At 75.4% G+C, this 45,772-nt stretch carries 44 protein-coding genes (1 of these 44 running past the window's edge); 15 read left to right on the forward strand and 29 right to left on the reverse strand.

Features of this window, described 5'->3' with window-relative positions:
* On the reverse strand, positions 1 to 2 hold a 2-nt sliver of the coding sequence (locus WJX68_RS21875) for a sulfite exporter TauE/SafE family protein (RefSeq protein ID WP_340294119.1). The gene continues 724 nt to the left of window position 1, outside the view; just 2 of its 726 coding nucleotides fall inside the window; only part of the start codon is in view: it crosses the left edge, with 2 bases visible at positions 1 to 2; its stop codon lies off the left edge, out of view.
* 130 nt (positions 3 to 132) lie between these two features.
* Between WJX68_RS21875 and WJX68_RS21880 the strand changes: the two genes are divergently transcribed.
* Positions 133 to 1,398 carry an MFS transporter gene (locus WJX68_RS21880; protein WP_422785756.1) on the forward strand — a complete coding sequence of 422 codons (1,266 nt, stop codon included), beginning with the start codon at positions 133 to 135 and terminating at the stop codon, positions 1,396 to 1,398.
* Here WJX68_RS21880 and WJX68_RS21885 read toward each other — a convergent pair.
* The 8 genes from WJX68_RS21885 to WJX68_RS21920 form a co-directional block, all read right to left on the reverse strand.
* Positions 1,307 to 1,996, reverse strand: a complete 690-nt coding sequence (locus WJX68_RS21885; protein ID WP_340294123.1) for an NUDIX hydrolase — start codon at positions 1,994 to 1,996, stop codon at positions 1,307 to 1,309. The two genes, WJX68_RS21880 and WJX68_RS21885, sit on opposite strands and share 92 nt — an antisense overlap.
* A complete protein-coding gene (locus WJX68_RS21890; RefSeq protein ID WP_340294125.1) occupies positions 1,993 to 2,379 on the reverse strand; it encodes a VOC family protein in 387 nt (128 codons plus the stop codon). The genes WJX68_RS21885 and WJX68_RS21890 overlap by 4 nt, the downstream gene beginning before the upstream one ends.
* 120 nt (positions 2,380 to 2,499) lie before the next feature.
* A complete protein-coding gene (locus WJX68_RS21895; protein ID WP_340294127.1) occupies positions 2,500 to 3,807 on the reverse strand; it encodes an ABC transporter substrate-binding protein in 1,308 nt (435 codons plus the stop codon).
* Positions 3,804 to 4,637, reverse strand: a complete 834-nt coding sequence (locus WJX68_RS21900) for a carbohydrate ABC transporter permease (RefSeq protein ID WP_340294129.1) — start codon at positions 4,635 to 4,637, stop codon at positions 3,804 to 3,806. Before WJX68_RS21900 ends, WJX68_RS21895 begins: the two co-directional genes overlap by 4 nt.
* Positions 4,634 to 5,515, reverse strand: a complete 882-nt coding sequence (locus WJX68_RS21905) for a carbohydrate ABC transporter permease (protein ID WP_340294132.1) — start codon at positions 5,513 to 5,515, stop codon at positions 4,634 to 4,636. Before WJX68_RS21905 ends, WJX68_RS21900 begins: the two co-directional genes overlap by 4 nt.
* Before the next feature lie 4 nt (positions 5,516 to 5,519).
* On the reverse strand, positions 5,520 to 6,914 hold the full coding sequence (gad, locus tag WJX68_RS21910; protein ID WP_340294134.1) for a glutamate decarboxylase: 1,395 nt from the start codon (positions 6,912 to 6,914) through the stop codon (positions 5,520 to 5,522).
* A gap of 69 nt (positions 6,915 to 6,983) precedes the next feature.
* A complete protein-coding gene (locus tag WJX68_RS21915) occupies positions 6,984 to 8,369 on the reverse strand; it encodes an acyl-CoA synthetase (RefSeq protein ID WP_340294136.1) in 1,386 nt (461 codons plus the stop codon).
* Positions 8,370 to 8,381: 12 nt separating this feature from the next.
* Positions 8,382 to 9,689, reverse strand: a complete 1,308-nt coding sequence (locus tag WJX68_RS21920; RefSeq protein ID WP_340294138.1) for an SLC13 family permease — start codon at positions 9,687 to 9,689, stop codon at positions 8,382 to 8,384.
* 104 nt (positions 9,690 to 9,793) lie between these two features.
* Here WJX68_RS21920 and WJX68_RS21925 point away from each other — a divergent pair, with 104 nt between their 5' ends.
* Positions 9,794 to 10,549 (forward strand): IclR family transcriptional regulator, encoded by a 756-nt coding sequence (locus WJX68_RS21925; protein ID WP_340294140.1) that lies wholly within the window; start codon positions 9,794 to 9,796, stop codon positions 10,547 to 10,549.
* Positions 10,550 to 10,610: 61 nt separating this feature from the next.
* Here the strand turns inward: WJX68_RS21925 and acnA are convergent, their stop codons facing one another.
* Positions 10,611 to 13,412, reverse strand: a complete 2,802-nt coding sequence (gene acnA, locus WJX68_RS21930) for an aconitate hydratase AcnA (RefSeq protein WP_340294142.1) — start codon at positions 13,410 to 13,412, stop codon at positions 10,611 to 10,613.
* Positions 13,413 to 13,763: 351 nt separating this feature from the next.
* On the opposite strand from acnA, the gene WJX68_RS21935 reads away from it, so the two are divergent.
* Entirely contained in the window at positions 13,764 to 15,119 is a 1,356-nt protein-coding gene (locus WJX68_RS21935) for a C40 family peptidase (RefSeq protein WP_340294144.1), read from the forward strand.
* On the opposite strand, the gene WJX68_RS21940 is transcribed toward WJX68_RS21935, so the two are convergent.
* Positions 15,083 to 16,036, reverse strand: a complete 954-nt coding sequence (locus tag WJX68_RS21940) for a LysR family transcriptional regulator (protein ID WP_340294146.1) — start codon at positions 16,034 to 16,036, stop codon at positions 15,083 to 15,085. The genes WJX68_RS21935 and WJX68_RS21940 overlap by 37 nt on opposite strands.
* Positions 16,037 to 16,108: 72 nt before the next feature.
* Here WJX68_RS21940 and WJX68_RS21945 point away from each other — a divergent pair, with 72 nt between their 5' ends.
* A complete protein-coding gene (locus WJX68_RS21945) occupies positions 16,109 to 17,005 on the forward strand; it encodes an EamA family transporter (protein ID WP_340294148.1) in 897 nt (298 codons plus the stop codon).
* 74 nt (positions 17,006 to 17,079) lie between these two features.
* Here WJX68_RS21945 and WJX68_RS21950 read toward each other — a convergent pair whose 3' ends face one another.
* A complete protein-coding gene (locus WJX68_RS21950) occupies positions 17,080 to 17,481 on the reverse strand; it encodes a VOC family protein (protein WP_340294150.1) in 402 nt (133 codons plus the stop codon).
* 310 nt (positions 17,482 to 17,791) lie between these two features.
* Between WJX68_RS21950 and WJX68_RS21955 the strand changes: the two genes are divergently transcribed.
* The gene (locus WJX68_RS21955) at positions 17,792 to 19,339 is read left to right on the forward strand and encodes an ABC-F family ATP-binding cassette domain-containing protein (RefSeq protein WP_340294216.1); all 1,548 of its coding nucleotides are present in this window, start codon (positions 17,792 to 17,794) and stop codon (positions 19,337 to 19,339) included.
* Here the strand turns inward: WJX68_RS21955 and WJX68_RS21960 are convergent, their stop codons facing one another.
* A complete protein-coding gene (locus WJX68_RS21960) occupies positions 19,340 to 20,002 on the reverse strand; it encodes a TetR/AcrR family transcriptional regulator (RefSeq protein WP_340294152.1) in 663 nt (220 codons plus the stop codon). It lies immediately after the preceding gene.
* A 106-nt stretch (positions 20,003 to 20,108) separates the two neighbouring features.
* Here WJX68_RS21960 and WJX68_RS21965 point away from each other — a divergent pair, with 106 nt between their 5' ends.
* The gene (locus WJX68_RS21965; protein ID WP_340294154.1) at positions 20,109 to 20,861 is read left to right on the forward strand and encodes a sulfite exporter TauE/SafE family protein; all 753 of its coding nucleotides are present in this window, start codon (positions 20,109 to 20,111) and stop codon (positions 20,859 to 20,861) included.
* Positions 20,862 to 20,913: 52 nt separating this feature from the next.
* Positions 20,914 to 21,135 (forward strand): hypothetical protein, encoded by a 222-nt coding sequence (locus WJX68_RS21970; protein WP_340294156.1) that lies wholly within the window; start codon positions 20,914 to 20,916, stop codon positions 21,133 to 21,135.
* A gap of 2 nt (positions 21,136 to 21,137) precedes the next feature.
* Here the strand turns inward: WJX68_RS21970 and WJX68_RS21975 are convergent, their stop codons facing one another.
* The 8 genes from WJX68_RS21975 to WJX68_RS22010 form a co-directional block, all read right to left on the reverse strand.
* Positions 21,138 to 22,370: a four-carbon acid sugar kinase family protein gene (locus tag WJX68_RS21975; protein ID WP_340294158.1), complete on the reverse strand. Its 1,233-nt coding sequence runs from the start codon at positions 22,368 to 22,370 to the stop codon at positions 21,138 to 21,140.
* Positions 22,367 to 23,737, reverse strand: coding sequence for an MFS transporter (locus WJX68_RS21980; RefSeq protein WP_340294160.1), 1,371 nt, complete (start codon positions 23,735 to 23,737; stop codon positions 22,367 to 22,369). The genes WJX68_RS21975 and WJX68_RS21980 overlap by 4 nt, the downstream gene beginning before the upstream one ends.
* A gap of 142 nt (positions 23,738 to 23,879) precedes the next feature.
* Positions 23,880 to 24,647, reverse strand: a complete 768-nt coding sequence (locus WJX68_RS21985; RefSeq protein WP_340294163.1) for an SDR family NAD(P)-dependent oxidoreductase — start codon at positions 24,645 to 24,647, stop codon at positions 23,880 to 23,882.
* A complete protein-coding gene (locus WJX68_RS21990; RefSeq protein WP_340294164.1) occupies positions 24,644 to 25,618 on the reverse strand; it encodes a 3-hydroxyacyl-CoA dehydrogenase family protein in 975 nt (324 codons plus the stop codon). The genes WJX68_RS21985 and WJX68_RS21990 overlap by 4 nt, the downstream gene beginning before the upstream one ends.
* A complete protein-coding gene (locus WJX68_RS21995; protein WP_340294166.1) occupies positions 25,615 to 26,568 on the reverse strand; it encodes a sugar phosphate isomerase/epimerase family protein in 954 nt (317 codons plus the stop codon). The genes WJX68_RS21990 and WJX68_RS21995 overlap by 4 nt, the downstream gene beginning before the upstream one ends.
* A gap of 95 nt (positions 26,569 to 26,663) precedes the next feature.
* Positions 26,664 to 27,377 carry a GntR family transcriptional regulator gene (locus tag WJX68_RS22000; protein WP_340294168.1) on the reverse strand — a complete coding sequence of 238 codons (714 nt, stop codon included), beginning with the start codon at positions 27,375 to 27,377 and terminating at the stop codon, positions 26,664 to 26,666.
* Positions 27,374 to 28,129: a triose-phosphate isomerase family protein gene (locus WJX68_RS22005; protein WP_340294170.1), complete on the reverse strand. Its 756-nt coding sequence runs from the start codon at positions 28,127 to 28,129 to the stop codon at positions 27,374 to 27,376. Before WJX68_RS22005 ends, WJX68_RS22000 begins: the two co-directional genes overlap by 4 nt.
* The gene (locus WJX68_RS22010) at positions 28,123 to 29,838 is read right to left on the reverse strand and encodes a dihydroxyacetone kinase family protein (RefSeq protein ID WP_340294172.1); all 1,716 of its coding nucleotides are present in this window, start codon (positions 29,836 to 29,838) and stop codon (positions 28,123 to 28,125) included. The genes WJX68_RS22005 and WJX68_RS22010 overlap by 7 nt, the downstream gene beginning before the upstream one ends.
* Before the next feature lie 127 nt (positions 29,839 to 29,965).
* Between WJX68_RS22010 and WJX68_RS22015 the strand changes: the two genes are divergently transcribed.
* From WJX68_RS22015 to WJX68_RS22045, 7 genes are all read left to right on the forward strand, one after another.
* Entirely contained in the window at positions 29,966 to 31,075 is a 1,110-nt protein-coding gene (locus tag WJX68_RS22015; protein WP_340294174.1) for an AAA family ATPase, read from the forward strand.
* A 53-nt stretch (positions 31,076 to 31,128) separates the two neighbouring features.
* Positions 31,129 to 32,031: a DUF58 domain-containing protein gene (locus WJX68_RS22020; RefSeq protein ID WP_340294218.1), complete on the forward strand. Its 903-nt coding sequence runs from the start codon at positions 31,129 to 31,131 to the stop codon at positions 32,029 to 32,031.
* Entirely contained in the window at positions 32,028 to 33,017 is a 990-nt protein-coding gene (locus WJX68_RS22025; protein WP_340294176.1) for a VWA domain-containing protein, read from the forward strand. The genes WJX68_RS22020 and WJX68_RS22025 overlap by 4 nt, the downstream gene beginning before the upstream one ends.
* A 67-nt stretch (positions 33,018 to 33,084) precedes the next feature.
* A complete protein-coding gene (gene fabG, locus WJX68_RS22030; protein ID WP_340294178.1) occupies positions 33,085 to 33,795 on the forward strand; it encodes a 3-oxoacyl-ACP reductase FabG in 711 nt (236 codons plus the stop codon).
* Positions 33,796 to 33,841: 46 nt separating this feature from the next.
* On the forward strand, positions 33,842 to 34,618 hold the full coding sequence (gene fabI, locus WJX68_RS22035; RefSeq protein WP_340294180.1) for an enoyl-ACP reductase FabI: 777 nt from the start codon (positions 33,842 to 33,844) through the stop codon (positions 34,616 to 34,618).
* Between the two features lie 43 nt (positions 34,619 to 34,661).
* Positions 34,662 to 35,708: a ferrochelatase gene (locus WJX68_RS22040; protein ID WP_340294182.1), complete on the forward strand. Its 1,047-nt coding sequence runs from the start codon at positions 34,662 to 34,664 to the stop codon at positions 35,706 to 35,708.
* Positions 35,709 to 35,821: 113 nt separating this feature from the next.
* Positions 35,822 to 37,387, forward strand: coding sequence for an alanine/glycine:cation symporter family protein (locus tag WJX68_RS22045; protein ID WP_340294184.1), 1,566 nt, complete (start codon positions 35,822 to 35,824; stop codon positions 37,385 to 37,387).
* Positions 37,388 to 37,406: 19 nt separating this feature from the next.
* Here WJX68_RS22045 and WJX68_RS22050 read toward each other — a convergent pair whose 3' ends face one another.
* The 8 genes from WJX68_RS22050 to WJX68_RS22085 form a co-directional block, all read right to left on the reverse strand.
* Positions 37,407 to 38,465: an MsnO8 family LLM class oxidoreductase gene (locus WJX68_RS22050; RefSeq protein WP_340294186.1), complete on the reverse strand. Its 1,059-nt coding sequence runs from the start codon at positions 38,463 to 38,465 to the stop codon at positions 37,407 to 37,409.
* Positions 38,466 to 38,889: 424 nt separating this feature from the next.
* Positions 38,890 to 39,858 carry a prolyl aminopeptidase gene (gene pip, locus WJX68_RS22055; RefSeq protein WP_340294188.1) on the reverse strand — a complete coding sequence of 323 codons (969 nt, stop codon included), beginning with the start codon at positions 39,856 to 39,858 and terminating at the stop codon, positions 38,890 to 38,892.
* Positions 39,855 to 40,487, reverse strand: coding sequence for a DedA family protein (locus tag WJX68_RS22060; RefSeq protein ID WP_340294190.1), 633 nt, complete (start codon positions 40,485 to 40,487; stop codon positions 39,855 to 39,857). The genes pip and WJX68_RS22060 overlap by 4 nt, the downstream gene beginning before the upstream one ends.
* Positions 40,488 to 40,543: 56 nt before the next feature.
* A complete protein-coding gene (locus tag WJX68_RS22065; RefSeq protein WP_340294192.1) occupies positions 40,544 to 41,335 on the reverse strand; it encodes a GNAT family N-acetyltransferase in 792 nt (263 codons plus the stop codon).
* Between the two features lie 86 nt (positions 41,336 to 41,421).
* Positions 41,422 to 42,447 (reverse strand): site-specific integrase, encoded by a 1,026-nt coding sequence (locus WJX68_RS22070; RefSeq protein ID WP_340294194.1) that lies wholly within the window; start codon positions 42,445 to 42,447, stop codon positions 41,422 to 41,424.
* Positions 42,448 to 42,452: 5 nt separating this feature from the next.
* Entirely contained in the window at positions 42,453 to 43,130 is a 678-nt protein-coding gene (locus WJX68_RS22075; protein ID WP_340294196.1) for a class I SAM-dependent DNA methyltransferase, read from the reverse strand.
* Between the two features lie 46 nt (positions 43,131 to 43,176).
* Entirely contained in the window at positions 43,177 to 43,752 is a 576-nt protein-coding gene (locus WJX68_RS22080) for a P-loop NTPase family protein (RefSeq protein ID WP_340294198.1), read from the reverse strand.
* Positions 43,753 to 43,756: 4 nt separating this feature from the next.
* Entirely contained in the window at positions 43,757 to 44,530 is a 774-nt protein-coding gene (locus WJX68_RS22085; protein WP_340294200.1) for a YoaK family protein, read from the reverse strand.
* A 200-nt stretch (positions 44,531 to 44,730) separates the two neighbouring features.
* Here WJX68_RS22085 and WJX68_RS22090 point away from each other — a divergent pair, with 200 nt between their 5' ends.
* Positions 44,731 to 45,771 carry a response regulator receiver protein gene (locus WJX68_RS22090; RefSeq protein ID WP_340294202.1) on the forward strand — a complete coding sequence of 347 codons (1,041 nt, stop codon included), beginning with the start codon at positions 44,731 to 44,733 and terminating at the stop codon, positions 45,769 to 45,771.
* The last annotated feature ends 1 nt before the right edge of the window (position 45,772 follow it).

Raw genomic sequence — 45,772 nt, forward strand, 5'->3', positions numbered from 1 at the left:
ACCCCGGCACGGTAACCGGGAGGCGCGACGCCCTCCCGCCGGCGTAGGGTCCCCGACGTGCGCAGCCCGGAGTCCGACACGCGGTAGCCACCGGTCCTCCCCGGTGGCGGCGACCTCGCCTGCCCGCTCCCGGTGACGCGGCCGGACCGTCCGTCCTCCCGGCCCCTCACCCACGGAGCTCCCGTGCCGCTCGTCGTCCTCGCCTGCGCGGTGTTCGCCCAGGCCACCTCCGAATTCATGCTCGCCGGGCTGGTCCCGGCCGTCGCCGCCGACCTCGCCGTCCCCGCCGCGGCCGCCGGGTCGCTGACCGCGGTGTTCGCCGCCGGGATGGTGCTCGGCGCGCCGCCGGCGGCGGCCCTGGCCCGCCGGTGGCCGCCGCGCCCCGCGCTGGCCGGGTTCCTCGCCGTGTTCGTCGTCGTGCACGTCGTGGGGGCGCTCACCCCGTCCTTCGCGGTGCTGGTGGCCACGCGGCTGCTCGCGGCGTGCGCGAACGCCGGGTTCCTGGCCGTCGCGCTGTCGGTCGCCGTCGCCGCCGCCGGGCCGGGACGGACCGCGCGGGCCGCCGCGACCCTGCTGGCCGGCACGGCCCTCGCGCTCGTCGCCGGGGTGCCCGCGGGTGCCCTGCTCGGCCACGAGCTCGGGTGGCGGGCGACGTTCTGGGCGGTCGCCGCCGTCGCGGCACTCGCTCTGGCCGGGGTCCTCGCCGCGGTTCCCGCCGCCGTCGGCGGCGGGAACGGCGCGCGCGCGGTGCCCGCGCTGCGGGCCGAGGCCGCCGCGCTGCGGGCGGGCCCGGTGGTCCGGACCCTGCTGCTCGCCGCGCTGGTCAACGGCGCGACGTTCGCCGCGCACACCTACCTCGCGTCGCTGCTGGGCGCGGCGGGCGGACCGTCGGCGGTGCCGGCCGGGCTGCTGCTGTTCGGCCTCGGCGCGGTCGCCGGCGTGGCGGTCGCGGGCCGCCACGGCGATGCCCGTCTCCGCACGCTGCTGGTCGCGGGCGGTGTCGCGCTGCCCGCCGGGTGGGCGGGCGCGGCGCTGCTCGTCGACCACCCGGTGCCGCTCGCGCTGCTGGTCGGGCTGCTCGGCGCGGCCGGGTTCGCCCTCGGCTCCGCCCTGGTGGCCCGGGCGCTGGCCCTCGCCCCCGGCGCCCCGACCCTCGGCGGCGCGACGGCGACGGCGTCGCTGAACCTGGGGGCGACGGCGGGCCCCCTGCTCGGCGCGGCCGGGCTCGCCGTCGCGGGCCCGGCCGGTCCCGCGTGGGTCGCGGCGCTGCTCGGGGCGGTGGCGCTGCCGGTCGCGGCCGGCAGCCTCACAGCGAATCCCACTGCACCTCCGGGCCGGGGGTCCACGGCCGCGCCCAGCCACCGAGGCGGAGCAGGGCGTCGACGACGTCGCCGGTGAACCCCCACACCACGTCCTCGCCGACCCGGAACGCGGGCCCGCGCCAGATCCCCCCGCCCGCGCCGAGCCGGAACCGGTTCGCCGGGTCGGCGAGCACCGCCAGCGGCACCCGCAGCACCGCCTCGGTCTCCGCGGGGTCGACCGCCCGCACCGGGGACGGCGACCGCCAGTGCCCCAGTACCGGGGTGACGTGGAACCCGGACAGCAGGATCAGCCGCGGCAGCACCGCGACGACGTCCACACCGGAGGCGTCCAGCCCGGTCTCCTCGGTGGCCTCGCGCAGCGCGGTGGCGCCCGGGTCGGTGTCGCCCGGGTCGGCCCGCCCGCCGGGGAAGGAGATCTCCCCGGAGTGGTGGCGCAGCCGCCGGGCGCGGCGCTGCAGCAGGACCTCGGGTCCGTCGGGGCCCTGCCCGAGCAGCACGAGCACCGCGGACTGGCGCGGCCCGACGTGGTCGGCGGGCAGGTCGTTGGCGCTGATGTCGCGGGCGCCGGCCCCGTCGAGGCCGCGCAGCAGCGTCGCCATCCACCCCGGTGCCCGGGCCGGGGCGGGGCGGACGGCGTCGAGGTAGCGGCCGGCCGCGGCGACGGCGTCGCTCACAGGTACGACCTGGTGATCATCTCGAGATAGTGGCCCGCGGGGTCGAGGAAGTACACCCCGCGCCCGCCGTGCCCGTGGTTGACCTCCCCGGGCCGGGTGCGCTGCGGGTCGGCCCAGTGCTCGACGCCGTCGCCGACGAGACGGGCGTACGCGCGGTCGAACAGCGCGTCGTCGACCAGGAAGGCGTAGTGCTGCGGCGGGATCTCGGGCCAGGCCTCGCGCGGCAGGTCCGCGAACTGGACCAGGACGCCGTCGTCGAGCGTGACGTTGGTGAACGGGCCCCAGGACGGCGCCGGCGCCGCCTCCAGGACGTGGACGTAGAACGCCGACGAGGCCTCGCGGTCCCGGGCGGCGACGATGGTGTGGTCGAACCGAATGCCCATGCGGTCTCCTGACGTGGGGGACCGCGCGCACGACGTGCCGGAAGGAGCGCCCGCGGGCCCGTGCGGGACTGGCTGGTGCTCCTTCCGGCTGGGCCCATGGGGGGCGCACCGGCGAGGCTATCAGCGCAGCGCCGCGTTGCCGACGTCCTGCGCGGACCGCAGACCCGGCCCGACCGGCAGCCGGCCGGCGAAGACCTCGTCGAGGGTCGGCTCCATCGCCGTCAGCGCGGCCCCGTACTTCGGCCCGCTCGGCGCCGGGATGGTCGGGCCGTCCTCCACGAACGGGCGGGTGTCGACGCCGCGGGCCGCCCAGTAGGCGAACCAGCCCCGCTGGGCGGCGGTGACGGCGGGCAGCCCCGCACCGCTGTCGCCGACCGGCGCGGCCCCCTCCGGCGACCCCAGCCAGCGCAGCACGCGCAGGATCTCGGGGCGCTTCGGGCTGTCCGCGTTGCCCGCCGCGACGATGCTGTTGACCACGCTGACCCGCCCGGCCGGACCGGCGGGCAGCGGCGCGACGCCCCAGGCGAACGGCGCCTCGGTCAGGTTGGCCAGGTTGTAGGTGCCGCTCTGGAACAGCGCCATCCTGCCCTGCAGGAACGCGTCGCGGCTGAAGTCCGGGTTCTGGCCGGTGTCCGCCGCCGACGGCGCCACCCGCTCGCGGTCGATCATGTCCACGAGGTAGCCGAACGCCTGCTCGCCCGCGGGGGTCGCGAAGTCGAAGGTCCCGTCGGGGGCCTGGAAGCGCGCCCCGTTCGAGCCCACGAAGTTGTAGAAGATCGCCTGCAGGTCGCGGGCCGCGTTGTAGCCGTAGCGGCGCACCGCACCGGGGTCGAAGCCCGGCTGCCCGGGGCTGCGGCCGGCGGCGTCGCGGGTCAGCCGCCGCGCCGCGGGCAGCAGGGTGTCGGCGGCCGGGTCGGTCGGGTCCCAGCGCAGCGCGGCCGGGTCGACGCCGGCCTCGCGCACCATGTCCCGGTGGTAGAACAGCGCGATCCGGCCGTCGGTCACCGCGGGCACGCCCCACAGCGTCCCGGCGCGGGTGTACTGCTCGACGGCGGGCGCGGCCCAGCCGGCGCGCTGGTCGGCGAGCGCGGAGCCGACGTCGATGAGCCTGCCCGCGTCGGCGAACGCGCCGAAGTACTGGGCGTTGACCCAGTACACGTCGGTGGCGGTGCCGGAGGCCACGTCGAGCGGCAGCGAGGTGAAGTAGTCCGCGAACGGCACCTGCACGAGCTCGACCCGGATGTCGGGGTTGGCCCGGGAGAACGCGGCGAAGCTCCGCTCGTAGGCGGCCGCGACCTGGCGGTCCCAGAGCCGGAACGTCACGGTGGTGACGCCGTCGGCGTCGTCGTCGAAGCGCGACGCGGGCGAGCAGGCGCTCGCCAGCAGGACCGCGACGAGCCCCAGAGCGGCGGCCAGGCGCCGGGTCACCGGAAGCCCGTGATCGTGATCGAGCGGACGATGCGGCGCTGGAACACCAGGAACAGCACGATCAGCGGGACGACCGACACCGTCGTCGCCGCCATCACGATCGGCCAGTTGCCGTTGTACTGGGTCTGCAGGCCCGCGGTCGCGGTCGTCATCACCTGCCAGGTGCGGCCCGAGGTGATCACCAGCGGCCACAGGAAGTTGTTCCAGTGCGTCACCACGGTGATCACCGCGAGCGTGACCAGGATCGGCCGGCTCGCCGGGACGACGACGTGGCGCAGGATCCGCACCGTGCCCGCCCCGTCGAGCCGGGCCGCGTCGAGGAGGTCCTGCGGGATGGCGCGGAAGTGCTCGCGCAGCAGGAAGATCGCGTACGGCGACCCGAACAGGTAGGGCAGCACCAGCGCCCAGAACGTGTTGCGCAGTCCCGCGTCGGTCATCATCAGGTACAGCGGGATGATCGTCACGACCTGCGGGACCATCAGCGTCGCCAGGTACAGCCAGAACAGCGCGTCGCGGCCGGGGAACTCCAGGCGGGCGAACGCGTACGCGGCGAGCACCGAGAACAGCAGCTGCCCGGCCAGCACGACCAGCACCACCTGCGCGGTGACCGCGATCGGGGTGACGAAGTCGTAGTCGCGCCCGAACAGCGCCACCACGTTCTCCGCGGTCGGCGGCGCCGGTGGGGACAGCACCGGCGTGGCGGCGAACTGGCGGGTGGTCTTCGCCGCGGTGGCCACGCTCAGCACGAACGGCGCGAGCGTGACGACCGCGCCCGCGAGCAGCGCGGCCAGCACCGCGGCGTCGGTGAGGCGGGACCGGTGTCGCCTCACGTGTCGAGCTCGTAGGTCGTGCGGCGGGCGAACCACCGCTGCTGGGCCACGGTCACGGCCACCAGGATCACGAACAGCACCACCGCCATCACCGCGGCCTGCCCGACCGCACGGTTCTCGAAGGCCTCGTAGTAGATCCGTCCCGCGACGACGTCGGTGACACCCTGCGGACCCCCGTTCGGCGTGAGCGCGTAGACCGAGTCGAACACCTGGAAGCTGGAGATGACCCCGGTGACCAGGACGAAGAACAGCGTGGGCCGCAGCAGCGGCAGCCGGATGCGCCACAGCAGCTGCCACGCCGAGGCGCCGTCGAGGCGCGCGGCCTCCACGACCGTGGCGGGGATCGCCTGCAGCCCGGCGAGGAAGAACAGCGCGACGTAGCCGATCTGCGTCCACGCGGTCACCGCGGCGACCGACGGCAGCGCGAGCGCGGGGTCGGCCAGCCACTCGACCCGCACCCCGAGCAGCGCGTTGAGCGCGCCGTCGGTGGGGGACAGGATCCACCGCCACACCACGCCGAGCACCAGCGGCGCGCAGATCCACGGCAGCACGAAGACCACCCGGAACACCGTGGTGCCCGGCAGGCCGCGGTCGAGCAGCAGCGCGGTCGCCAGCCCCAGCACCGTCTGCACCGGGATGACGATGACCACGAAGAACGCCGTGACCAGCAGCGAGCGCGCGAAGCGGCCGTCGGCGGCGACGGCGAGCAGGTTCTCGGCGCCGACGAAGGTGCGCGGGCCGATGAGGTCCCAGCGGAACATGCCGAGCCCCAGCACGACCAGCACCGGGACGAGCAGGAACACCACCACGCCGAACAGGCTCGGCGCCAGCAGCAGGTAGGCGGTGCGCGTCTCGGCGCGCCGCCGCGGGGACACCACCGGCTCAGGCCCCGTGCGCGAACCCGGCGGACTCGCCGCCGCGGACCGGGCCGTCCTGGCGGCGCAGCCGCGCCACGCAGCGGTCGAGGTCGTCGAGGAGCAGCCCGGCCAGGTCGTGGCTGAACCCGTTGCGTACGACGATCCGCAGGGCGGCGAGGTCCTCGCGGTCCTTCGGGAACGTGTAGGCCGGGACCAGCCAGCCGGTCTCGCGCAGGGCGGCGGACACGTCGAACACCGAGAACGGCTCGCCGTCGGCGACGGTGACGGCGAAGACCGGCAGCTGCGAGCCGTCGGTGAGCAGCCGGAACGCCCCCGTCGCCTCGATCCGCCGGGCCAGGCCGGTCGCGACCTCCCGGCAGGTGCCCTGTACCCGGGCGTAGCCGTCGCGGCCCAGGCGCAGGAAGTTGTAGTACTGGGCGATCACCTGGCCGCCGGGGCGGGAGAAGTTCAGTGCGAACGTGGGCATGTCCCCGCCGAGGTAGTTCACCCGGAACACCAGGTCCTCGGGCAGCGCGTCGGTGTCGCGCCAGACCGCCCACCCGACGCCCGGGTGCACCAGCCCGTACTTGTGGCCGGAGGTGTTGATCGACGCGACCCGCGGCAGCCGGAAGTCCCACTCCAGCTCGGGGTCGCAGAACGGCGCGATCATCGCCCCGGACGCGCCGTCGACGTGCACCGGCACGTCCAGCCCGGTGCGCGCGGCCAGGTCGTCGAGCGCGGCGCACAGCTGCGCGACGGGTTCGTAGCTGCCGTCGAAGGTGGAGCCGAGGATCGCGACGACGCCGATCGTGTTCTCGTCGCACAGCGCGACGGCCTGGTCGACGCCGAGGTGCAGCCGGTCGCCCTCCATCGGCACCAGCCGCGGCTCGACGTCGAAGTAGTTCGCGAACTTGTCCCAGCAGATCTGGACGTTGACGCCCATGACGATGTTCGGGCGCTCGGTGGAGCGCCCCGCGGCGCGGCGGCGGTGCTGCCAGCGGCGCTTGAGCGCGAGCCCGCCGAGCATGCAGGCCTCCGACGAGCCGGTGGTCGAGCAGCCGACCGCGCGGCCGGGGTCGGGCGCGTGCCACAGGTCGGCGAGCATCCGCACGCACCGCTGCTCCAGGTCGGCGGTGCGCGGGTACTCGTCCTTGTCGATCATGTTCTTGTCGAACGACTCGGCCATCAGCCGCTCGGCCTGCGGCTCGGCCCAGGTGGTGACGAAGGTGGCCAGGTTGAGCCGGGCGTTGCCGTCGAGCATCAGCTCGTCGTGCACGACCTGGTAGGCGGTCTCGGGGGGCAGCCCGCCGTCGGGCATCCGGAACCGGGGGATGTCCACCGGCTCGGACGCGAACACCGGGTTCACCGTGACGGACCGGTCGTGTCCGCGGTCCTCGGAGGGGGAGTGCGCACCGGGCATGGGTGCAACCTAGGACCCCCGGGCCGGGCGCGCCCGGGTACGCGCCCGATCCGGGTGGGTCCGGGCGGATCAGGGCCCGAGGAGCTTCTTCTGGACCTTGCCCATGGGGTTGCGGGGCAGGTCGTCGAGGAAGACGACGTCGCGGGGGCGTTTGTGCCAGGACAGCTGTGCGGCGACGTGGTCGATCAGGGCCTGGGCGTCGCGGCCGTCGCCGACGACGTAGGCGACGATCTTCTGGCCGAGGTCGGGGTCGGGGGCGCCGACGACGGCGACCTCGGACACGGCGGGGTGGTCGAGCAGGACGGCCTCGATCTCGCCGGAGCCGATGCGGTAGCCGCCGGACTTGATGAGGTCGACCGACTCGCGGCCGACGATGCGGTGGAATCCGTCGGGGTCGCGCACGGCGAGGTCGCCGGTGCGGAACCAGCCCTGGCCGGCCCAGCACTCGTCGTCGGCGTCGGGGCGGCCCCGGTAGCCGTCGAACAGCATCGGGCCGCGGACCTGCAGGCGGCCGATGGTCTCGCCGTCGTCGGGGACGTCCTCGGGCGCCTCGTCGGACGCGGGGAGCAGCCGGGTCTCGGCGCCCGGGACGGGTAGCCCGACCCAGCCGGCGCGGCGTTCGCCGTCGGCGCGGGCGGAGAGGGTGATCATGGTTTCGGTCATGCCGTAGCGCTCGACGGGCGCCTGGCCGGTGAGGGCGGCGATGCGGTCGAACAGGGTGGCGGGCAGGGGTGCGCTGCCGGAGACCAGGAGCCGGGCCCGGCCGAGTGCGCGGGCGGCGTCGGGTTCGTCGACGATGCGGTTCCACACGGTGGGGACGCCGAAGTACATGGTGGCGTCGACCGCGGCGTAGCGGGCGGGTTGGGGTTTGACGGTGTGGATCACGCGGGAGCCGCGGCGCAGTGATCCGAGGACGCCGAGGATCAGGCCGTGGACGTGGAACAGGGGTAGCCCGTGGGCGACGGTGTCCTCGGGGGTCCAGTCCCAGACCTGGTAGAGGGCGTCGAGGCCGGCGGCGATGGCGGTGCCGGACAGCTGGGCGCCCTTGGGGCGGCCGGTGGTGCCGGAGGTGTAGAGCAGCATCGCGGTGGCGGCGGGGTCGACCTCGCGTGGGGCGATGGGCTGCGAGCCGGGTAGGACCACGGGGAGGTCGACGTCGTCGGGCAGCTCTCCGGCCCAGGCGGTGGCGCCGGAGTCGGTGAGGACGTGGCCGCGTTCGGCGGGCCCGGAGTCCGGGGGGACGGGCACGACCGGGACGCCGGCGAGGATGGCGGCGGTGATGGCGACGACGGTGTCGATCGAGGGGGTCGCGTGCACGGCGAGGGGGCCGTGGTCGGGGATGCCGGCGGCGAGGCGGCCGGCGCGGTCGAGGAGCTCGGCGCGGGACAGCACGTCGTCGCCGACGGTGACGGCACGCTCCAGGTCCTCGGAGCCGGTCAGGGAGGTCAGGAACACGGGTTCTCCTTCTTACGCGGCCATGGCCGGCAGCACGAGCGCACCGACCAGCGCGACCGGGCCGAGCACCACCATGGACAGGCCCCAACGGGTCAGCAGGGCGGTCATGCGGGGCCGCTCCTGCTCGTCGACGGTGGTGGCGACCAGCGTCGCACCCACCGTCGAGAAGGGCGACACGTCCACGATGGACGAGCACACGCCCAGCGCGCAGATCAGCGCCCAGCCCGGCACGCCGCCCTGCTGCACCAGCGGGATCGCGAGCGGGACCAGCGCGGCCAGGATGCCGGTGGTGGACGCGAACGCCGACACCAGCCCGCACACCGCGCAGATCACCAGTGCGGCCAGCAGCGGGACCGACAGGCCGGCGGCCAGGTCGCCGAGCAGGTCGACCGAGCCGATCTCCTGCAGCACGCCGACGTAGGTGATGATCCCGCCGACCAGCAGGACGGTGGACCAGTCGATCTCCTTCAGCGCGCCGCGCCCGCTGTCGGGGTCGATCAGGGTGAGCACCGCGCCGAAGGCGAAGGCGAGCACGCCGACGTCGGGCTCCCGGCCGAGGACCGCCAGCACGACGACGGCGGCCACGAGGCCCAGCATCGCGACGACGGTGACCACGTGGGTCGCCCGCAGCGGCTCGCGCACGACCGGCCCGTCGGTGCCGTCGGTGCCGTCGGCGCTCCCGGATCCCGTACCGCCGCCGGCGGTCACGAGCGTGCGGCTGCGCGCGGAGAACATCAGGTAGGACGCGGCCAGCAGCACCAGGTTCGCGACGATCGCCACCGCGAACAGCGTGAGCGGGTTCAGGGCGATGCCGGCGGAGTTCGCCGTGCCCCAGGTGACGATGCCGAACAGCGACGTCGGCGCGAACCCGCCCGCCGAGAGCCCGGTGCCGATGGCGAGCGCCATCAGCATCGGGTCCACGCCGCGCCGGTGGGCCACCGTCATCCCGATCGGCGCCATGACGAGCCCGCCCAGCGGCGAGCCCATCGCCGACACCACGCCGGTGAGCACGAAGAACGTCAGCGGCAGCGCCCCGGTGCGGTCACCGACCACGAGCAGCGCACGGTCGACCAGCCTCCCGATCGTGCCGTTGGCCTTGGCGATCCCGAAGAAGAACGTGACCCCGACCAGCAGCACCAGGATGTCGACGGGGAAGCCGGCGACGATGTCGTCCAGCGGCAGGCCCGCGACGAGCAACCCCATCCCGGCGGCGGCCGCGAACATCACGATCCCGATGTGGGACCGCCGGACCTCGGCGATCACGAAGACCGCCGCGAACACCACCAAGCAGACGACCTGCACCGCCATGCCTACCCCCATTGGTCTGCACCTTGTCGGATCGGTCCATCAGGTGGCACAGTGGTTCATCTGACGGACCGTTGTGGTGCCGGACACTAGGTCGCCCGATCAGGGGAGGTCAACCCATGGCGCCGACGAACAGCGTCGTCTCCGCGATCCGGGTCCTGGAGGCGGTGGGTGAGCGGCAGCCCGTCGGGCTGTCGGAGGTGGCCCGGGCGGTGGACCTGCCCAAGTCCACCGTGCTGCGCACGCTGCGCACGCTGGCCGAGGTCGGCTGGTGCGGGCTGGGGGAGGACGCCCGCTGGCGGCTCACCTACCGGGCGTTCGCCGTCGGCAACCAGGCCCGCGACGCCGGTGGGCTGCGCGAGCGGGCCCTGCCCGTCCTGCACGAGCTGCAGCTCGCCACGGGGGAGACGGTGCACCTGGCGGCCCCGGACGGGCGCGAGCTCGTGCTCGTCGAACGGCTTGACACCGCGCACCGGCTGCGCGCGTTCCTGCCGCTGGGCCACCGCATCCCGCTGCACGCCTCGGCGACCGGCCAGGCCTACCTGGCCGCCTGCACCGACGAGGAGGTCGAGCGCTACCTCGCCGGCCCGCTGGAACCCTCCACCGGGCACACGGTGACCGACCCCGGCCGGCTGCGGGAGTGCCTGGCACAGGTCCGGGCGCGGGGGTGGTCGGTCAACCCCGAGGGCCTCTCGGACGGCATCGCCGCCGTCGGCGCCGCCGTGCTCGGCCCGGACGGCCGCCCGGTCGGCTCGCTGTCGGTGTCCGGGCCGACCGTGCGCATGACCGAGGACGTGTTCGACGGCCACGGCGCCGCCGCCGCGGACGCCGCCCGGCGGATCTCGCGCGAGCTGGGCGCCGGGCTCCGGACGTGACGGAGCCCGCCGCCCCCGGGGGGACGACGGGCTCCGCGTGGTGTCGCGTGGTGGTGGCGCGTCAGCTCGCGAGCATGCCCCGCAGGACGTACTGCAGGATGCCGCCGTTGCGGTAGTAGTCCGCCTCACCGGGGGTGTCGATGCGGACCTTCGCGTCGAACTCGACGGTCTCGCCCGAGTCCTTCGTGGCGGTCACGTGCACCGACTTCGGGGTCTTCCCGTCGTTCAGCTCGGTGATGCCGGCGATGTCGAAGGTCTCGGTGCCGTCGAGGCCGAGGCTCCGCGCGGACTCGCCCTCGGGGAACTGCAGCGGGACGACACCCATGCCGATCAGGTTCGAGCGGTGGATGCGCTCGAACGACTCGACGATGACGGCCTTGACGCCCAGCAGCGCGGTGCCCTTGGCCGCCCAGTCGCGCGACGAGCCGGAGCCGTACTCCTTGCCGCCGAGCACGACCAGCGGGGTGCCGGCCGCGGCGTAGTTCTGCGCGGCGTCGTAGATGAACGCCTGCGGCGCGCCGTCGACGGTGAAGTCGCGGGTGTAGCCGCCGCTCACGTCGTCCAGCAGCAGGTTGCGCAGCCGGATGTTCGCGAACGTGCCGCGGATCATCACCTCGTGGTTGCCGCGCCGCGAGCCGAAGGAGTTGTAGTCGCCTCTCTCGACGCAGTGCTCGTCGAGGTACGCAGCGGCCGGGGTGCCCGGCTTGATCGCGCCGGCGGGCGAGATGTGGTCGGTGGTCACCGAGTCGCCGAGCAGCGCCAGCACACGCGCGCCGGTGATGTCGGAGACCGGCGACGGCTCGGCCGACATGCCCTCGAAGTACGGGGGCTTGCGGACGTAGGTGGACTGCTGGTCCCACTCGAAGGTCCGGCCCTCGGGCGTGGGCAGCGCACGCCAGCGCTCGTCGCCGCTGAAGACGTCGGAGTAGTTCTTGGTGAACATCTCCGAGGTGATCGAGTTGTCGACGACCGAGGTGATGTCCTCGGTCGAGGGCCAGATGTCGCGCAGGAACACCTCGTTGCCCTCGGTGTCGCGCCCCAGCGGCTGAGCCTCGAAGTCGAAGTCCATCGTCCCGGCCAGGGCGTAGGCGATGACCAGCGGCGGGGACGCCAGGTAGTTCATCTTGACGTCGGGGTTGATCCGGCCCTCGAAGTTCCGGTTGCCCGACAGGACCGACACCACGGTGAGGTCGTTGTCGTTGACCGCGGCCGAGATCTCCTCGGGCAGCGGGCCGGAGTTGCCGATGCAGGTGGTGCAGCCGTAGCCGACCAGGTTGTAGCCGAGCTTGTCGAGGTAGGGCCAGAGACCGGCCTTCTCGTAGTAGTCGGTGACGACCTGGCTGCCGGGCGCCATCGAGGTCTTGACCCACGGCTTGACCGCGAGGCCCTTCTCGACGGCGTTCTTGGCCAGCAGCGCCGCGCCGAGCATGACGCTCGGGTTGGAGGTGTTGGTGCAGGAGGTGATCGAGGCGATGACGACGGCGCCGTGGTCGAGCACGAACTCCCCGCGCGACTGCGAGGTCACGGTGACCGGCTTGGAGGGGCGGCCCTCGCAGCCGTCGGCCGCGGACAGGACGACCGGGGCGGCGTCCTCGTCGGCGAAGGACAGGGCCGGGGCGTCCGAGGCCGGGAAGGACTCGGCGGAGGACTCGTCGACGCCGGCGAGCTGCTGCTCGTCGTCGTTCACGTAGTCGTGCACGGACTTGCGGAACGCCGGCTTGGCGTCGGCGAGCTCGATGCGGTCCTGCGGGCGCTTCGGCCCGGCGATCGACGGCTTCACCGTCGACAGGTCCAGCTCGAGGGTCCGGGAGAAGACGGGCTCGTGCGACGGGTCGTGCCAGAGGCCCTGCTCCTTGGCGTAGGCCTCGACCAGCGCGATCTGCTCCGGCGAGCGGCCGGTCAGCTTGAGGTAGCGGACGGTCTCCTCGTCGATCGGGAAGATCGCCGCGGTGGAGCCGAACTCCGGGCTCATGTTGCCGATGGTGGCGCGGTTGGCCAGCGGCACCGAGCCGACGCCCTCGCCGTAGAACTCGACGAACTTGCCGACGACGCCCTCGCGGCGCAGCATCTCGGTGATCGTCAGCACCACGTCGGTCGCGGTCACGCCGGTGGGGATCTCGCCGGAGAGCTTGAAGCCCAGCACCTGCGGGATGAGCATCGACACGGGCTGGCCGAGCATCGCGGCCTCGGCCTCGATGCCGCCGACGCCCCAGCCCAGCACGCCCAGGCCGTTGACCATGGTGGTGTGGGAGTCGGTGCCGACCAGGGTGTCGGGGTAGGCCTGCCCGCCCCGGGGCATGACGACGCGGGCCAGGTTCTCGATGTTGACCTGGTGCACGATGCCGGTGCCCGGCGGGACGACCTTGAACTCGTCGAAGGCGCCCTGGCCCCAGCGCAGGAACTGGTAGCGCTCCTTGTTGCGGCCGTACTCGAACTCGATGTTCTTCTCGAACGCGTCCGCGGTGCCGAAGAAGTCGATCATCACCGAGTGGTCGATGACCAGCTCGGCGGGGGCGAGCGGGTTGACCTTCGCCGGGTCGCCGCCCATCTCGGTCACGGCCTCGCGCATGGTCGCCAGGTCGACGACGCAGGGGACACCGGTGAAGTCCTGCATGATCACCCTGGCCGGGGTGAACTGGATCTCGGTGTCGGGGTCGGCCTGCGGGTCCCAGTTCGCCAGGGCGGTGATGTGGTCCGCCGTGACGTTCGCGCCGTCCTCGGTGCGGAGCAGGTTCTCGAGCAGGACCTTCAGGCTGAACGGCAGGCGCTGGGCGCCCTCCACCGAGGCGAGCCGGAAGATCTCGTAGGACTCGCTCCCGACATCGAGCTGTCCCTTGGCGCCGAAGCTGTCGGTGCTGGCCACTTGGTGGTCCTCCCCGTGGTGGTGGGCGTGTCCGTCCGGTTCGGCGGGCGCTCGTGAGGGGCGGTTCCGCCGGCGTCGTGTCGGAGTCTCGCGCACCACCGTGACGGCAGCAGCGCGGACCCTCGTAGCGCAAACAGTACGCGTGTCCTATAAGCGGGGCGAGCCGGGTGTGTCCGGGGTCGCCGCCGTCGCGTCCCGCCGCGGCGCGGGCCGGGCCACGGCCCCCCGGGACGGCCCCGGCGCCGCCGTGTCGCCCGTGCGGTGGACGGGGTCGGTGTGTCGCAGGGGGAGCGGGTGACGGAAGTGGCAGGCTCGGCCGCGCCCACCGCCCGCTGCCCGGAAGGACCTCCCGTGACGCGCCAGTCGCCGGCGACCCTCGTCGTCGTGGGGGTGCTCGCGGCGGTGACCCTGGCGCTGCCCGGGGTCGGCTCCGCGGCCCCGGTGCTGCCCGCGGCGCAGGTGTCCCCGGCGCAGCCGACGCCCCCGCCGCCGCCCAACCCGGGCGACGACGAGCTGCAGCGCAGCCGGCAGTCCGTGCAGGACCGGGCGGCCGAGGTCGGCCGGCTCACCGCGCGCCTGGCCGAGCTCGACGCGCAGGCCGAGCAGCTCCGGATGGAGGTCGCGGCGCGCAACGAGGAGGCCCTCGCGGCCCGCGACACCGCCGACGCCGCCGGGCGCGAGGCCGACGCCGCCGCGGCCCGGGCCGCCGACGCGCGCACCGCGACCGAGGCCGCCGGCCGGGCCGTCGACGACGCCCGTACCCGCATCGACTCCTTCGTCGGCGACGTCTACACCCACGGCCTCGACCTGGGCCCGCTCGGGCTGCTCTCGCGGGCCACCGACCCGCAGGACCTCATGGACCGGGCCCGGCTCACCGAGGCGCTCGGCGAGGACCAGGCCGCGGTGCTCGAGCAGCTGCAGCAGGCGCGCATCGCGCAGGCCAACGCCGACTCGCTCGCCCGCGCGGCCCAGGAGGAGGCCGACCGGCGCCGCGCCGACGCCGAGCAGGCCAGCGCCGCGGCCGACGACGCGGTGAGCGGCGCCGTCGCCGCCGCGGACGCCCAGCAGAGCCGCCTCGACGACGTCCACACCGAACGGGCCGGCGTGCAGGCACAGCTCGACGCGGCCGAGAACGCCGACGCCGGTCTGCGCGCGGCCCGCCAGCGCTACGACGCCTGGCGCGCCGAGCAGGCCCGGCTGCAGGCCGAGGCCGACCGCCGGGCCCGCGAGGAGGCGGCGGCCCGGGTCGCCGTCGAACCGGCGCCCGGGGCGGGCCCGCGGTCGGGCTCGGGCGCGATCGAGACCGTCGTCGACCGGGCGATGGCCCAGCTCGGCACGATCTACGCCTGGGGCGGCGGCAACTCCCGCGGCCCGACCCGCGGCATCCGCGACGGCGGCGTCGCCGACGCCCACGGCGACTTCCGCAAGGTCGGCTTCGACTGCTCGGGCCTGATGCTCTTCGCCTTCGCCGGGGTGGGCATCGACCTGCCCCGCTACAGCGGCAACCAGGCGAACGCGGGACGGCTGGTGCCGATCTCGGACATGCGGCGCGGGGACATGCTGTCGTGGGCCACGGGCGGGCGGACCCACCACATCGCGCTCTACCTCGGCGACGGCAAGATGCTCGAGGCGCCGTACTCGGGCGCGGCCGTGCGGGTCACGAACGTCCGCTACGACGGGCTCGACAAGGTCACCCGCCTGCTCTGAGACGCGCGGGCGGCGCCACCGGTCACCGCCGCGGCCTCGGCGGCCAGCTCGTCGAGGACCAGCCGGACCGCGGGCCGGGTGACCTCGCCCCGGGTGACGGCCCGGACCAGGCGCGCGGCGCGGACCCCGGCCAGCGGGCGCAGGGCCAGGCGGGTGCCGTCGCGGTGGTCGGTGGACCAGCGCGGCAGCAGCGCGACGCCGTGCCCGCGCGCGACGAGCTCCTCGGTGACCGAGAAGTCGTTGATCCGCTGCACCACCCGCGGGACGGTGCCGGTCACCAGGGCCAGGGAGTTCAGCACGTCGTCGACCGGCCAACCGACGGCGACGGAGATCCAGTCGGCGTCGACGAGGTCGTCCAGGCCGACCGCGTCGCGGGCGGCCAGCGGGTGGCCGGGAGGCAGCGCGACGTCCAGGGGCTCGCGCAGCAGCGGGTGGCGCCGCAGCCGGCCCCCGGCGAAGGGGTCGAGGCGCTCGTCGTGGTGGGTCACGACGACGTCGGCGTCGGCCGCGGCCGCGGGGACCTCGTCGGGGCGCAGGTCGAGGTCGCGGCAGGACAACGTCAGGCCCTCGTGCCGGGCCGCCCGGTGCAGCAGGCCGGGCAGCAGCAGCCGCGCCGCCGACGGGAAGAACACCACCCGCACCGTGCCGCGGGGCTCCTCGCGCAGGCCCGCGGTGGTCCGATCCAGGCGGCCCAGCGCGTCGAGCACCTCCTGCGCGCCGGCGACGACGGCCTCCCCGGCCGCGGTCAGGCGCAACCCGCGCCCGTCCGGGGCGGTCAGCTCCAGACCGGTCTCCCGCGACAGCGCCTTGAGCTGCTGGGACACCGCGGACGGGGTGACGTGCAGGGCCGCGGCCGCGGCGGTGACCGACCCGCGGTCGGCGAGCTCGCGCAGGATCCGGAGCCGGTGCACGTCCATGCAGCGACGCTACAAGGTCGGTTCAGCAGATGTCGCTGGTCTGCACGGTCCGCGGCGGGCAGCGTGGACACCGTGACCGTCCGGGACCGCCTGCTCGCCGTCGTCGTCGCCGTGTTGTGGGGCGCGAACTTCATCGCCATCCACGTCGGGCTGGCGCACTTCCAGCCGATCTTCCTCGCCGGTCTGCGGATGCTCGTGCTCGCCGTGCCGACCGTGCTGCTCGTGCCCCGCCCCCGGGTCCCGCTGCGCTGGCTGCTGGGCTACGGGCTGGGGTTCGGCACGCTGCAGTTCCTGTTCCTGTTCCTCGGCATGTACGCCGGCATGCCGACCGGGCTGGCCTCGCTGGTGCTGCAGGCCTCCGGCCCGTTCACCCTCGTCCTGGGCGCGCTGCTGCTGCGCGAGCACGTGACCGCGCGCCAGTGGGCCGGCATCGGCGTCGCGGTCGCCGGGCTGGCGACGATCGCGCTGGCCCGGGCCCAGTCCGCCGCCCTGCTGCCGGTGGTGCTGACCCTGCTCGGCGCGCTCGGCTGGGCGGCCGGGAACCTGTCGAGCCGCCTCGCGCAGCGCGACGGTGCCGACGTCGACCCGCTGCACCTCACCCTCTGGATGACCGTCGTGCCGCCGGTGCCGCTGCTCGCCGTGTCCGCGCTGGTCGAGGGACCGGGGGCGTGGGCCGCGGTGGGGGCGATGTTCTCCGGTCCGGGCCTGCCCGGGCTCGGTGCGCTGGTGTACCTGTCGCTGGTGGCGACCGTGCTCGCCGCCGGGATCTGGACCGGCCTGATGCGCCGCTACCCGGCCGGGCTGGTCGCGCCGCACTCGCTGCTCGTGCCGGTCGTCGGGATGAGCCTGGCGATGGTGCTGCTGGGGGAGCGGCCGTCGGCGACAGAGCTGGTCGCGGGGGCGGTGGTCGTCGGCGGGGTGCTGGTGGCGTCCGCGCCGGCCCGGCGGCGGGTGCCCGTTCCGGTATGAGGCTCCGCTGCTCCGCCGCCGCGGGCGGAGCCCTGCGGCAGGGTCGCGGTTGCGCGACGTCGCGGGTCCGCGGCTCAGCCCGCGGGGGCCGCGAGCTGCCAGGAGACCCCGAACCGGTCCTCCACCCAGGCGAACGGGCCGAAGCCGTAGTCGTCGAGCGGCATGTACTCCCGCCCGCCCGCGGCGAGCGCGGCGAGCAGGCGGCGCTGCTCGTCGCCCGAGTCGCAGTCCACCCACAGCGACACCGCGGGGGTGAAGTCCCACGGGTGCACCGGCGGGCTGTCGCTGCAGCGCAGCCGCTGCCCGGCGACGACGAACTCGGCGAGGACGACGGCGGTCGGGTCGTCGGGACGGTGGGTCACCGAGACGATCTCGCCGTCGTCGAACAGCGACGTCCAGAACTCCATCGCCTCGCTCGCGCTCGGTCCGCGGGGCGGCTGGAAGGTGAGGAACGGCAGTGCGCGGGCGGTGGGCATCGGACCTCCGGGAACCGGCGGGCGGAAATGCGGACGACCCGGACACGGGCCGCGGCCAGGGTGGTCACCATGGCACGAGGCATCTGGTCGCAGAAGGTCCGCCCCGCCCGCTGACGGCGGCGCCCACCTTCCTCCCGTTCGCGTCCGCCGTCCCGGTTCCCCGCCGGGCGGCCGTCCCGTGCTGCCCGGCTCCACCCACGGACGCCGCGGAGCCCTCGTGTCCCTGCCCGACCCCACCCCTGCCTCCAGCCCCGCCTCCACCCCGGCCACCCTCCCGGCCGGCGCCGCCGCGCACGTCCGGGCCGAGGCCGTGTCGGTCACCCGCGGCGCCCGCCCGGTGCTGACCGACGTCTCGCTGACCGTCGCGGCCCGGTCCCGGCTCGCGATCGTGGGCGAGAACGGACGCGGCAAGACGACCCTGCTGCACGTGCTCGCCGGGGTGCTGACCCCCGACCTGGGCACGGTCACGCGTGTCGGCACCGTCGCGCTCCTCCGCCAGGACCTCCCGGCCGGCGACGGCGAGACCGTCGGGACGCTCACCGGGCGGGCCGTGGCCGCGTCGCACGCCGCGCTGGCCGGGCTCGACGCGGCCACCGCGGCGCTCGTCACCGGCGAGCCCGGCGCCGACGACCGCTACGCCGCAGCGCTGGACGCCGCGACCCGGCTCGACGCGTGGGACGCCGAGCGCCGTGTCGACTTCGCGCTCGACACCCTCGGCGCCTGCACGGACCGCGTGCGCCCGCTCGCCACGCTGTCGGTGGGGCAGCGCCACCGCGTCCGGCTCGCGTGCCTGCTCGGTGCGCGGCCCGACGTCCTGCTGCTCGACGAGCCGACCAACCACCTCGACGCCGCGGGCCTGGAGTTCCTCACCGCCTCGCTGCGCGCCCACCCCGGCGGGATCGCCGTCGTCAGCCACGACCGGGCCCTGCTCGACGACGTCGCCGGGACCGTCTGCGACCTCGACCCCACCCGCGACGGCCGGCCGCGGACCACCGCGGGCGGGCCCGCCGCCGCACAGGAGGCCCGCCGCCGCGAGCTGGCCCGCTGGGCCGAGGACCACGCCGCCCAGCAGGCCGAGCACCGCCGTCTCGGTGAGGCAGTCGCGACCGCGCGGGACCGGCTGTCGACCGGCTGGCGCCCGGAGAAGGGGACCGGCAGGCACGCCCGCCAGTCGCGGGCCCCGGGCGTGGTGCAGGCGCTGCGCCGCCGGCAGGCCGAGCTCGACGCGCACCGGCTCGACGTGCCGGTGCCGCCGCCGTCGCTGCGCCTGCGCGACCCCGCGGTCCGGCCGGGCGCGCCGCAGCTGCGGGCGCACGGCGTCACGGTCGCGGGCAGGCTCGCCGGCCCGGTCGACGTCGTCCTCGACGGCGGTGACCGGCTGCTGGTCACCGGGCCCAACGGCGCCGGGAAGTCGACGCTGCTCGCCGTGCTGGCGGGCGAGCTCGCCCCGGACACCGGCGCGGTGGCGACCGGGTCCGGGGCGCGGGTCGTGCGGATCGCGCAGGAGGGGGCCGTCCAGGACCCGCGGCGGACCGCCCGCGAGGTGTACGACGAGCACCGCGCGCGCGGCGACGGGAGCGGCCCGGCCGCGACCGGGCTGCTCGACGCGCCCGCGTGGGGCACGCCGGTCGGGCGGCTCTCGCAGGGCCGGCGCCGGCGCCTGGACATCGCGCTCGCGCTCGCCGGGACGCCGGGCGCGATCCTGCTCGACGAGCCGACCAACCACCTGTCCGCGCCGCTGGTCGCGGAGCTGACCGCGGCGCTGCGGACGACCTCGGCGGCGGTCGTCGTCGCGACGCACGACCGGCAGCTGCTGCGCGACCTCGCGGACTGGCCGCGTCTGGAGCTCGGGGGCTAGCTAGCCGGCCCGCAGACCGGCCTCGACGGCGTCGAGGGTGCGGCGCAGCCCGGAGGCGAACAGCGGCTCGCCGCCCCCGGGCCCGCGCACCACGGCGCCGCCGAGCAGCCGGCCGAGCACCGGCAGCGCCTCCGCGCGCCCGGAGCGGCGCAGGTCCTCGAGGGTCGGCAGGCGGTCCCCGGCGATCGCGGCGGCGCCGCGGACGTAGCCGTGCAGCAGGTGCAGCACCTCCACCGCCGCCGACAGCGGCTGCCCGGCCCCGACGACGTGGGCCAGCAGCGCCTCGGCCCACCCGCACTCCGCGGGGCCGGTCGCCCGCGCCCCGGCGAGCAGCCCGACCGCCCACGGGTGCTCGTCGAGCACGTCGCGCAGGGCGGTCGCCCAGATCTCGCAGCCCAGCCGCAGCCCGCACCCCGCGAGGTCCGGCGGCTCGCCCAGCGCCGCGTCCAGGACCAGGTCGACCAGCGCGTCCTTGCCCGGGACGTGGCGGTACAGCGACATCGGTGCCGAGCCCAGCTCGCGCGCCAGCCGCGGCATCGACACCGCCGGGAGGCCCTCGGCGTCGGCGACGGCCAGCGCCGTCGCGACGATCGCGCCCCGGTCCAGCGTCCGCCGCGCCGGCGCGGGCCGGGCGGCCCAGCGGGGGTCGTCGAGCGCGGTCACGCGTGGATCATGACACGCGGTGCGTGGACGGCCCTACGCGGCATGCGTAAGCCCTACGCGCGACGGTTCGTTCGGTATCGCAACGAGCGGCTCGTAGGGTGGCCGCGTGGAACTGTGGGAGGTCGCGGTCATCGCGCTGGCCGGGCTGTGGGCCGGGCTCATCAACACCGTCGTCGGGTCCGGCACGCTGGTGACCTTCCCGGTGCTCGTGGCGCTGGGCTACCCGCCGGTGACGGCGACGACGTCCAACGCGATCGGCCTGATCACCGGCTCGGTCACCGGCGCCGTCGGCTACCGCAAGGAGTGGGAGGGGCACGGCCGCCGCCTCGCGCGCTACGCCGTCGCCTCGTTCCTGGGCGCGGTCGTCGGGGCGGCGCTGCTGCTGTCGCTGCCCCCCGACGCGTTCGAGACGATCGTGCCCGTCCTGGTCGGCACCTCGGTGCTGCTCGTCGCGGTGCAGCCGCTGCTCGCCCGCCGCCTGCGCACCCGCGAGCGCCCCGACCGCAGCGGCTCGCCGCTGCTCTACGGCCTGGTGTTCCTGGTGGGCGTCTACGGCGGCTACTTCACCGCCGCGCAGGGCATCATGCTGGTCGGCGTGATGGGGCTGCTCGTCGCCGACCCGCTGCAGCGCCTCAACGCCTTCAAGAACACCCTGGCCTCGGTGGTCAACATCGTCGCCGGCGCGATCTACGCCGTCGTCGCCCCGGTCGACTGGGCGGTCGTCGGGATCATCGCCGCGAGCTCGATCGTCGGCGGCCTGCTCGGGGCGAAGGTCGGGCGGCGGCTGCCGCCCGCGGTGCTGCGCGGGGTCATCGTCGTGATCGGGGTCGCGGCGATCGTGTTCCTGCTCGTGGAGTGACCCGCGCGCCCGGCGGCGCGGAACTGTCGGGGGTCCCTGCTGTGCTGGGCCGGTGGACGACGAGCAGGCCGCCGAGCTGGCCGTGGCGCTCGCCTCGCTGGCCGGCCGCGAGATCGGCCCGGACGAGGCGCGTGCCGTCGTCGCGCACGCCCACACCCTGAGCCCGGGCCGGGCCGACGTCATCTGGTCCCGGCACCGGCGCGCCCCGCGCACCGTGCCGCTGCGCGACTACCTGGCGATGACCCTGCGCTTCGTCGACCGGGGCCCGCCGTGAGCTCACACGCCGACGGCCGCGAGCGCCGCGTCGAGGGCGTCGTCGTCGCCGACGTTGCCCGGCACCACCACCTGCACGACGGCGCGCCCGCCCGGCGTGGTCAGGTCCCACACCGACACCCCGGGCAGCACCTGCCCGCGGACCCGCGCCGACACCGCGCCGAGGCCGTCGCGGGCGACCTGGGCCCCGGTGATCCCGCCCTTGGTCACCACGACGTCGACCTGCTCGCGCAGGGCCGCGACCGCTCCGACCACCGCCCGCATCACCGACTCCCCGTGGGCCAGGGTGTCGTGCTCGGCGCGGCGCTCGCGCTCGCTGGCCAGGGCCGCCCAGCCACCGGCGGACAGGTCGGCGGACAGGTCGGCGGCCAGCCGGGCCGCGGTCGCGTCCGGGTCGGCGAGTGCGTCGTCGGTGCCGACCACCACCGGTGCACCGCGCCCGGCCGAGGCGTGCGCGAGCTGGCGGCCCGCGGCGGCGGTGTGCGAGCCGCACACCAGCAGCGTGCGGCCCGGTCCGGCGACGGGGGCCTCGAGCAGGCCGTCGCTGCTCACCCGGCACACCGCGGCGGCCAGCGGCGCCCCGCCGCGCGCGACGATCTCGCGGGTCGCCCACGCGCCGCGCAGGGCGTCGGCGATGCGGGCGACGTCGGTGTCGTCGTGCACGTCGGGCAGCACCACGTCGGTGTCCCCGGCGGCGGTCAGCACCCCGGCGAGCGCGCCGGAGCGCACGTCGTCGATGCCGACCGTGACCGGTGTGCGCGCCGACTTCTCCCGGACGTAGCCGGGCAGGTGGCCGTCGCGGTAGCCGAACACCGGGTCGCGGGCGAACTCCGTCTCGTGCGCCGGGAGGATCTCGCCGCCGACGCGGACCCGGTGCGTGCCGTCGACGGTCGTGCGCCCGCCGCCGGGGAAGGCGGGGACGAACAGCACCGGCGCGTCCGGATCGACGGCGTCGCACTCGGCGAACACGTGCCCGCGCAGCGTCGAGTCGCCCCGCAGCACCAGCCGGACCCGCTCGCCGAGCCGCCCGCCCGCGACCTCGGCGTCCGCGCGGATCCCCGACACCAGCGCGACGGCGGCCTGCTCGTCGAGTGCGCGGGTGTTGGTCAGCAGGTACACCGCGTCGGCCCGGCGCAGGGCGTCGGTGAGCACGTCGGCGTCCCACCGGAGCAGGACCTCCACCCCGGTCGCGGACTGCGTGCCGGTCGGGTCGTCGTCGCAGACGAGGATCTTCACCGCTCCCGCCCCGGGGTGTCGAGCAGCGCGTCGGCGCGGGTGCGGAACAGCGCGGTGCCCCACATCATCGCCGCGGCGAGGAAGGCGAGCACCCCCAGCGAGACGACGCCCCAGGTCCCGGCCCCGGTCGGGACGGCCTCGTTGATCGCGGTCCGCATGATCGGCGCGACGAAGCCGCCGAGGTTGCCGATCGAGTTGATCAGGCCGATGCCGGTGGCCGCCGCGGCCCCGGTGAGGAACGCCGTCGGGAACGACCAGCTGATCGGCCCGGCGCACAGGAACGCCGACACCGCGACGGTGATCGCGACGATGCCCAGCAGCGCCTGCCCGTTCGCCCCGGCCCAGGCCGAGGCGAGGATCGCGGCGCCGGTCAGGAGGAAGGCGATGGCGCCCCAGTGGCGGCGCCGCGCGACGGTGTCGGCGTGTCGGCCGACGACGTAGCAGAACACCAGGCCGACCGCCCAGGGGATCGCGGCGACGAGCCCGACCTGCCAGCCGACGTCGCGCCCGAGCAGGCCCGCGACCTGCTGGGGCAGGTAGAACGTGGTGCCGTAGACGGCCACCTGCAGGCAGAAGTAGATGACGGTGAAGTACCAGACCTTGCCGTTGAGCATCGCCGGGACGATCCCGCGCGGGCCGTCGGCGTCGCGCACGGTGTCCTCGTGCGCCATGACCTCGCGCATCGCGGCCTTCTCCCGCTCGTCGAGCCAGGTCGCCTTCTGCGGGGAGTCGGTCAGCAGGAAGTACGCGGCCACCCCGGCGATGATCGCCATGACGCCCTCGACGAAGAACATGACCTGCCAGCCGTGCCAGGGCGTGAGGGTGTCGCCGAAGCTGATCAGCCCGCCCGACAGCGGCGCACCGAGCATCTGGCTGAACGGCTGGGCCAGGTAGAAGATCGCGAACATCTGCACGCGCTTCTTGTTCGGGAACCACTGCGACAGGAACATGATCACGCCGGGGAACAGCCCGGCCTCGGTGACGCCGAGCAGGAACCGCAGGATCACGAACATCGTGTCGTTCGTGGTGAACGCGAACGCGCTCGCGACCACACCCCAGGTCACCGCGATCCGGGCCAGCCAGAACCGGGCGCCGAACCGGTCGAGCAGCAGGTTGCTGGGGATCTCGAAGATCGCGTAGCCGATGAAGAAGATGCCCGCGCCCAGGGCGAACGCCCCGGCGCTGATGCCGCGGTCGACCTGCAGCCCCTCCTCGGCGAAGCCGACGTTGGTGCGGTCCAGGAACGCGACGAAGTACAGGATCACCAGCATCGGCATGAGCCGGGTGGTGGCCTTGCGGATGCCGGACGCGAGGTGCGGGCTGTCGAGCAGCGCGCGCGGCGTGCGGTCGCCGGTGGTGGGTTCCACGATCTCCCCTTCGAGGTCGTGTGCGGGCGGACGGGTCAGAGGACCAGCACGAGGCCGATCGCGACGAGGACGAGGCCGATCGCGAGGAACGCGACGCGCGACCACGACCAGCCGGGGAACGGTTCACGGGGCACGCGGGCTCCTAGTGCATGTAGAGGCCGCCGTCGACGTTCAGGGTCTGGCCCGTCACGAAGCCGGAGTCGGGCCCGATGAGGTACGCGGCGGCGGCGGCGACGTCGTGCGGGGTGCCGATGCGCGACACGACGCCGTCGGCGGCCATGGCCGCCTTGCGCTCGGGCGAGAGGGTGCCGCCCATGATGTCGGTGTCGATCGGGCCGGGGGCGATCACGTTCGCGGTGATCCCGTGCGGGCCCAGCTCACGGGCGACCGAGCGGATGAAGCCCTGGATGCCGGCCTTCGCCGCGGAGTAGGGGGTCTTGGAGTAGGTGCCGCCGCCGCGCTGGGCGGAGACCGAGGAGATGCCCACGATGCGTCCGACGCCGTGGGCGACCAGGCTGCGGGCGACCCGCTGGGTGACCCAGTGGGTGCCGTCGAGGTTCACGGCCACGATCCGGCGCCACTCCTGCGCGTCGACGTCGAGGTAGGGGACCGGGGAGGCGACCCCGGCGAATGCGACCAGCGCGACCAGCTGCGGCAGCTGCTGCTCCAGCGCGTCCACCGCGGCGACGGCGGCCTCGCGGTCGGCGACGTCGGCGCCGACGCCCGCGGCGCGCACCCCGTGCCGCTCGGCGATCGCGGCCGCGGTCGCCGCGGCCGCGTCGCCGTCGATGTCGATCAGCCCGACGTGCCAGCCGGCCGCGGCGAGGTGGTCGGCCGCGTAGCGCCCGATCCCGCGCGGGGAGCCCGCCCCGGTGAGGATCACGGTCCGTTCGGTGGGGAACCCGGTCATCGGTCGTCCTCCTTCCCGAGCGGGGCCGGGCCCAGCTCGTCGATCAGCTGCGCCATCCGCGCGTAGGCCTTGTTGCGGTACGCGACGAGCTCGGGCACCCGCTCGGCGGGGACGTCGAGGAACCCGCCACCGGACTTGGTGCCCAGCCGGCCGTTCTCGACGTGCTCGGCCAGCGCCCGCGGGGTGGCGAAGCGCTCGGGCCAGCGGCCCTGCAGCGACTCGAAGCAGAACCGGTAGACGTCCAGGCCCGCCATGTCGGCGATCGCGAACGGGCCGAAGAACGGCAGCCGGAACCCGAAGGTGGTCCGGACGATCGTGTCGACGTCCTCCGCGCTCGCGACGCCCTCGTCGACGAGCTGGGACGCCTCGGAGAACAGCGCGTACTGCAGACGGTTGAGGACGAAGCCGTCGGCGTCGGAGATGCGCGCGGGCTGCTTGCCGACCGCGCGCACCAGCTCCTCGACGCCGGGCAGGATCGCCGGGTCGGTGCCGGCGTGCGCGATGACCTCGACGCCGGGGATGAACGGCGCGGGGTTGGAGAAGTGCACGCCCAGGAACCGCTCCGGCCGCTGGACGGCCTCGGCGATCCGCCCGATGAGGATGGTGGAGGTGTTGGACCCGATGACGGTGTCCGGCGCGGCGGCGGCGGAGACCCGGCGCAGCACCTCGTGCTTGATCCCGATCTTCTCCGGCACCGCCTCCTCGACGAAGTCGGCGCCCTCGACGGCGGCCTCGAACGACTCCGCGGCGTGCACGCGCCCGGCGATCGTGTCGGGGGCGTGGGCGGGGAACAGGTCCTCGGCGGCGAAGGCGCGGGCCTCCGCGACGAGCCGGTCGAGGTTGGCGCGGGTGGTGTCGGCGTCGACGTCGGCGATGCGGACCTCGGCCCCGGCCAGGGCCAGGACCTGGGCGATCCCGCCGCCCATGTAGCCGCTGCCGATCACCGCGACGGTGCGTCCCTCGAGGGTCATGAACGGTCCTTCCGGGTGGTGGCGAGCAGGCCGCGCAGGTAGTCGCGGTTGGTGGCGCAGACGCCGAGCGAGTCGCCGCCGTACTGCTCCATCAGGAACGGCCCGCGGAAGCCGAGCTCGACGGCGTCGCGCACGACCTGGCGGTAGTTGATGAGCCCGAGCTCCATCGAGGTCGGCGTGGAGCTGAACCACGAGCCGTCGCCGGCCTCGTCGCGGGCGTAGTTCTTCACGTGCCAGTACTTCGCGTACGGCAGCGTCCTGGCGTGCATCTCGCGCCAGTCCTCGATGGGGCGGTGCAGCCGCACGAGGTTGCCGATGTCGGGGTTGAGCCCGACGTTGTCGAGCCCGATCTCCTGCACCAGCGCCACGGCGGAGTCGGCGGTGCCGAGGTAGGTGTCCTCGTACATCTCCAGCGCCATCGGCAGGCCGACCGACGCCGCGTGCTCGCCGAGCTCGCGCAGCCGCGCGACGGCGGTGGCCCGGGTCGCGGCGTCGTCGGGGTCCTTCCAGCCGGGCGCGGTCCAGAACCACAGCGCCTTCTTCTGCGCCTCGGAGAACGGGTGGTGCAGGCCGGTGGAGAACACCGTCATGCCCAGCTCGGCGGCCGCGTCGATGGTGCGGTGGGCGTAGTCGAGGTTGCGCTGTTCGCGGCCGGGCTGCAGCACGCTCTGGCGCTGCACGTGCACCGAGATCATCGCGACGCCGTGCTGCGTCGCGATCGCGCGCAGCTCCTCGCGGCGCGAGGGCTCCAGGTCGGCGGGCCGGATGTGGGAGTCGGCGATCTCCAGCTCGGTGAACCCGAGGGCGGCGACCTGGGCGAACACGTCGTCCCAGCGCTCGGCGGGGGCGTCGTGCAGCGCGACCCCGTCGGGTCCCACGGGGGCGAACCCGTGCATGCAGACGGCGATCGGCCAGTCCTCCGGTGCGGGGACCGGGGGCGTGGTGGGCATGGCGGCTCCTTCGGTGCGCATGCGATCTTGGATAGATCCTATAGGATTCTCGGGCGAGGTCAACCGTTCGGGCGATGTCGATCGGGACGGGCGGGTCAGGCCCCGCGCTCGAAGCGCAGCGAGCGCTCGCGCACGTTGTCGAGGTGGCGGCGCAGCGCGGCCACCGGCTCGTCCACGCCGCCGGAGGCGAACGCGTCGACGACGCCGCCGTGCTCCGCGACCGCCTCCTCGACGTCGGGGACGCCCTGCAGCGCGGTCTGGCGCATCCGGTGCACCTGGGCGCCGAGGGTCTCCGACATCTGCACGAGATAGCGGTTGCGGGCGTGGTGGAGCACGACGTCGTGGAACTCGGTGTCGGCGGCGAAGTACTCCGCGGTCAGCGACGGGTCGACCCGGCCCTGCGCGAGTGCGGCGGCCACGCGCTCGCCGGCCGCGGCGTGGCGGGCGTGCGCGGACCGCAGGTCGGCGAGCATGTCCGGGGTCGCGGGGGCGGCCATGCGCGCGGCGGTGGTCTCCAGCATCAGCCGGGCGTCGAAGAGCTCGGCGAGCTGGTCGGCGGCCAGCGGCGGCGCGACCCGGTAGCCCTTGAGCGCCTCGCGGGTCACCAGGCCGGTCCGCTCCAGCTGGACCATGGCCTCGCGCACCGGGGTGGGGGAGACGTCGAGGTCGCGCGCGATGGTGTCGATGCCCAGCCGCGTGCCCGGCTCGAGCCCGCCGGAGAGCAGCAGCTCGAGGATGCGCTCGTAGACGTGGTCGCGCAGGCCGCGGCGCTCGATCCCGCCGCGCAGCCCCGGGGTGCTGGCACTCATCGGGCTCCCTCCAGGTCGGCGACCTCGTCGAGGATCGCGGCGACGGCGCGCGGGTCGTGGGCGAAGCGGCCCAGGAACATGCCGTCGACGCCGTCGGCGATGCGGGGCAGCAGGCCCGGCCCGGCGCTCCCACCGTAGATCACCGCGGCGCCCGGGAGTCCCGCGACGTGCGCACGCAACGCCGACCCGACCGCGCTGACGTGCGCGGCCGGGGCCGGTTCGGGGGCGCCGATCGCCCAGACGGGCTCGTAGGCGACGACGACCGGACCCGTGTGCCCGGCCGCGAGTGCCGGGGCGAGCGCGTGGTCGACCTGGGCCCGCACGGCGTCGGCGGCCCGCCCCGCCCCGGACCGGTCGGTCTCGCCGACGCACAGGACCGGGGTGAGGCCGTTGCGCAGCGCGGCGAGCGTCTTCGCGGCGACGACGTCGTCGGTCTCGCCGAAGTGGGCCCGGCGCTCGGCGTGCCCGACCTCGGCCAGCGTGGCTCCCACCTCGACCAGGACGGGCGCGGTGACCTCCCCGGTCCACGGGCCGTCGTCGTGCACGGCCACGTCCTGGGCGCCGACGGCGATCCCGGCCGGGCGGGCGATCTCCACGGCCGCGGGGATGGACGGGAACTGGGGGAGCGCGAACAGCGTCGCCGCCCCGGAGGCGACGGCCCGGTGCCCGGCGGCGATCGCCGCGACCGCGCGCAGCCAGTCGCAGGTGCGGGCGTGGCCGAGGTAGGTCTTGAGGCTCGACCCGATCAGCACAGGTGCTCCCCGGCCGTGCGCACGACCAGCGCGAACGACACCGCGCCCGGGTCGGGGGTGCCGACGCTGCGCTCGCCGTGGGCCCGCGCCCGGCCCAGGCGGGCCGCGAGCCGCGCGGTGTCCTCGGCGGCCCGCCCGGCGGCGTCGGCGGCGGCGGCCCAGGCGAGCGGCAGGTCCTCGCCCGCGCCGACGCGCTCGTCGAGGACGGTGGCGAACGGGACGAGGGCGTCGACCATGGTCTTGTCCCCGACGGCGGCCCCGCCCGCGGCGGCGACGGCCCGCTCGGCGGCGCGGACCGCGGCGGCGACGGCGGCCTCGTCCGGGGTGGCGGTGTCACCGAGCGCGGTGCCGAGCGCGTCGAGCAGGGCGGCCCAGATCGCCCCGGAGGTGCCGCCCGCGCGGTCGCCCCAGGCGTCGGCGGCGTGGCGGAGCACGGTCCCGGCGCCCGCGCCGCGGGCGGCGGCCTCCGCGGCGGCCTCCCGGGCGGCGCGTCCGCCGCGCTGCATGCCGATACCGTGGTCGCCGTCGCCCGCGACGCGGTCGAGCCGCCCGAGCCGGTCGGCCTCGGCGTCGAGCACCGCGGCGACCGCGTCGAACGCGGCGGCGACCCGCGCACCGCAGGCCCGCGACCCCGGAGATCCCTCGGTCACCGCGGCCGGCGCGCCGGCCGCGGTGACCTGCGGTGCGGCGGCGGTGCCGTGGTGCCCGGCGACCGACCCGCGGCGGAACGCGGGGGTGTCGCACGGGGCGGTCCACAGCCGCTCCAGCTCGCCGGGGCCGTCGTCGAGCCAGAGCAGGGTCAGCGAGGCCCCCGCCATGTCGAAGCTGGTGCAGAACTCGCCGACCTCGGGGTCGACGACGGTGAGCCCGGCCTCGCCGAGCAGCCGGTGCACGGCGCCGTAGACGACGTAGAGCTCCTCGTACTTGACCGAGCCGAGGCCGTTGAGGATCGGGACGACGCGGTCACCGGCCCCGGCGGGCCGCTCGGCGAGCAGGCCGCGGACCAGCAGCTCGGCGAGCCCGGCCGCGGTGGGCACGTCGGTCTCGTCGATGCCCGGCTCGCCGTGGATGCCCAGCCCGACCGCCATCCGCCCGTCCGGCACGGTGAACAGCGGGGAGCCCGCGCCGGGCAGGGTGCAGCCGTCGAAGGCGACGCCCAGCGACCGGGTCCGCTCGTTGGCCAGCCGGGCGACGCGCTCGACGCCGTCGAGGTCGTAGCCCGCCTCGCAGGCCGCACCGGCGACCTTGAACACGCACAGGTCCCCGGCGATCCCGCGGCGCAGTGCGGGGTCGGCGGCGCTGGAGACGTCGTCGGTGACCACCACGGTGCGGCAGTCCACCCCGGCCTCGCGCAGCCGGGCCTGGGCGGCGTCGAAGTTCAGGACGTCGCCGGCGTAGTTGCCGTAGGACATCAGCACCCCGCGGCCCCGGTCCGCCGCGGCGGCGACGGAGTGGACCTGCTGGGTCGAGGGCGAGGCGAACAGGTTGCCCATCGCCGCGCCGTGCGCGAGCCCCGGACCGACGAGCCCGGCGAAGGCGGGGTAGTGCCCGGACCCGCCGCCGACGACCAGCGACACCGTCGGCCGGTCGGCCTCGGTCGAGCGCACCACCCCGCCCGGTACGGCCCGCAGCCAGCGCGCGGAGGCCGCGGCGAGCCCGGTGGTCATCTCTGCGGCGAAGTCGTCCGGGTCGTTGAACAGGCGCGTCATCGCGGTCCCCTCGTCCTGGCGGTGCGGATCTCATCGATCCTATAGGAAGTAGGACGGCGGCGACCAGGCCCGGCGGGCGCCCCCGCGTTTCACCGGCGTCACACGGGCCGCACGGTGGGATGGCTCGGTGAGCACGTCTGCCTCCACCGGCCCGGACCCGATCACCCCCGCCCGCGACGCGGAGCGGCTCGAGCGTGCGGTGCTCGAGGTGAAGCGGGTGATCGTCGGCCAGGACCGGCTGGTCGAGCGGATGCTCGTCGGGCTGCTCGCCAAGGGGCACCTGCTGCTGGAGGGCGTGCCCGGCGTCGCGAAGACCCTGGCCGTCGAGACCTTCGCCCGGGTGGTCGGCGGCAGCTTCTCCCGCCTGCAGTTCACCCCCGACCTGGTGCCCGCCGACATCCTCGGCACCCGGATCTACCGGCAGGGCCGCGAGGAGTTCGACGTCGAGCTGGGCCCGGTCGTCGCGAACTTCGTGCTCGCCGACGAGATCAACCGCGCCCCGGCCAAGGTGCAGTCCGCGATGCTCGAGGTGATGGCCGAGCGCAAGCTGTCCCTCGCCGGGCGCGACCACCCGATGCCCGACCCGTTCCTGGTGCTCGCCACCCAGAACCCGATCGAGAACGAGGGCGTCTACCCGCTGCCCGAGGCGCAGCGCGACCGCTTCCTGTTCAAGCTGATCATCGAGTACCCGGGCGTCGAGGAGGAGCGGGAGATCATCTACCGGATGGGGTCGACCCCGCCGGAGGCCGCCCAGGTTCTCACCCCCGACGAGCTGGTCCGCCTGCAGCGCACCGCCGCGGACGTGTTCGTGCACCACGCGCTCGTCGACTACGTCGTGCGCCTGGTCGTCGCCACCCGGCTGCCCGGCGAGCACGGCCTGTCCGACGTGGCGTCCTGGATCGCCTACGGCGCCTCGCCGCGCGCCTCGCTGGGCATCGTCTCCGCGGCCCGCGCGCTGGCCCTGGTCCGCGGCCGGGACTACGTGCTGCCCCAGGACGTCCTGGAGGTCGCGCCGGACGTGCTGCGCCACCGCCTGGTCCTGTCCTACGACGCGATCGCCGACCAGGTGCCGGTCGACCACATCGTCGGCCGGGTCCTGCAGGCCGTGCCGCTGCCGCAGGTCAGCGCCCGGCCGGGCACCGTGCCCGAGCCCGCCGCGTGGCCGCCCGCCCCGGGCGCGCCCGCGCCGCACGGCACCGCCGCCCCGCAGCCGGGCCCGGCAGGTGGCCCGGCGTGACCGGACCGGGGACCGGCCCGGAGCGCGGCGCCGCCCCCGCCGGGTCCGCCGACCTGGTCCGGCTCGAGGCGTCGCTGCGGACCCTGGAGCTCACCGTCCGGCGCCGGCTGGACGGGCTGCTGCAGGGCAACCACGTGGGCCTGCTGCCCGGCCCGGGCACCGAGCCCGGCGACGCGCGGCCCTACCAGCCCGGCGACGACGTCCGCCGGATGGACTGGTCGGTCACCGCCCGCACCACCGCGCCGCACGTGCGCGAGACCGTCGCCGACCGCGAGCTGGAGACGTGGGCGGTGGTCGACCTGTCGCGCAGCATCGACTACGGCACCGCCGCCACCGACAAGCGCCACCTCGCGCTGGCCGCGCTGACCGCTGTCGCCCAGCTGACGGCCGGCGGCGGGAACCGGCTCGGCGCGGTCGTCGCGAACGGGGCGATGACGCTGCGCCTGCCCGCGCGCGGCGGCCTCGCGCACGCCCGCGGCCTGGTCCGCAGGGTCGCCACCGCGCCACCGGCGCCGGAGGGCGTCCGCGGTGACCTCGCCGCCGCGCTCGACGAGCTGCGCCGCCCGCCGCGCCGGCGCGGGCTGGTCGCGGTGGTGTCGGACTTCCTCGGTGAACCGGTGTGGGAGCGGTCGCTGCGCGCGCTCTCGGCCCGCCACGAGCTGCTCGCGGTCGAGCTGCTCGACCCCCGCGAGCTGGACCTGCCCGACGTCGGCACCGTCGTGCTGGCCGACCCCGAGACCGGCCGCCAGCGGGAGGTCGAGACGACCCCGCTGCTGCGCCGCGAGTTCGCCGCCGCCGCGTCGGCGCACCGCGACCGGGTCGCTGCGGCGCTGCGGCGCTGCGGGGCCGGGCACCTGACGCTGCGCACCGACTCGGACTGGGTGTCCGACATCGTCCGGTTCGCGGTGGCGCGCAAGCACGCCGCCGGGCCGCGCGTCCCCCGGAGGCCGGCATGAACTTCGCGTCCCCGTGGTGGCTGCTGGGGCTGCTGGTCGTCGCCGCGCTGGTCGTCGCCTACGTGTGGCTGCTGCGCCGGCGCCGCCGCGACGTCGTGCGCTTCACCAACCTGGAGCTGCTGGAGTCCGTCGCGCCGAGGCGGCCCGGCCGGTGGCGCCACCTGCCCGCGATCGGGCTGATCGCGGCGCTGGCGGTGCTGACCGTGGCGCTGGCCGGGCCGCAGGCCATGGCCAAGGTGCCGCGCAACCGCGCCACCGTCATGCTCGTCATCGACGTGTCGCTGTCGATGAAGGCCACCGACGTCGCCCCGACCCGGCTCGCCGCGGCGCAGGCCGCGGCCAAGCAGTTCGCCGACCAGCTGACCCCGGGCGTCAACCTCGGGCTGGTGTCCTTCGCCGGGACGGCCGCGGTGCTGGTCTCGCCGACGACCGACCGCAACTCGGTCAAGAACGGCGTGGACAACCTGCAGCTCGCCGAGTCCACCGCGACCGGCGAGGCGATCTTCACCGCGATGCAGTCGATCGACACGTTCTCCCGCTCCCTGCAGGGCGGCCCGGACGCGGCGGGCGTGCCGCCGCCGTCGCGGATCGTGCTGCTCTCCGACGGCACCCAGACCGTGCCCGGGCCGGACGGGGAGAACGACCCGCGCGGCTCGTTCACCGCCGCGGCCGAGGCGAAGACGCGCGGCATCCCCGTGTCGACGATCTCCTTCGGCACGAGCTACGGCACGATCGAGCTCGACGGCGGGCGCACCCCGGTCGCCGTCGACGACGCCTCGATGGAGCGCATCGCCCAGCTCTCGGGCGGGCGGTTCTTCACCGCCGCCACCGAGTCCGAGCTGCGCGCGGTGTACTCCGACCTGTCCGAGGAGCTCGGCTACGAGGAACGCGAGGTCGACGCGAGCCGGCCGTGGATGGTGGGCGGGTTCGTGCTGCTGATCGGCGGGCTCGGGGCGGGGATCCTGCTCGGCCGCCGCCTGCCGTGACCCGGCGCGTCGTGAGGGTGATCTCCGCGCCGCGGTACCGGCGGGTAGTGCGTTAGGTTCACCCCTCGTGGGACGCAGCGTGCTCGTGACCGGAGGAAACCGCGGCATCGGACTGGCGATCGCGAGAGCGTTCGCCGCCGAGGGGGACAAGGTGGCGGTGACCTACCGCTCCGGCAAGGACGACGTCCCCGCCGACCTGCTGCCGGTGCACTGCGACGTCACCGACGCCGACTCCGTCGACGCCGCCTTCTCCGAGGCCGAGGCCGCGCACGGCCCGGTCGAGGTCCTCGTCTCCAACGCCGGCATCACCGACGACGGCCTGCTCATGCGGATGGGGGAGGAGTCGTTCACCAAGGTCGTCGACGCCAACCTGACCGCCGCCTACCGGGTCGCCAAGCGCGCCTCGCGCGGGATGCTCAAGGCCAAGAAGGGCCGGATGATCTTCGTGTCGTCGGTCGTCGGCCTCAGCGGGTCCGCCGGGCAGGTCAACTACGCCGCCTCGAAGTCCGGGCTGGTCGGGCTGGCCCGCTCGGTCGCCCGCGAGCTCGGCAGCCGCGGCATCACCGCGAACGTCGTCGCGCCGGGGTTCGTCGACACCGACATGACCCGGGCGCTGCCGGAGAAGCGGCGCGAGGAGATCCTCGGGACCATCCCGCTGTCGCGCTACGCCGACGCCGACGAGATCGCCTCGGTCGTCACCTTCCTCGCCTCCCCGGGCGCCGGCTACGTCACCGGGGCGATCGTCCCGGTCGACGGCGGCCTGGGCATGGGCCACTAGCCACGGGCCACCGGCCCACACCGCGCAGGAACTTCGAAAGGACGTCATGGGACTGCTCGACGGCAAGCGGCTGCTGATCACCGGTGTGATCACCGACGCCTCGCTCGCCTTCCACTCCGCCAAGATCGCCCAGGAGCAGGGCGCCGAGGTCGTGCTCACCGGGTTCGGCCGGATGCGCCTGGTCGAGCGGATCGCGCAGCGGCTGCCGAAGCCCGCCCCGGTCGTCGAGCTGGACGTGTCCGACCAGGAGCAGCTCGACTCGCTCGTCGAGCGGATCACCCCGCACCTGGGCGAGGAGCCGCGCCTGGACGGCGTGCTGCACTCGATCGGGTTCGCCCCGGCGGGCGCCCTGGGCGAGGGCGCGTTCCTCACCGCGCAGTGGGAGGACGTCGCCACGACCATCCAGGTCAGCGCGTACTCGCTGAAGTCCCTGGCGATGGCGTGCAAGCCGCTGCTCGGGCCGGGCAGCTCCATCGTCGGCATGGACTTCGACAACCGCCAGGCCTGGCCCGCCTACGACTGGATGGGCGTCGCCAAGTCCGCGCTGGAGTCGGTGACCCGCTACCTGGCCCGCGACCTGGGGCGCGACGGCATCCGGGTCAACCTCGTCGCCGCGGGCCCGGTGCGCACGATGGCCGCCCGCTCCATCCCCGGCTTCGCCGCCTTCGAGGACGTCTGGGACAAGCGCGCCCCGCTGGGCTGGGACATGAACGACCCGGTGCCGGTCGCGAAGACGGTGTGCGCGGCGCTGTCGGACTGGATGCCCACCACCACCGGGTCGATGATCATGGCCGACGGCGGGGTGCACGCGGTCGGAGTGTGACGCCGGTCGGCGCGCCGGGACGGCGGCGTCGATAATCGGGCCCGTGCCCGAACAGTTCGACGCCATCCTCCTGCTCAGCTTCGGCGGCCCCGAGGCCCCCGACGAGGTCCGCCCGTTCCTGGAGAACGTGACCCGGGGCCGTGGGGTGCCGCCGGAGCGCCTCGACGCCGTCGAGGAGCACTACCAGCACTTCGGTGGCGTCTCGCCGATCAACGCCCGCAACCGCGAGCTGGTCGAGGCGATCGCGTCGCGCACCGAGCTGCCGGTGTACTTCGGCAACCGCAACTGGCGCCCGTTCGCCGAGGACACCGTCCGCGAGATGGCGGCCGACGGGGTCCGGCGCGCGCTGGTGTTCGCGACCAGCGCCTACGGCGGCTACTCGGCGTGCCGCCAGTACCACGAGGACATCGCCCGGGCCCGGGACGCGGTCGGCGACGGCGCGCCGGAGCTGGTCAAGCTGCGCCACTTCCACGACCACCCGGACTTCGTGCGCGCCAACGCCGACGCCGTGCGCGCCGCGCTGGCCCGGCTGCCCGAGGAGCAGCGCGCCGCGGCCCGGCTGGTGTTCACCGCGCACTCCGTGCCGAACTCCGCGGACGCCGCCGCCGGCACCCCCGCCGACGGCGGGCACCGCTACTCCCGCCAGGTCGGTGAGGCCGCCGCGCTGGTCGCCGCCGAGGTGGGCGTCGACGACTTCGACGTCGTCTGGCAGTCGCGCTCGGGGCCGCCGCAGGTGCCGTGGCTCGAGCCCGACATCGTCGACCACCTCGACGACCTGCACGCGAAGGGGGTCGGCGCGGTCGTCGTCGCGCCGGTCGGGTTCGTGTCCGACCACGTCGAGGTGATCTGGGACCTGGACAACGAGGCCGCCGAGCGCGCGGCCGAGCACGGGATGGCCTTCGCCCGCGCGGCCACCGCCGGTCCGGACCCGCGCTTCGCCGACATGGTGATCGAGCTCGTGCGCGAGCACACCGGTGACGTCACGGCGCGGCGGTTGGGCACCGTCCCGGCGGCGGGGTGCACCCGCAACGGTGCGCCGTGCGCCGTCGACTGCTGCGTGCCGCAGCGCCGCCCGACCCGGACGAGCTGACCCGCTCGCGCCGGCGTCGCGGTCACGGAGGCAGCGCGCCCGATGTCTACAGTCCGGTAACCGTTCGTCCGGATTGTTGCGGTTCGTCCCCGAATGGGGTGAGGTTCCGCACCATGTCTTCCGTACCGACCACGGCACCGTCGCAACCCGGCGTGCTCGAGAGCATCGAGAACTCCATCAACGCGGTGTTCGACCCCATCTCGACCGGGTTGTCGAACATCGTCTTCTACGAGGTGACGGTCCTCGGCGCCGACTTCCCGCTCATCGTCGGCTGGCTGATCCTGGCCGGGGTGCTGTTCACGCTGTACTTCGGCTTCGTCCAGTTCCGCAGCATCGCCCTCGCCCTGCGCATCGTCCGCGGCCGCTACACCCGGCGCGACGAGCCGGGCGAGATCACCCACTTCCAGGCCCTGGCCTCGGCGCTCTCGGGGACCGTCGGCCTGGGCAACATCGCGGGCGTCGGCGTCGCGGTGACGATCGGTGGTCCCGGCGCGACGTTCTGGATGATCGTCGCCGGGCTGCTGAGCATGGCGACGAAGTTCGTGGAGTGCACCCTCGGCGTGAAGTACCGCGAGGTGCACGCCGACGGCACCGTGTCCGGCGGTCCGATGCACTACCTGCGGATCGGTGTCGCCGAGCGCGTCCCCAACGCGTTCGGCCGCGGCCTGGGCAAGGTCCTGGCCGCCGGTGCCGCGGTGATGATCCTGTTCTTCGGCGTCGCCGGCGGGAACATGTTCCAGGCCAACCAGACCTTCGCCCAGCTGCGCAACGTGACCGGCGGGGAGACCGGGCTGCTCGGCAGCGGCGGCGCGGCGTTCGTCTTCGGCCTGCTGCTGGCCGCCCTGGTCGGGGCGGTCGTGTTCGGCGGGATCAGGTCCGTCGGCGCGGTCACCGGCCGCCTCGTCCCGGCGATGGCGATCGTCTACGTGGCCGCCTGTCTGATCGTGATCGCGGTGAACATCACCCAGGTGCCGACGGCGGTCGGGCTCATCCTCGCGGGCGCCTTCTCGCCCGAGGGCGTGGTGGGCGGCGTGCTCGGCGCGATGATCGTCGGTTTCCAGCGGGCGGCCTTCTCGAACGAGGCGGGCCTCGGGTCCTCGCCGATCGCCCACTCGGCGGTGCGGACGAAGAACCCCGCGACCGAGGGGTACGTGGCGCTGATCGAGCCGTTCGTCGACACCGTGGTCATCTGCACGATGACCGCGCTGACGATCGTCATCGCCGGGACGCCGTTCTGGCAGCAGGCGCAGGCGACGGCGTTCGCCACCGACGGCGCCGAGGTGGCCGACGGCGTGCTGGTCACCTCCGACGCGTTCGCGACGGTGCTGCCGTGGTTCCCGTACGTGCTCGCCGTCGCGGTGTTCCTGTTCGCGGTCTCGACGATCATCACCTGGGGCTACTACGGCCAGAAGGCGTGGACCTACCTGTTCGGCAAGAACACCCTGTCCGAGCGGGTCTACCAGGCGGTCTTCTGCTTCTTCGTGATCGTCGGCTCGGTGCTGACGCTGGGCAGCGTCCTCGACTTCGCCGACGCGGTGCTCTTCCTGCTGGCCGTGTTCAACATCATGGGCCTCTACGTGCTCGCCCCGGTGGTGAAGCAGGAGGTGCGCGCGTTCCGGGCGCGGCTCGCCTCCGGCGAGGTCACCGAGGTGGAGCCGTCCGAGCGGGCGATGCTCTGACCCGTCGCGTGGGTCCGGCTCAGAGCCGGGCCCACGCCCGGGCGAGCAGCGCGTAGGACCGCAGACGGTCCTCCAGGGTCGGGGCGACCGTCTCGACGACGAGCTCGTCGGCCTCGACGGCCTCGACGATCGCCGAGAGCCGCTCGGCCACCGCGGTGGGCGTGCCGACGACGCGGGTGCGGATCCGGTCGTCGAGCGCGACGTGCTCGGCCGGGGTCAGCGGCGCGAGCGTGGCCCGCTCCCGCGCGGTGGGGTAGAACATCGGGCCGGTGTCGAGGGCCAGCGCGCGCATCCAGACGTCGTAGCCGGCGCCGAGCGCGGCCGCCTCGTCCTCGGTGGCCGCGGTCAGCGCGGACACCGCGACGGCGACGTGCGGCCGGTCCCGGTAGGGGCCCGGCTCGAACCGCTCCCGGTAGGTGTCGACGGCCTCGAGGACGGTGGTGGGCCGCGCGAAGTAGGCCACGCCCATCGGCAGGCCGTTGCGGGCGGCGTACTCGGCGCTCTCCCCGGCGCTCGCGGCGTGCACCCAGACCTGCGGGGTCACCGCGTCGAGCAGGCCGACGGGGGCGCCCTGCAGGCCGGGTTCCTTGCCGGCGAGCAGGCGCAGCAGCTGGTCGCAGCGCCCGGAGAAGGTGCCCAGTCCGCGCTCGAGCAGGCGGGCCTCGACGTGCGGGCGGTCGTGCTCGACACCGACCGTGCGCGGGGTGCGGGCGGCCACCGACCGGCCGAGCCCCAGGTCGGCGCGGCCGCCGGACAGCGCGGACAGCAGCGTCGCGTCCTCGGCCAGGCGCAGCGGCGGGTGGTAGGCGACGAGCGTGGCCGCGACGCCGAGCCGGATCCGCTCGGTCCGGGCGGCGAGGTGCGCGAGCAGCACCATCGGGCTCGTCGAACCGAGCGCGGGGTTCAGGTGGTGCTCGCCGACCCAGTACCGGAGCATGCCGAGCGACTCGGCGTGCCGCGCCAGCGCGATCGCGTCGGCGACGACGTCGGCGGCGGTTCCGCCGGGCCGGACCGGGCCGAGGTCCAGGCACGACAGCGGGATGGGGGACAGCGTGAGCTCCTGTGACCAGAGGTGCACGGGACTCGCACCGGGTATCCACCCCGGAATGTAGAGGCGGCGGGGGAGGGGGTCAACGCGCCCACGGCGCGTCCAGGTCTCCCGCGACGTGACGGTGGCGACTGCCCGCGCGCACCGCACCGCTGCTCCGGACGGACGCAGCACCAGCCTCCACGGGCGGCTGCGGTGCAGGTCAGCGGATCTGTCCCCGCCGTGGAGCGGTCGGCCGGGGGACCGGAGGGGCCGGACACGGACCCGGCACGGGGGTGAGCCCCCGCCATTGAGGTCAATGCATCGTTGACGCCGGCGTCCCGTCAACGGTACGGCGACCCCCGGCGCCCGGCGGTCCGGTCCTCCGGTGTCATTGAAACGTTGACGCCGTCGTTCCGTCGTCGAAACGACGACACCCCGGGTCTTGACGGCCGGAGACCGGCCGCACGGCGGGTCAGGACCGGCGGGGGCGGGTGGTCAGGCGCTGCAGGCCGTCGACGACGGTGTCGGTCATGTCCTGCGTGCCGCCGTGCCCGGTCCCGTCGAGCAGGTGCAGCTCGCTGCCCGGCCAGGCGCGGTGCAGCCGCCAGGCGATGTCCGGGGGACTGCTGACGTCCTGCAGGCCGTGCACGAGGACGCCCGGGACGCCGGCGAGGCGGGCGGCGCCGGCGAGGAGCCGGCCGTCCGGGAGGAACGCGGCGTGGCGCCAGTAGTGGGTGACGAGCCGGGCGACCTCGAGCCGGAACCGCGGGTCGTCGTAGCGGGGGTCGGGGCGGTGGCCGGGCGCGAGCGAGACGTGGGCGTCCTCCCAGCGGCACCACTCGCGGGCCGCCCGCTCCCGGACGCCGGCGTCGGGATCGGCGAGCATCGCGGCGTAGGCGTCGACGAGCCGGGCGCCCCGCAGCGACGGCGGCACGGCGGCGGCGAAACGCTCCCACTCCCGCGGGAACAGCCGCCCCATGTCCTCGGTGATCCAGCGGACCTCCCGCTGCGAGGTGGTGACGACGGCGGCGAGGACGAGCGCGTCGACCCTGTCCCGGTGGGCATCGGCATAGGCCAGGGCGAGGGTGCTGCCCCACGAGACGCCGAGGACGGTCCAGCTGCGGATCCCCAGCAGCGTGCGGAGCTGCTCGATGTCGGACAGCAGGTGTGCCGTGGTGTTGGTGCGCAGCAGGTCGACGGCGGGATCGGCGGCCGACGGGCGGCTGCGGCCGCAGCCCCGCTGGTCGAACAGCACGATCCGGCAGCGCCGCGGGTCGGCGTAGCGCCGCGCGCCGGTCCCGGCGCCGGAACCGGGCCCGCCGTGCAGGTACAGCACCGGGCGGCCGTCGGGCCGGCCGCAGGACTCCCAGTGGACCGACTGGCCGTCGTCGGTGGTGAGGGTGCCCGCGTCGTGCGGCTCGATGCGCGGGAACAGGCTCACCGGTGGCTCCCGGCGCGTGGGCGGGGTCCGGGGGAGGGTGCGCGCCGCCCCCGCCACCAGGAGACGGCGAGTGCGAGCACGAGCACCGCCGGTACGGCGACGGCGAGCACCCGGTCGGTGCCGACGATCCCGGCCGCGAGCTGCGAGCTCTCGTGCAGCAGCCGCCCGACGGTCAGGCCGGTGCCCGCCCAGGCGACGGCGATCGGGACGGCGACCAGCACGAACGCGCGGGTGCTCAGACCGGTCCCGACCAGGCGCGGGACCAGCGTGCGTACGACCGCGAACCACTGCGACAGCGCCACCGCCGTACGGGGCCGGTGCCCGGCCGCGTCGAGGCAGGCCCGGACCAGCGGCACCGCGCGCGCCCTCGGCGGGACCGATGGGGAGGCCACCGTCCGGCCCCGGCGGAACGCCACGACACGCCCCGCCGCGGCCGCGACGCACACCGACGGCGCGCTCGCCCACCACGGCACCGCCCCGGAGGCGCTCAGGAGCCCGACCGCGACCGGTACCCCGAACCCGGGCAGGACGACCCCGACGAGCAGCGCCGACTCGCACAGCACGAGCACCGTCGCGAGCGCCAGGACCAGCGGGCCCGGGACGGCGGCGAGCAGGTCGAACGGCGTCACCGGGGTCGGTGGGGGAGACGTGGCCGCATGCCCCCAGGGTGACGCACCGGTCCCGGTCAGGTCCCGGGGGCCTGCGGCGGGTGCTCCCACATCGTCGCGCGGAACAGGTCCCAGAACCCGAGCCGGTGGTAGACCGGGCGCCCGTCGTCGCTGGAGATCAGCACCGCGGGCAGCTCCGGGGCCACGGCGCAGGCGGCCGCGGTGACGGCCGCGCCGTACCCGCGTCCGCGGTGCCCGGGCAGCGTCGCGACCCAGTCGAGCTCGACGATCCCGTGGTGGACGGCGGCGCCCGCGGTGGCGACGGGCCGGCCGTCGACGTAGCCGACGACCAGGTGCACCAGGCCGCCGGTGAGCCGGGGGTCGGCGACGGCGGGGCGGCCGACGTCGGCGAGGCCGAAGCCGGCGACGAGGACCCGCTCGAAGTCCTCGGCGGGGGCGTCGGGGACCACGCGGACGGTCAGCCCGGGCGGGACCGGCGGGTACGGGCCCGGCGGGCGGAACATCAGCGGGGGGTGGCCGACCGGGGTCAGGCCGGGCGCGTGGGGGAGCGGGAACAGGGAGAGCAGCACCCACCAGCGCTGCGGCGGGAAGAACCCGGCCGCGGTCCGCAGGACGGTCCCGATGCGGTCGTCGTCGGCGGGGGCGGTGAGGACGACGGCGTTGTCGTAGCCGAAGGGGGACCCGAGGTCGGCGAGCACGGCGCCGGGCACCCGCAGCGAGCGGCCCCCGGTGCGGGCCGCCATCGCGGTGACGCGGTCGGCGTAGGCGTGCACGAAGCGGCGGGCGAGGCTGTCGGAGACGGGGACGAGGTCGTCCCAGCCGTCGGACAGGGGGACGACGGTGTCCATCGGGACAGCTCAGCGCAGCCGGGCGGGGCCCGCCAGGGCCGTTCGGCCGTGTGCCGGGCGGCACCGCGCGGGTGGCGGGCCGGTGGTCACAGCCCGGCCAGCAGCGCGGCCGAGTTGTCCTCCCACGCGTCGTCGATGCGGACGTAGGTCCCGATGGTCGCCAGCGAGCGGTGCCGGGTCTGGTGCGCGATGGCCCGGTCGGACGCCCCGCGCTGGTGGGCGTAGGTGACGTGACCCGCCCGCAGCGAGTGCGCCGACCAGGGGCCGGGACCGATGTCGGCGCGGGCGACGGCGCGCTGCACGATCGCGTTGACCGACTCCGGGTGCAGCGGCCCGTCGGCGACGCGGTTGCCGCGGGTGACCCGGCGCAGCACCGGCCCCTCGGTGATGCCGGCGGCGTCGAGCCAGGCGGTCAGCGCGGTGACCGGGCAGCGGGCGGCGCGCGCGGTGTGCGGCAGGACGACGAGCTCGGGCTCGGTGCCGTAGGGGTTGGTCTTGGAGCGGGGGATCGACAGCACCCTCCCGCGCGGGTGGTCGGCGACGTCGGCGACGGTGAGGGCGGCGAGCTCGGAGCGGCGCAGCGCGGAGAAGAAGCCGACGAGCAGCAGCGCGCGGTCGCGCAGCCCGGCGAGGTCGCCCTCGGCCGGGCGGGTGGTGAACGTGCGGGTGGCCGGGCAGGCGTCGACGACGTCGTCCAGGTCGGGCGGCATCAGCGCGCGGGCCTGCACCGGCGGGGCGCCGTGGGTGCGGCGGATGCCCTCCCAGACGGTGGCGACGCGGCGGGCGTCGCCGGGGTCGGGCAGGTCCCGCATGACGTGCACGAACCGGATCGAGGACAGCCTGCGGCTGATCGTGCCGACCCTGGCCCCCGCGCCGGCGAGCTCGGTGATGTAGCCCGACAGCGCCTCCGGGGCGGCGGGCAGCGGGGTGTGGCCGTGGCGCGCACACCAGGAGCTGAACTCCCGCCAGTCCGAGGCGTAGCCGCGGCGGGTGTTGGGGGCGCGGGCGGCGGCGACGTAGGCGGCCTCCTCGGCGGTGAGCGGGAGGTCGACGCGGGGGGCGAGCAGCTCGGCGGCGGGGACTCCGGCGTGGGCCGGGACGGGTTCCGTCACGGGGGTCAGTCTGCCGCCCCGGGCGCCGCGGCGACGAGCACCACGCCCGCGCCGCTCGCCCCGTCGGGGGGCAGCCTCAGCTCGGCCTCGGGCCGCAGCCCCGCGTCGCGCAGGAGGACGGTCAGCTGCTCGGGCTGCCAGAGGTGGGTCGTCCAGGTCACGGGGACGCCGCCGTAGGCCTCGGTGCGCACGAGGTCGCCGTCGCCGACGTGGGTGGCCAGGACGAGCCGCCCGCCGGGCGCCAGCGCGCGGGCGAAGGAGGCCAGCACCTGCGCCAGCACGTCGCGGGGCAGGTTGAACAGCGACCACCACCCGAGGATCCCCGCGAGCGAGGCGTCGGCCGCGCGCAGCCCGGTCGCGGAGGCGACGGCGAAGCGGCAGTGCGGGTGGAGGCGGCGGGCGTGCGCGATCATGCGGGGCGAGAGGTCCACCCCGGAGGCGTCGACACCCCGTTCCACCAGGTACGCGGTGACCTGGCCGGGCCCGCAGCCGACGTCGAGGACGGGCCCGCGCCCGGCGACGGAGTCGGCGAAGACGTCCATGGCGGCCCGCAGCCACGGATGGCTGCGCACGTCGCCGATGCCGGTGGACACGACCATGTCGACGTAGTTGTCCGCGACACGGTCGTAGGAGTCGCGGACCGCGTCGAGATCGGCGGGGCGGCGGGGCGCGGAGGGGTGCACGGGGCGGACGGTAGGGCCGGCCACCGACAGGAAGGGACGCGCGGGCTCAGCCCGCCCGTCCCGCGGCGTCGCGCAGCGGCCCGGCGACCCAGGACGTGACCTCGGCGGGGGAGCGCAGCCGTACCACCGGCAGGTCCGGACGCCGGTCGGCGAGGTCGGGTACGCGCTCGCGGTACGCGCCGCGGGTCGCGACGGCCCACCGCACGATGTGGTCGCGGTCGTGCAGCACCCCGTGCAGCGGGGGCTCGACGTTGCCGTTCCACAGCTGCTCGCGGTGGCGCCGCCGGCGCGCCGTGCGGCGCACGACGCGCGGGAAGGTGACCGTCCAGAACGGCAGGTCCAGCCAGACGAGCAGGTCGGCGTGGTCGGCGAGGGTCTCGCGGACGGCGCCGTACTGCCACTCGGTGGTCCAGGCCGGCGTGCCGACGAGGTCGGCGACGTCGGCGGTGAACGAGGGCCGCGGCACCCACCCCGGTCCGTGGAACAGGGCGTCGATCTCGGTGTGCGGGGCGTCGACGGCCCGGGCGATGCGGGCCGCGAGGGTGGTCTTGCCCGAGCCCGACACCCCGGCGACGAGGATGCGGCGTGGGCGGGCGGGCAGCGGCTCGTCGTGGCGCAGCACGTGCTCACCGTAGTGCGCTGCCCACCCCGGTCCGGGCGGCGCAGCGGCCGGTGACCGGCGGTGTCGCCGGACCCCCGGGCAGGTGCGGGTGCGTGCCGCGGCGCCGGGCGGCGTGCGCGGCGAGGCCGGTCGCGGCGGCGAGCAGCAGCAGCGGCAGCCCGATCACCCCGGTCGGGACGACGCCGTGCAGCGCGACCCCGGCGGCGACGGCGCCGACGAACACCGCGATCCGGGCCCCGGTGGCCGGGTCCCAGCGCCGCGCGCCGGGTTCGGCGATCCCGGACACCCAGTTCGTCACGGTTCCGGTGAAGTAGTTCGTGGGTGTCCCGGCGGGGCCGACCCGGCGCAGCGCGGCGCCCTGCACGCCCATCGCGCCGGCGGTCACCGCGAGCACCGGGCCGACCGGGAAGGCGTGTCCGGGCCCGCCGAGGACCCAGGCGACGCAGGCCACGGTGAGCACGGCCAGCTCCAGCGCGAGGGTGAGGGCGACCGCGCCGCGCGGGCCGAGGACGCGACCGGCGAGTCCCGCCGTCCTGGTCCCGGCGACGAGCCCGGCCGCGTAGCCCCCCAGGGCGCAGGCGGCGGGGACGAGCGCGGCCGGCGTCCCGGTGCCCGCGCCCAGTCCGAGGGCGACGAGGTTGCCGGTCATGGCACCGGCGACGACGTCGTGGAAGGCGGAGAACACCGCCCCGTCCAGGGATCCGGCCGCGGCGGCGAGCAGGAGCGGTACGGCGGCGAGCGTGCGTGCGGCGTGGTTGTCGCGATCGATGTCGAACACGGCCGCAGCCTCCGGTCCCGACGATCAACGGCGGGCTCAATCCGCGGCAAGGCGCACCCCTTCCCGTTGCACCGCAGCAGGTCCCACTCCGCACCGCCGTCTCGGCAACACGGGATTCTGTGCATTATCCGGTGTTACGCAGGTTCGGTACGAACAAACTGATACAAGGGTTCTGGTTCGTATGCTGCTAACCTCTCACGGTGAACGACACCGTGGTGCGTTGCGGGTACAGCCGTTGCCGGGCCGAGCTCCCGCCGCCGGGGCCGCAGGGCGGGCGTCCGCGCTCGTTCTGCCGCGACACGCGCTGGGAGGGCGGCCGCTCCTGCGCACAGATGGCCCGCACCGAACGGGAGGCGCTGGGCGCGCTCGGGCTCGACACCGGCACCGGCGCGTTCGCCCTGGACGCCGACCGGCTGCGCGAGCACGTCGCCGCCGTCGCCGGGCCGGTCGCGGCGCTGGCGCAGGCGCTCGCCGCGGTGTCCGCCCGTCTCGACGAGGTCGAGCACGACGCGCTCGCCGCCACCGAGGCCGCCCGGTTGGCGGCCGCGGAGTCCGACGCCGCCCGCCGGCGTGCCGACACCGACCGCGACGCGGCCGTGGCCCGGGCCCGCGCCGCCGAGGACGAGGCGGCCGGAGCCCGCACCGAGCGCGACGAGGCCGCCGCCCGGGCCGAGGAGTCCGCGCGCGCCGCCCTGCGGGCGACCGAGGCTCTGGGTGCGGCGCGTCAGCAGGCCGCCGACGCCGTCGCGGCCCGCGACGCCGCCGACGCCGACGCCCGTGCGGCACGGGAGGCGGCCGCCGCCGCGGAGCGGGAGCGCGAGGCCGCGGTCCTGACCTCCCGCGGCGCCGGGCACGATCGCGACACCGCCCGGGAGCAGGCCCGCACCCTGCAGGAGCGGCTCGCGGGCGCGCAGGGGGAGCGGGACACGCTGCGCACCGAGCGGGACCGGGTCCGCGCCGAGGCCGCCGACCTGCGCGAGACCGTCGCCGCACAGCACGGCCGCCTCACCGCCGGGCAGGACGCGCTCGCCGCGGCCCGTGCCGCCGCCGACGAGCTGCGCGAGCGCCACGACGCCCTGACCACGACCGCCGGCGAGGCCCGCGCCCGCGTCGGGGAGCTGACCGCAGCCCTGGACCGGGCCCGGCGCGAGCGCGACGAGCTGCGGGCCGAGCCGGCCCGGCTGCACCCCGAGGACCTGGCCGCGCTCACCACGGCCCTGCGGCCCGGGAGCGGGGCCTAGT

It is taken from the genome of Pseudonocardia spirodelae (assembly GCF_037727765.1).
Classification (GTDB): Bacteria; Actinomycetota; Actinomycetes; order Mycobacteriales; family Pseudonocardiaceae; genus Pseudonocardia; species Pseudonocardia spirodelae.

What these genes read in the sequence shown, in the direction of transcription:
- WJX68_RS21890 (WP_340294125.1), bottom strand. Translation starts at nt 2,379, where the DNA reads ATGGGCATTCGGTTCGACCACACCATCGTCGCCGCCCGGGACCGCGAG.
- gad (WP_340294134.1), bottom strand. Translation starts at nt 6,914, where the DNA reads ATGCCCGGTGCGCACTCCCCCTCCGAGGACCGCGGACACGACCGGTCC.
- WJX68_RS21920 (WP_340294138.1), bottom strand. Translation starts at nt 9,689, where the DNA reads ATGGGGGTAGGCATGGCGGTGCAGGTCGTCTGCTTGGTGGTGTTCGCG.
- WJX68_RS21925 (WP_340294140.1), top strand. Translation starts at nt 9,794, where the DNA reads ATGGCGCCGACGAACAGCGTCGTCTCCGCGATCCGGGTCCTGGAGGCG.
- WJX68_RS21940 (WP_340294146.1), bottom strand. Translation starts at nt 16,036, where the DNA reads ATGGACGTGCACCGGCTCCGGATCCTGCGCGAGCTCGCCGACCGCGGG.
- WJX68_RS21950 (WP_340294150.1), bottom strand. Translation starts at nt 17,481, where the DNA reads ATGCCCACCGCCCGCGCACTGCCGTTCCTCACCTTCCAGCCGCCCCGC.
- WJX68_RS21985 (WP_340294163.1), bottom strand. Translation starts at nt 24,647, where the DNA reads ATGACCGGGTTCCCCACCGAACGGACCGTGATCCTCACCGGGGCGGGC.
- WJX68_RS21990 (WP_340294164.1), bottom strand. Translation starts at nt 25,618, where the DNA reads ATGACCCTCGAGGGACGCACCGTCGCGGTGATCGGCAGCGGCTACATG.
- WJX68_RS21995 (WP_340294166.1), bottom strand. Translation starts at nt 26,568, where the DNA reads ATGCCCACCACGCCCCCGGTCCCCGCACCGGAGGACTGGCCGATCGCC.
- WJX68_RS22000 (WP_340294168.1), bottom strand. Translation starts at nt 27,377, where the DNA reads ATGAGTGCCAGCACCCCGGGGCTGCGCGGCGGGATCGAGCGCCGCGGC.
- WJX68_RS22010 (WP_340294172.1), bottom strand. Translation starts at nt 29,838, where the DNA reads ATGACGCGCCTGTTCAACGACCCGGACGACTTCGCCGCAGAGATGACC.
- WJX68_RS22025 (WP_340294176.1), top strand. Translation starts at nt 32,028, where the DNA reads ATGAACTTCGCGTCCCCGTGGTGGCTGCTGGGGCTGCTGGTCGTCGCC.
- fabI (WP_340294180.1), top strand. Translation starts at nt 33,842, where the DNA reads ATGGGACTGCTCGACGGCAAGCGGCTGCTGATCACCGGTGTGATCACC.
- WJX68_RS22045 (WP_340294184.1), top strand. Translation starts at nt 35,822, where the DNA reads ATGTCTTCCGTACCGACCACGGCACCGTCGCAACCCGGCGTGCTCGAG.
- WJX68_RS22065 (WP_340294192.1), bottom strand. Translation starts at nt 41,335, where the DNA reads ATGGACACCGTCGTCCCCCTGTCCGACGGCTGGGACGACCTCGTCCCC.